57 protein-coding genes and 1 pseudogene (2 of these 58 cut by a window edge) are annotated in these 54,635 nt (G+C 72.6%); 33 read left to right on the forward strand and 25 right to left on the reverse strand.

Annotated features, from left to right (window positions below; genetic code table 11):
* A protein-coding gene (gene gdhA / locus FYW99_RS09040) for an NADP-specific glutamate dehydrogenase (RefSeq protein ID WP_150251561.1) crosses the window boundary here: on the reverse strand, positions 1-462 show its 5' end (the start). Its footprint begins 909 nt before the window's first position; the window shows 462 of its 1,371 coding nt (coding positions 1-462); its start codon is at positions 460-462; the stop codon falls past the left edge of the window.
* Between the two features lie 459 nt (positions 463-921).
* On the opposite strand from gdhA, the gene FYW99_RS09045 reads away from it, so the two are divergent.
* The 4 genes from FYW99_RS09045 (at position 922) to FYW99_RS09060 (ending at position 4,768) form a co-directional block, all read left to right on the forward strand.
* Positions 922-1,914, forward strand: coding sequence for a GlxA family transcriptional regulator (locus FYW99_RS09045; protein WP_150251562.1), 993 nt, complete (start codon positions 922-924; stop codon positions 1,912-1,914).
* An 82-nt stretch (positions 1,915-1,996) separates the two neighbouring features.
* Positions 1,997-2,620 carry a cysteine hydrolase family protein gene (locus FYW99_RS09050; protein ID WP_150251563.1) on the forward strand — a complete coding sequence of 208 codons (624 nt, stop codon included), beginning with the start codon at positions 1,997-1,999 and terminating at the stop codon, positions 2,618-2,620.
* Between the two features lie 148 nt (positions 2,621-2,768).
* Complete coding sequence (locus FYW99_RS09055; RefSeq protein ID WP_150251564.1) at positions 2,769-3,815, forward strand: Gfo/Idh/MocA family protein; 1,047 nt, start codon at positions 2,769-2,771, stop codon at positions 3,813-3,815.
* Between the two features lie 119 nt (positions 3,816-3,934).
* A complete protein-coding gene (locus FYW99_RS09060; protein ID WP_150251565.1) occupies positions 3,935-4,768 on the forward strand; it encodes a phosphotransferase in 834 nt (277 codons plus the stop codon).
* Positions 4,769-4,857: 89 nt separating this feature from the next.
* Here FYW99_RS09060 and FYW99_RS09065 read toward each other — a convergent pair whose 3' ends face one another.
* Positions 4,858-6,348: a carboxylesterase/lipase family protein gene (locus FYW99_RS09065; RefSeq protein ID WP_150251566.1), complete on the reverse strand. Its 1,491-nt coding sequence runs from the start codon at positions 6,346-6,348 to the stop codon at positions 4,858-4,860.
* A gap of 170 nt (positions 6,349-6,518) precedes the next feature.
* On the opposite strand from FYW99_RS09065, the gene FYW99_RS09070 reads away from it, so the two are divergent.
* A complete protein-coding gene (locus FYW99_RS09070; RefSeq protein WP_150251567.1) occupies positions 6,519-7,163 on the forward strand; it encodes a TetR/AcrR family transcriptional regulator C-terminal domain-containing protein in 645 nt (214 codons plus the stop codon).
* A 71-nt stretch (positions 7,164-7,234) separates the two neighbouring features.
* Here FYW99_RS09070 and FYW99_RS09075 read toward each other — a convergent pair whose 3' ends face one another.
* Complete coding sequence (locus FYW99_RS09075) at positions 7,235-7,798, reverse strand: helix-turn-helix domain-containing protein (RefSeq protein WP_150251568.1); 564 nt, start codon at positions 7,796-7,798, stop codon at positions 7,235-7,237.
* 32 nt (positions 7,799-7,830) lie between these two features.
* Here FYW99_RS09075 and FYW99_RS09080 point away from each other — a divergent pair, with 32 nt between their 5' ends.
* Both FYW99_RS09080 and FYW99_RS09085 read left to right on the forward strand, forming a co-directional pair.
* Positions 7,831-8,358 (forward strand): GNAT family N-acetyltransferase, encoded by a 528-nt coding sequence (locus FYW99_RS09080; RefSeq protein WP_150251569.1) that lies wholly within the window; start codon positions 7,831-7,833, stop codon positions 8,356-8,358.
* Positions 8,359-8,631: 273 nt separating this feature from the next.
* Positions 8,632-9,591: an EamA family transporter gene (locus FYW99_RS09085; RefSeq protein ID WP_150251570.1), complete on the forward strand. Its 960-nt coding sequence runs from the start codon at positions 8,632-8,634 to the stop codon at positions 9,589-9,591.
* 160 nt (positions 9,592-9,751) lie between these two features.
* Here the strand turns inward: FYW99_RS09085 and FYW99_RS09090 are convergent, their stop codons facing one another.
* From FYW99_RS09090 to FYW99_RS09100, 3 genes are read right to left on the reverse strand one after another with little or no spacing between them, the layout of a single operon-like run.
* A complete protein-coding gene (locus FYW99_RS09090) occupies positions 9,752-11,071 on the reverse strand; it encodes an ABC transporter substrate-binding protein (RefSeq protein WP_150251571.1) in 1,320 nt (439 codons plus the stop codon).
* Between the two features lie 18 nt (positions 11,072-11,089).
* Positions 11,090-11,965: a carbohydrate ABC transporter permease gene (locus FYW99_RS09095; protein WP_150251572.1), complete on the reverse strand. Its 876-nt coding sequence runs from the start codon at positions 11,963-11,965 to the stop codon at positions 11,090-11,092.
* Positions 11,955-12,926, reverse strand: a complete 972-nt coding sequence (locus FYW99_RS09100; protein WP_150251573.1) for a carbohydrate ABC transporter permease — start codon at positions 12,924-12,926, stop codon at positions 11,955-11,957. The genes FYW99_RS09095 and FYW99_RS09100 overlap by 11 nt, the downstream gene beginning before the upstream one ends.
* Before the next feature lie 434 nt (positions 12,927-13,360).
* Here FYW99_RS09100 and FYW99_RS09105 point away from each other — a divergent pair, with 434 nt between their 5' ends.
* The 5 genes from FYW99_RS09105 to FYW99_RS09125 all read left to right on the forward strand — a co-directional run bounded on the left by FYW99_RS09105 (position 13,361) and on the right by FYW99_RS09125 (position 19,090).
* Positions 13,361-14,668: a Gfo/Idh/MocA family oxidoreductase gene (locus FYW99_RS09105; protein WP_150251574.1), complete on the forward strand. Its 1,308-nt coding sequence runs from the start codon at positions 13,361-13,363 to the stop codon at positions 14,666-14,668.
* On the forward strand, positions 14,668-15,840 hold the full coding sequence (locus FYW99_RS09110) for a Gfo/Idh/MocA family protein (RefSeq protein ID WP_150251575.1): 1,173 nt from the start codon (positions 14,668-14,670) through the stop codon (positions 15,838-15,840). Before FYW99_RS09105 ends, FYW99_RS09110 begins: the two co-directional genes overlap by 1 nt.
* Positions 15,837-16,715 (forward strand): DUF6807 domain-containing protein, encoded by an 879-nt coding sequence (locus tag FYW99_RS09115; RefSeq protein WP_150251576.1) that lies wholly within the window; start codon positions 15,837-15,839, stop codon positions 16,713-16,715. Before FYW99_RS09110 ends, FYW99_RS09115 begins: the two co-directional genes overlap by 4 nt.
* A 322-nt stretch (positions 16,716-17,037) precedes the next feature.
* Entirely contained in the window at positions 17,038-17,991 is a 954-nt protein-coding gene (locus FYW99_RS09120) for an NAD-dependent epimerase/dehydratase family protein (RefSeq protein ID WP_150251577.1), read from the forward strand.
* A 67-nt stretch (positions 17,992-18,058) separates the two neighbouring features.
* Positions 18,059-19,090, forward strand: coding sequence for a LacI family DNA-binding transcriptional regulator (locus tag FYW99_RS09125; protein ID WP_061081935.1), 1,032 nt, complete (start codon positions 18,059-18,061; stop codon positions 19,088-19,090).
* Positions 19,091-19,319: 229 nt separating this feature from the next.
* On the opposite strand, the gene FYW99_RS09130 is transcribed toward FYW99_RS09125, so the two are convergent.
* The gene (locus FYW99_RS09130; protein ID WP_150251578.1) at positions 19,320-19,733 is read right to left on the reverse strand and encodes a DUF6069 family protein; all 414 of its coding nucleotides are present in this window, start codon (positions 19,731-19,733) and stop codon (positions 19,320-19,322) included.
* A gap of 196 nt (positions 19,734-19,929) precedes the next feature.
* Between FYW99_RS09130 and FYW99_RS09135 the strand changes: the two genes are divergently transcribed.
* From FYW99_RS09135 to FYW99_RS09155, 5 genes and pseudogenes are all read left to right on the forward strand, one after another.
* Positions 19,930-21,099 (forward strand): sensor histidine kinase, encoded by a 1,170-nt coding sequence (locus FYW99_RS09135; RefSeq protein WP_150251579.1) that lies wholly within the window; start codon positions 19,930-19,932, stop codon positions 21,097-21,099.
* The gene (locus tag FYW99_RS09140; RefSeq protein WP_150251580.1) at positions 21,087-21,749 is read left to right on the forward strand and encodes a response regulator transcription factor; all 663 of its coding nucleotides are present in this window, start codon (positions 21,087-21,089) and stop codon (positions 21,747-21,749) included. The genes FYW99_RS09135 and FYW99_RS09140 overlap by 13 nt, the downstream gene beginning before the upstream one ends.
* 126 nt (positions 21,750-21,875) lie before the next feature.
* Positions 21,876-22,145, forward strand: a pseudogene (locus FYW99_RS32965) (helix-turn-helix domain-containing protein); the annotation flags it as partial.
* 7 nt (positions 22,146-22,152) lie between these two features.
* Positions 22,153-22,752, forward strand: coding sequence for a recombinase family protein (locus FYW99_RS09150; protein ID WP_223838879.1), 600 nt, complete (start codon positions 22,153-22,155; stop codon positions 22,750-22,752).
* A complete protein-coding gene (locus tag FYW99_RS09155; protein WP_223838904.1) occupies positions 22,749-23,597 on the forward strand; it encodes an inositol monophosphatase family protein in 849 nt (282 codons plus the stop codon). Before FYW99_RS09150 ends, FYW99_RS09155 begins: the two co-directional genes overlap by 4 nt.
* Before the next feature lie 80 nt (positions 23,598-23,677).
* On the opposite strand, the gene FYW99_RS09160 is transcribed toward FYW99_RS09155, so the two are convergent.
* From FYW99_RS09160 to FYW99_RS09195, 8 genes are all read right to left on the reverse strand, one after another.
* Positions 23,678-24,055, reverse strand: a complete 378-nt coding sequence (locus FYW99_RS09160) for a DUF2784 domain-containing protein (RefSeq protein WP_150251581.1) — start codon at positions 24,053-24,055, stop codon at positions 23,678-23,680.
* 136 nt (positions 24,056-24,191) lie between these two features.
* Complete coding sequence (locus FYW99_RS09165; protein ID WP_150251582.1) at positions 24,192-25,280, reverse strand: mandelate racemase/muconate lactonizing enzyme family protein; 1,089 nt, start codon at positions 25,278-25,280, stop codon at positions 24,192-24,194.
* Positions 25,281-25,282: 2 nt separating this feature from the next.
* On the reverse strand, positions 25,283-26,188 hold the full coding sequence (locus tag FYW99_RS09170) for a 5-dehydro-4-deoxyglucarate dehydratase (protein ID WP_150251583.1): 906 nt from the start codon (positions 26,186-26,188) through the stop codon (positions 25,283-25,285).
* Positions 26,189-26,241: 53 nt separating this feature from the next.
* A complete protein-coding gene (locus FYW99_RS09175; protein ID WP_150251584.1) occupies positions 26,242-27,201 on the reverse strand; it encodes a sugar phosphate isomerase/epimerase family protein in 960 nt (319 codons plus the stop codon).
* Complete coding sequence (locus FYW99_RS09180) at positions 27,198-28,358, reverse strand: dihydrodipicolinate synthase family protein (RefSeq protein ID WP_150251585.1); 1,161 nt, start codon at positions 28,356-28,358, stop codon at positions 27,198-27,200. Before FYW99_RS09180 ends, FYW99_RS09175 begins: the two co-directional genes overlap by 4 nt.
* Positions 28,355-29,509: a Gfo/Idh/MocA family protein gene (locus FYW99_RS09185; RefSeq protein WP_150251586.1), complete on the reverse strand. Its 1,155-nt coding sequence runs from the start codon at positions 29,507-29,509 to the stop codon at positions 28,355-28,357. The genes FYW99_RS09180 and FYW99_RS09185 overlap by 4 nt, the downstream gene beginning before the upstream one ends.
* A 286-nt stretch (positions 29,510-29,795) precedes the next feature.
* On the reverse strand, positions 29,796-30,971 hold the full coding sequence (locus FYW99_RS09190) for an MFS transporter (RefSeq protein WP_150251587.1): 1,176 nt from the start codon (positions 30,969-30,971) through the stop codon (positions 29,796-29,798).
* Positions 30,968-31,351 (reverse strand): ArsR/SmtB family transcription factor, encoded by a 384-nt coding sequence (locus FYW99_RS09195; RefSeq protein ID WP_150251588.1) that lies wholly within the window; start codon positions 31,349-31,351, stop codon positions 30,968-30,970. The genes FYW99_RS09190 and FYW99_RS09195 overlap by 4 nt, the downstream gene beginning before the upstream one ends.
* 176 nt (positions 31,352-31,527) lie before the next feature.
* Here FYW99_RS09195 and FYW99_RS09200 point away from each other — a divergent pair, with 176 nt between their 5' ends.
* Positions 31,528-31,734 carry a DUF2804 family protein gene (locus tag FYW99_RS09200; RefSeq protein ID WP_317846983.1) on the forward strand — a complete coding sequence of 69 codons (207 nt, stop codon included), beginning with the start codon at positions 31,528-31,530 and terminating at the stop codon, positions 31,732-31,734.
* On the opposite strand, the gene FYW99_RS09205 is transcribed toward FYW99_RS09200, so the two are convergent.
* Positions 31,735-32,436 (reverse strand): CGNR zinc finger domain-containing protein, encoded by a 702-nt coding sequence (locus tag FYW99_RS09205; RefSeq protein WP_317846984.1) that lies wholly within the window; start codon positions 32,434-32,436, stop codon positions 31,735-31,737.
* Between the two features lie 151 nt (positions 32,437-32,587).
* Between FYW99_RS09205 and FYW99_RS09210 the strand changes: the two genes are divergently transcribed.
* The 3 genes from FYW99_RS09210 (at position 32,588) to FYW99_RS09220 (ending at position 34,492) form a co-directional block, all read left to right on the forward strand.
* Positions 32,588-33,211, forward strand: a complete 624-nt coding sequence (locus FYW99_RS09210; RefSeq protein ID WP_150251589.1) for a LysE family translocator — start codon at positions 32,588-32,590, stop codon at positions 33,209-33,211.
* A 64-nt stretch (positions 33,212-33,275) separates the two neighbouring features.
* Positions 33,276-33,710 (forward strand): transposase, encoded by a 435-nt coding sequence (locus tag FYW99_RS09215; RefSeq protein ID WP_150251590.1) that lies wholly within the window; start codon positions 33,276-33,278, stop codon positions 33,708-33,710.
* Positions 33,677-34,492, forward strand: a complete 816-nt coding sequence (locus tag FYW99_RS09220) for a transposase (RefSeq protein ID WP_263364054.1) — start codon at positions 33,677-33,679, stop codon at positions 34,490-34,492. The genes FYW99_RS09215 and FYW99_RS09220 overlap by 34 nt, the downstream gene beginning before the upstream one ends.
* Here the strand turns inward: FYW99_RS09220 and FYW99_RS09225 are convergent.
* Complete coding sequence (locus tag FYW99_RS09225; RefSeq protein ID WP_150251591.1) at positions 34,406-35,398, reverse strand: aldo/keto reductase; 993 nt, start codon at positions 35,396-35,398, stop codon at positions 34,406-34,408. The genes FYW99_RS09220 and FYW99_RS09225 overlap by 87 nt on opposite strands.
* A 122-nt stretch (positions 35,399-35,520) precedes the next feature.
* On the opposite strand from FYW99_RS09225, the gene FYW99_RS09230 reads away from it, so the two are divergent.
* The 4 genes from FYW99_RS09230 to FYW99_RS09245 all read left to right on the forward strand — a co-directional run bounded on the left by FYW99_RS09230 (position 35,521) and on the right by FYW99_RS09245 (position 39,596).
* Positions 35,521-36,138: a TetR/AcrR family transcriptional regulator gene (locus tag FYW99_RS09230; RefSeq protein ID WP_150251592.1), complete on the forward strand. Its 618-nt coding sequence runs from the start codon at positions 35,521-35,523 to the stop codon at positions 36,136-36,138.
* 458 nt (positions 36,139-36,596) lie between these two features.
* Positions 36,597-37,625: a pirin family protein gene (locus FYW99_RS09235; protein WP_150251593.1), complete on the forward strand. Its 1,029-nt coding sequence runs from the start codon at positions 36,597-36,599 to the stop codon at positions 37,623-37,625.
* A 307-nt stretch (positions 37,626-37,932) separates the two neighbouring features.
* A complete protein-coding gene (locus tag FYW99_RS09240) occupies positions 37,933-39,483 on the forward strand; it encodes a sodium-dependent transporter (RefSeq protein ID WP_150251594.1) in 1,551 nt (516 codons plus the stop codon).
* Positions 39,483-39,596, forward strand: coding sequence for a methionine/alanine import family NSS transporter small subunit (locus tag FYW99_RS09245; protein WP_150251595.1), 114 nt, complete (start codon positions 39,483-39,485; stop codon positions 39,594-39,596). Before FYW99_RS09240 ends, FYW99_RS09245 begins: the two co-directional genes overlap by 1 nt.
* Before the next feature lie 89 nt (positions 39,597-39,685).
* Here the strand turns inward: FYW99_RS09245 and FYW99_RS09250 are convergent, their stop codons facing one another.
* Both FYW99_RS09250 and FYW99_RS09255 read right to left on the reverse strand, forming a co-directional pair.
* Positions 39,686-40,231: a type 1 glutamine amidotransferase domain-containing protein gene (locus FYW99_RS09250; protein WP_150251596.1), complete on the reverse strand. Its 546-nt coding sequence runs from the start codon at positions 40,229-40,231 to the stop codon at positions 39,686-39,688.
* A gap of 115 nt (positions 40,232-40,346) precedes the next feature.
* A complete protein-coding gene (locus tag FYW99_RS09255) occupies positions 40,347-41,243 on the reverse strand; it encodes a DMT family transporter (RefSeq protein WP_150251597.1) in 897 nt (298 codons plus the stop codon).
* On the opposite strand from FYW99_RS09255, the gene FYW99_RS09260 reads away from it, so the two are divergent.
* The gene (locus FYW99_RS09260) at positions 41,242-42,681 is read left to right on the forward strand and encodes an aminotransferase-like domain-containing protein (RefSeq protein WP_150251598.1); all 1,440 of its coding nucleotides are present in this window, start codon (positions 41,242-41,244) and stop codon (positions 42,679-42,681) included. The two genes, FYW99_RS09255 and FYW99_RS09260, sit on opposite strands and share 2 nt — an antisense overlap.
* Here the strand turns inward: FYW99_RS09260 and FYW99_RS09265 are convergent.
* The gene (locus FYW99_RS09265; protein ID WP_150251599.1) at positions 42,678-43,382 is read right to left on the reverse strand and encodes a hypothetical protein; all 705 of its coding nucleotides are present in this window, start codon (positions 43,380-43,382) and stop codon (positions 42,678-42,680) included. The two genes, FYW99_RS09260 and FYW99_RS09265, sit on opposite strands and share 4 nt — an antisense overlap.
* Positions 43,383-43,556: 174 nt before the next feature.
* Entirely contained in the window at positions 43,557-44,939 is a 1,383-nt protein-coding gene (locus tag FYW99_RS09270; RefSeq protein ID WP_150251600.1) for an FAD-binding oxidoreductase, read from the reverse strand.
* 113 nt (positions 44,940-45,052) lie between these two features.
* Between FYW99_RS09270 and FYW99_RS09275 the strand changes: the two genes are divergently transcribed.
* Entirely contained in the window at positions 45,053-45,391 is a 339-nt protein-coding gene (locus FYW99_RS09275) for a hypothetical protein (protein WP_223838883.1), read from the forward strand.
* Between the two features lie 58 nt (positions 45,392-45,449).
* On the forward strand, positions 45,450-45,875 hold the full coding sequence (locus FYW99_RS09280; RefSeq protein WP_150251601.1) for a DNA-binding protein: 426 nt from the start codon (positions 45,450-45,452) through the stop codon (positions 45,873-45,875).
* Positions 45,876-45,942: 67 nt separating this feature from the next.
* Here the strand turns inward: FYW99_RS09280 and FYW99_RS09285 are convergent, their stop codons facing one another.
* On the reverse strand, positions 45,943-47,253 hold the full coding sequence (locus FYW99_RS09285) for an FAD-binding oxidoreductase (protein ID WP_150251602.1): 1,311 nt from the start codon (positions 47,251-47,253) through the stop codon (positions 45,943-45,945).
* Positions 47,254-47,348: 95 nt separating this feature from the next.
* Here FYW99_RS09285 and FYW99_RS09290 point away from each other — a divergent pair, with 95 nt between their 5' ends.
* On the forward strand, positions 47,349-48,212 hold the full coding sequence (locus FYW99_RS09290; protein ID WP_150251603.1) for a sigma-70 family RNA polymerase sigma factor: 864 nt from the start codon (positions 47,349-47,351) through the stop codon (positions 48,210-48,212).
* Positions 48,213-48,228: 16 nt separating this feature from the next.
* On the opposite strand, the gene FYW99_RS09295 is transcribed toward FYW99_RS09290, so the two are convergent.
* Positions 48,229-49,077 carry a helix-turn-helix domain-containing protein gene (locus FYW99_RS09295; protein WP_150251604.1) on the reverse strand — a complete coding sequence of 283 codons (849 nt, stop codon included), beginning with the start codon at positions 49,075-49,077 and terminating at the stop codon, positions 48,229-48,231.
* A gap of 201 nt (positions 49,078-49,278) precedes the next feature.
* Here FYW99_RS09295 and FYW99_RS09300 point away from each other — a divergent pair, with 201 nt between their 5' ends.
* The 4 genes from FYW99_RS09300 to FYW99_RS09315 all read left to right on the forward strand — a co-directional run bounded on the left by FYW99_RS09300 (position 49,279) and on the right by FYW99_RS09315 (position 52,859).
* Complete coding sequence (locus FYW99_RS09300; RefSeq protein WP_150251605.1) at positions 49,279-50,289, forward strand: aldo/keto reductase; 1,011 nt, start codon at positions 49,279-49,281, stop codon at positions 50,287-50,289.
* Between the two features lie 301 nt (positions 50,290-50,590).
* Complete coding sequence (locus tag FYW99_RS09305) at positions 50,591-51,052, forward strand: hypothetical protein (protein WP_150251606.1); 462 nt, start codon at positions 50,591-50,593, stop codon at positions 51,050-51,052.
* 110 nt (positions 51,053-51,162) lie between these two features.
* On the forward strand, positions 51,163-52,029 hold the full coding sequence (locus tag FYW99_RS09310; protein WP_150251607.1) for an LLM class flavin-dependent oxidoreductase: 867 nt from the start codon (positions 51,163-51,165) through the stop codon (positions 52,027-52,029).
* A gap of 104 nt (positions 52,030-52,133) precedes the next feature.
* Positions 52,134-52,859, forward strand: coding sequence for a Mut7-C RNAse domain-containing protein (locus tag FYW99_RS09315; RefSeq protein ID WP_150251608.1), 726 nt, complete (start codon positions 52,134-52,136; stop codon positions 52,857-52,859).
* Between the two features lie 31 nt (positions 52,860-52,890).
* Here FYW99_RS09315 and FYW99_RS09320 read toward each other — a convergent pair whose 3' ends face one another.
* Both FYW99_RS09320 and FYW99_RS09325 read right to left on the reverse strand, forming a co-directional pair.
* On the reverse strand, positions 52,891-54,075 hold the full coding sequence (locus FYW99_RS09320) for a GDSL-type esterase/lipase family protein (RefSeq protein WP_150251609.1): 1,185 nt from the start codon (positions 54,073-54,075) through the stop codon (positions 52,891-52,893).
* An 89-nt stretch (positions 54,076-54,164) separates the two neighbouring features.
* Positions 54,165-54,635, reverse strand: partial view of a TetR/AcrR family transcriptional regulator gene (locus FYW99_RS09325; RefSeq protein WP_150251610.1) — the 3' portion only. Its footprint extends 99 nt past the window's final position; only the last 471 of its 570 coding nucleotides appear in the window; the start codon falls outside the window, past its right edge — the gene reads right to left on this strand; the stop codon is at positions 54,165-54,167.

A 54,635-nucleotide genomic window follows, 5' to 3' on the forward strand; every position in this document is an offset into this window, starting at 1 on the left:
GAACCGCTCGATCTCCGCGTCGGAGCGGCCCTTGGGGTCGAAGTCGCTGCCGCCCTTGCCGCCGCCGATGTTCATGCCGGTCAGGGCGTTCTTGAAGATCTGCTCGAAGCCCAGGAACTTGATCACGCCCAGGTTGACGCTGGGGTGGAAGCGCAGGCCGCCCTTGTAGGGGCCCAGTGCGCTGTTGAACTCCACCCGGAAGCCCCGGTTGACGTGTACCTGGCCCTGGTCGTCACGCCAGGGCACCCGGAAGATGACCTGGCGCTCGGGCTCGCACAGGCGCTTCAGGATGCGCTGCTCGTCGTACTCGGGGTGCCGGGTCAGGGCCGGGGAGAGGTCGTCCAGGACCTCCAGCACCGCCTGCTGGAACTCCGGCTCGTCGGGGTTGCGGCGCACGACGTGCTCATAGGCGGCGCGGACTCCGGGGTGGTGGTCACGGCCTGCCTCGTCGGCGAAGGACATGGGTGAACGTTCCTTTCAGCACAGGTGGAACGGGCACCCCACACGCCGTTGTGTCGGGAACCTCGAACAAGCGCACGCTGGCGCAACACATGGTGGTGATCCGAGGCCCTGAGGTCCTCACGCCTGCGGATCGTGGCTGTGTGAGGAGTGTATTACCTCGATGTAAACATAAATCCTCCGTGGCCACGGTCGGCCGCCCCCTCGGGGGGACCGGTGTCGCCACAGGTCAGCGCGTGCTCGCACGGAGTCGTCACCGGGAGGGGTCCCCGGCCGCCGCGCGGCGCGTGTTTCCGTCGCGTTGCGCGTACGTGACGCCGCCCGGGGGCGGGCCCCACCTCGCGGGCCCCGGCGCCGGGCCGCAGGAACCGCTTCCGGGCCCGGCCGCAGGACCACACCGGTGTCCGGATGTGACAGCCGGTCGTCATTGCGGTCATGGTCGGCGGCGGTGAGGATGGACCCATGTCCCTTCCGCACCGTGTCGTCATCGGGGTCTTCCCCGACGTCGACCTCCTCGACGTGACCGGCCCGGCCGAGGTCTTCGCGCTGGCCAACCGGGAGGCCCCGGGCCGTGCCGACTACCGGATCCGCCTCGCCGGGCCGACACGCGGCGAGGTGCGGACGTCGGCGGGCGTGCGGCTGCTCACCGACGTGTCCTTCGACGACGTCGGCGGACAGGTGGACACGCTGCTGGTACCCGGCGCGGTCGACATGGGCGACGACGGCCCCGTGGCCCGGATCGACGCCGACGTCGTGGCGTGGGTGCGGGAGACCGCCCCCTGCGCCCGGCGGGTGGCGTCGGTGTGCGTGGGCGCGCACGTACTGGCGGCGGCCGGACTGCTGGACGGCAGGACCGCGACCACGCACTGGTCGACCGCCGCCCAGCTCGCCGCCGACCATCCGGCCGTCACGGTCGACCCGGACCCGATCTTCGTCCGCGCCGACCGCGGACAGTTGTGGACGGGCGCCGGGATCAGCGCCTGCCTGGACCTCGCCCTCGCCCTGGTGGCCGAGGACCTGGGCGAGGACGTCGCGCTGGGGGTGGCCCGGCAGCTGGTGATGTACCTCAAGCGGCAGAGCGGGCAGAGCCAGTTCTCCGTGCCGCTCAGCCGGCCCGCCTCCGCCCGCCGCGACATCGACGAGCTGCGGCTGTGGATCTCCGACCACCTCGACGAGGACCTGTCCGCGGAGGTGCTGGCGGCCCGGATGCACCTGAGCGAGCGGCACTTCGCCCGCGTCTTCACCCAGGAGACCGGCACCAGTCCCGCCGCCTACGTCGAGGGCTCCCGGGTCGAGGCCGCCCGGCACCTGCTGGAGACCACCGACGACCCGCTCGACCGGGTCGCGGCCAGGGCCGGGTTCGGCTCGACGGAGACCCTGCACCGGGCGTTCAGACGACAGCTCGCCACCACCCCCGCCGCCTACCGCCGCCGCTTCCGCACTCAGACCGCCTGATCCCCGCGCCCACCAGTACTCCCCTCCTGCACCGGCAGGACGGAGAGCTTCGCCATGCCCCGCTTCTCCAGAAAGGCATCCCATGAGCACGAACCAGCCCTCCACGACCCTGCGCGGCGTCATCGGCCTGGACGACCAGCCGCCCGGACTGGGCGACGCCGTCCTGGTCATGATCGACATCCAGAACACCTACCGCACCGGCGTCATGGCGCTGGAAGGCGCCGAGGAAGCCCTCGCGGCCAGCGCCCGGCTGCTGGAGCGCGCCCGCGCCGCGGGCACTCCCGTCGTCCACGTCGTCAACGACGGGGGCGAGGGCACCCCCTACGACATCAACGCCCGCATCGGCGCCATCAGCGACGAGGTCGCCCCGGCCGACGGCGAGCCGGTCGTGGTCAAGCGGTTCCCCGATTCCTTCCACCTCACCGAACTGGAGGAGACCCTGACCGCCCTGGGCGCCGCCCCGGGCAGCGGCAAGGACCTCGTGCTGGCCGGCTTCATGACGCACATGTGCGTCAACTACACGGCCCAGGGCGCCTTCAACCTCGGCTACCGCCCCAGCGTCGTCGCCGAGACCACCGCCACCCGAGCCCTCACCGCTCCGGACGGCACCGTCCTGCCCGCCGCCACCCTCCAGGCCGCCGCCCTGACCACCATCGCCGACCTGTTCGGCACGGTCGTCCCCACCGTCGACGCCCTGGCCGACTGACCAGGGCTCCGGCCCCGCACCGCGGGGCCGCCCGCCCCGCCGCCACCGGGCGGCGGGGCGGGCGGCACGGCGCGCGGGACCCGCCCCGGACCGCGTGTGCGGCGTAATCCCTTTGCCCCGCGGCCGCGCGGGGACCGATGATGCCCCCATGCGCGTGGGAGTGGTGGGACTGGGGATGGGTCTGCACCTGGCGGAGTGGGCCGCCAGGCTGGGCATGGACGTGGTGGCGGCATGCGACCGCGATCCCGCCCCGCGCACCGCGGCCCGCGAGCGGCTGCCCGCTGCGACCCTCACCGGACGCTGGCAGGACCTGCTCGACCAGGATCTGGACGGGGTGGTCCTGGCCAACGACTTCGACGCCCACGCGCCCCTGGCCCGGGCCTTCCTGGACCGCGGCGTCCACGTGCTCTCCGAGACCGCCGCGTGCGCCGACGAGGCCGAGGCGAGGGCGCTGGTCGCGGCGGCCGACCGCTCGTCGGCGACCTACTCCCTGGCCGAGAACTACACACTGCACCCGCACGTGCTGCTCGTCCGCGAGGCCGTCAGGGCGGGCGAACTGGGCCGGATCAGCCTCATCGAGGCCGACTACCTGCACGGCATGTCCCCCGAGGGCGTCAGCGGGCTGACCGGTGACCCCGCCCACTGGCGCGGACGCATCGCCCCCACCGCCTACTGCACCCACTCCCTGTCGCCGATCCTGGCGATCACCGGGGCGCACCCGGTGGAGGTCAGCGCGTTCACCGTGGACGAGGCCGCGCCGCGCCAGGCCAGCACCATGGTGGTGCGCCTGTCCACGGGCGCCCTGGCCGTCACCCGCAACGGCTTCCTCCAGGGCGAACCCGACAGCCACTGGAGCTGGGTGTCGGTGCGCGGCACCCACGGGCTGGCCGAGTCGGTACGGGCACGGGGAGAGCGCGCCTGGTCGGTGCGCGTACGCCACGAGGGGTGGACCCGCCCTGACGGCGGCGTCCGCGAGGAGGAGCGCGTCCCGCCCCCGCTGATCCTGGATGGAACGCCCGTGGAGCGCGGAGCGGAGGGCACGGTGCGCCTGCTGCGGGGCTTTCGCGACACCGTCGAGCACGGCGCCGGGCCGCTGGTGCCGGTACGCGCGGCGGTGGCGGCCTCCCTGGTCGGGGTGGCCGGAGCCGAGTCGCTGGCCCGGGGGTCGTGTCCGGTCCCGGTTCCCCTGCTGTGACCGGGTTTTTCCTCCTCCGGGACGACCTTCGACGCGGCGCGGTCTCCCCCCGGGCGGGCGCTGGCAGTAGTTTCGAGGTAGACCCGCCACCGCAGGTCCTCCCAACCCCGAGGAGAGCGATGACCCACCCGACCGACACCGACAGCGGCACCGACAACAGGGGGAAGCGGTTGGCCGGTGGCATGATGACCACGGTGTTCCGGTACGGCGGCCACGTCGTGCGCACCGCGACACCCGCCGCGCCCGCCATCCACGCCCACCTGGGCGCCCTGGCCGAGAGCGGGTTCAGGGGCGCTCCGGTGCCGCTCCGGCTGCGCGACGACGGCCGGGAGGAGCTCACCTTCGTGGAGGGGGACGTCGCCCTTCCGCCGTTCCCCGACTGGGCGTTCACCGAGCACACCCTGCGCTCGGCCGCCGAACTGCTGCGCCGCTACCACGACGCCGCCGCACGCGTGCCCGTGGACGCCTCGGCCTCCTGGAACACCGGCTCCACCGGGATGGCCGACCCCGAGGGCGGCCCGATCCTGTGCCACAACGACCCCTGCCTGGAGAACATCGTCTTCCGCCGGGGCAGGGCCTCGGCCCTGATCGACTTCGACCTGGCCGCGCCGGGCCGCCCGGTCTGGGACGTGGCGGCGCTGGCCTACTACCTGGCGCCCGCGCTCGACCCGGTGTCGGCCGCCGGGACCCCGCACGAGGGGAGCGTCGCCCCGCACCGGCTGCGCGTCCTCGCCGACGCCTACGGCCTCTCCGTCGACGACCGCCGCGCCCTGCCCGAGACGGTCGAGGACTACACGGCCGTCGCCCGCGTCTTCGTGGCCGAGCGGGTCGAGAACGGTGACGGCCTGTTCGCCCGCGACCTGGAGCGGACGGGCGGGTGGGAGCGCTGGGACCTTCGCCAGTCCTGGCTGGCCGATCAGCGCGCGGTGTTCGTCCGTGCGCTCGTCGACTGACCCCAGACCTCGGCCCCCGGGCACCGGGATGACCTACGTCCCGGTGTGCGGAGGCAGCTTCGGCGACCGGGGCGGGGAGTCCCTTCAGTTCAGTGGACGCCGTCCCAGAGGGCGCGTTCCTCCGGCCTGGGATCGTCGGTGAGCGCAGGAGCGTCGTCGAAGCGCATTACCGGCCGCCGGGGCAAGTCGTAGCGGGGCCACCCCGGGTCTCCCCGGGTGGCGAAGGCGACCCAGGCGGCGTGCACGGCGTCGGCGAGGCGCTGCGGCGGACTGGTGCCGGTCAGCGGCCAGAAGCGGGGGTCGTCGAGGAGGTCGAAGACGAAGGGGACCTCCAGGAAGTGGCAGGCGCCGAGGCTGCCGCCGAACCGGGGAGAACGCCAGGCGAACTCGTACATGTGGACCGCGGTGCCGGTCGCGGCCCTGGCCTCGGCCAGCCGGTAGGCGGGAACGCGGTACCACCAGTCGCGCTGTAACAGCGCCAGCAGGTCACCCGGCCCGAGACCGGGATCGGCCGCACCGTAGGCCGCGCGGACCCGCTCGGCCGGAAGCCCGTACAGTCTCGCGGTGGTGACCAGATCCGCCTCGGTCACGGCGGCCAACGCCCCGAAGGGAACCAGCGAAAGCCTGCCCTCCTCCGCGTTGGTGCCGATCAGGATGTCGACGTCGGCGCCCGCACCGGTCCGGACGAGGTCGAGCGGTCGGGCGGGCAGGGTGCCCTCGTCGATGACCGGCTGCCAGGCGGTCACCCTGGAGCCCGGCTCACCGTTCCAGCGCCGAGGATCGGGATCCGGCGCCAGATCGTCCATCACCGCAGTCTGAGCGTCGAGCAGTCGTCGGCGGGAGACCGCGGCGATCGCCTCGCGCGTGAACGCGACACCCAGGTGTGAGGCCAGCAGCTCACCGATGTGTCGCGCGGTCTCGGGCGTCTGGACCAGGTTCCCGGCACCGCTCTGCAGGACCGCTCGCCGGAACAGCCCCCGGGCTGCAGGCATGGCCAGCAGGGTGCCCGCGCACATGGCACCGGAGGACTGTCCGAACACGGTGACGTTGTCCGGATCGCCGCCGAAGGCGGCGATGTTGTGCCGTACCCAGTGCAGTGCGGCGATCTGGTCGAGAAGGGCGAGGTTGGCGACCCCGTCTCCCGGCGCGAGGAAGCCCTCGGCGCCGAGCCGGTGGTTGAGGCTCACGAGGACGACGCCGTCGCGGGCGAAGCGACCGCCGTCGTAGAGGACGCTGCTTCCGCCGTCGAAGCCGCCACCGTGGACCCACACCATCACCGGTTGCCGGGCACGGCCCAGGTCGGCGGACCAGACGTTGAGGTTGAGGCAGTCGTCCCCGGCCACGGTCGGATAGAACCCCGCCAGCTCCACGGGCAGGGGGAAGTCCGGCTGGGGCGCGGTGGGGCCGAAGGCTCCGGCGTCGCGTACACCCTCCCACGGGACGACCGGCCCCGGCGGACGGAACCTGCGGGGGCCGGTGGGCGGTTTGGCGTACGGCACCCCCTTGAAGACGTGGACGCCGTTGACGGTGCGTCCATGCACGAGACCAGCGCGAGTAGCGACGACGGGATCGCTTGTCATGACCTGACGTGTCCTTGTGCGGGCCGGATCCGGCGTGCGGCCGACCGCATCGCGGCTTGGGTCATGAGCTCTGCCCTCCTCGGACTCGGCGATTTGTTTCTTACGGCATAAGTTTCCTGTGCCCTCACTATACTTACGCCGTAAGAACCGGTGACGCCTGAAAGGCCGCCATGTCCCCGAACCGCACCCGTGGCCAGAGCGCCGGGCTCACCCGCCAGGCCGTCCTCCAAGCTGCCCTGGCGCTGACCGACCGCGAAGGGCTCAAGGCGTTGTCGATGCGCCGCATCGGTCAGGAACTCGGAGTCGAGGCCATGTCCCTCTACCAGCACGTCGTCAGCAAGGACGACCTGTTGGACGGGCTGGTCGAGCAGGTTTTCACGCAGGCCGCTCCGCCGATGGCCAAGGCCGCCTCATGGCGGGAGGGCCTGAGCGGGTACGCCCACGTCCTCCTGCGCACCCTGCTGGCGCACCCGAACGTCCTGCCCCTCGTGATCACCCGGCCCGCGATCACCACACAGAACCTACGCACCATGGAGAGCGCGCTCATGACTCTGCGGAGCGCGGGTTTCACACCGGAACGGGCCCTGGACATGCTGTACGCCGTGGCCGACCTCGTCGTCGGCCACGCCGCCGTACTGGCCGCCAGCGGACCGGAGGACCAGGCACCGACCGACCAGACACGCGCAGTGGCCCACCCGGGCTCGCGGGAGGCTTTTCTCCTCACCGAGGCCGCACGGGCCCGACGGTCCTCCGGACCAGGGTCCCGCTTCGACTTCGCGCTCGGTGCCATGCTGCGCGGCTTCGACGCGAGCTGACCGCACGGGCCGTCCCGCCGCTGCGTCGGGGACCGGTGACGACCACCGGGCCCGTCCACCGGTCAGCGGCCTCAGGCGCCGCGCCGGGAGACGACCACCAGGTAGCGGCAGCCCTCTCCGGTCGGGTTGTGGAACTCGCACGGCTCGGGCGGGCCCAGGTGCAGGCAGTCGCCCCGCTCCAGCACGTGCTCCACACCGCCCTCGCGGAAGGCGAGCGTGCCCTCCAGCACCCAGATCTGGTGGTGGGTGAGGGCGTAGGCCTGTGCCGGGAAGCCCACCCGCGCCCCCGGCGGCAGCTCCACCTCCACCAGTTCGATCGGGCCACCGGCCGTGGGCGAGACCGCGCGCCGCCGGTAACCCGTCCCGGGATCGGTCCACACGGGCTGCTCGTGCGCGCGGACCAGGCGGCGGTCGCCCTGCTCGGCGCGGGCGACCAGCTCCGACAGGGTGATGCCGAGCGCGGCGGCGAGCCGTCCCAGCAGGGAGGCGGTGGGCTGGGCCTCGCCGTTCTCGATCCGGCTGATCATGCCCCGGGAGACACCGGAGAGCTCGGCCAGCGCCCCTCCGCTCAGCCCGCGGGCCCGGCGCAGCCCGCGCAGGGTCGAAGCCAGGGCCGGTCCCAGTGTGTCGCTCATGACGTTCACTATAGGGATCTCAGATGAATACCATGGTCGACATGACTTCGATGCCGACCCTCACCGTCCGCGACGCGACACCCGCGGACGCCCCGGCGTGCGCGGCGATCTACTCCCCCTACGTCACCGGCACCGCGATCACCTTCGAGTACGAGCCGCCCACCGCCGAGCAGATGGCCGAGCGGATCGCCGCTGCCCAGCGGCGGCACGCCTGGATCGTGCTGGAGGACGCGGACGGGGTCGTCGGCTACGCCTACGGCGGCCCCTTCCGCGCCCGCGACGCCTACCGGTGGTCGTGCGAGGTCAGCGTCTACCTGGCCATGGGCCGCAGGCGCACCGGCGCGGGCCGCGCCCTGTACCGGGAACTGCTGCCCCGCCTGGCCGAACGCGGCATGCGCACCGCCGTCGCGTGCATGACCCTGCCCAACGACGCCAGCCTGGGCCTGCACCGCTCCCTGGGTTTCGAGGACGTGGGCGTCATGCGCCGGGTCGGCCGCAAGTTCGACGCCTGGCACGACGTCGCCTGGGCCCAGATCGACCTCACTCCCGCAGGGGGCTGAGGCCAGCCACCCCGTTCACCGGAGCGGAGCCGCCCCCGCCCGGCTCCCCGTCCGGGAGGGAAACGGGCGCCTGCTCGCCCCCGGCACCGGCCCACAGCCGAAGGGGAACGCGCCGAAGCGCCTCCGGCGTCCGCGACCGGCCGCGGACGCCTCCCCCCGCACAGCGTGCGGCGCCGGACAGCGCGCCGCCCGAAGCCTCCGTGGCCTCCGTCAGACCCCGGCCGTATGCTCGTCAGCGATCCCATGTCCCCGCCGTCCCCCGGGAGCACCGCCGTGTCCGTCCCACCCGCGCGCCACCGCCGCTCGGGGCTGGCCTTCGCGCTCGCCTCGGCACTCGCCTTCGGCGGATCGGGCGTCTTCGCCCGCCCCCTGCTGGACGCGGGGATGGACTCCCTCCACGTCACCTGGCTGCGCGTGGCCGGGGCGGCGCTGCTGCTGTTGCCCGTGGCCCTGGCCCACTGGCGCACCGCCCGCCGCCGCCCGCTGCTGGTCCTGGCCTACGGCGTCTTCCCGATGGCCGGGGTCCAGGCCCTGTACTTCGCCTCCATCGCGCGCATCCCCGTGGGCATCGCCCTGCTCATCGAGTTCCTCGGCCCGGTCCTGGTCCTGCTGTGGCTGCGCGTGGTGCGCCGCACCCGCGTCTCCCCCGCCGCCGTGGTCGGCGTGGTCCTGGCCGTGGCCGGGCTCGGCCTGCTGCTGGAGGTGTGGGCGGGTGTGCGCCTGGACGCGGTCGGCGTGGGGCTGGCACTGGGCGCCGCCGCGGCGCAGGCCGCCTTCTTCCTGCTCTCGGACAGCATGGACGAGGACACCCACCCGCTGGCCGTGGTCGCCTTCGGCTCGCTGGTCGCCGCGGTGCTGCTGGGCGTCCTGGCCCGGCCCTGGACGCTGCCCTGGCACATGCTCACCGACCCGGTCGCGCTCGGCGGGTTCTCCTTCCCCGGCTGGGCGGCGGCCCTGTGGCTGGGCCTGGTGTGCACCGCGCTCGCCTACTTCCTCGGCATCTCGGCGATCCGGCGCCTGTCCCCGCAGGTCGCCGGGGCGGTCGCCTACCTGGAAGTGGTCACCGCGATCGTGCTGGCGTGGGTGCTTCTGGGAGAGGCGCTCACCCCCGTGCAGGCCGTCGGCGCCGCCGTCATCGTCGCGGGCGCCTTCGTCGCCCAGACCGCCGTGCCCCCGGCACCCGCGCGGCCGGAGTCCGACCCCGAGCAGCCGCCGGTGGCCGCCTCCCCCTGAGGAACGGGGGACCGCACACGGGCACAGCCGTCCCTCCTCCGGACGACTGCCGGTCCCCACCACCGCCCGTGCGGGGGCCGCACACGCGGGCGGGCCCGGCGGGAGAGTCTCCTCCCGCCGGGCCCGCCCGCGTACTGGTGCTGGATCCGCGCCTTCCGGATCAGGCGTCGCCGGTGGCCGCCTCGACCTCGGAGATGAACTGCTCCGCGGCCTCGGCCGGGGTCAGGTCGCCGAAGGTCAGGTCCTCGGTGACGCGCTTGGTGATGTCCACGACCTGGCCCGCGCCGATCGGTGGCGGCGGGTTGCCGTCCACGATCGTGTCCTCGATCTCGGACAGGAACACCGCACTGCGGGCATCGGCCTCGGGCAGGGAGTCGATGATGTGCGAGCGCACGTCCACGTTGGCGGGCAGACCGCGGTCGGCCAGGATCAGCTCGGCGGCCTCCTCACTGTTGAGCAGGAAGTCCACGAACAGCGCCGCCTCCTCCGGGTGCTCGGTGCCCGCGGAGATGGAGTAGAACATGGCCGGCTTGAAGAACATGCCGGTGCGGTCCTCGGTGCTCTCGCCCGGGTAGCGCAGCAGTTCGATGTCACGGCCGGAGGAGGCCGAGATACCGCCCAGCTGGTTGGTCCAGAAGTGGGCCATCGCGCCCTGGTTGGTGGAGAGCACCGACTGGTCGGGGCCGCCCGCCTCGATCTCCACGCTCTCGGCGGCGCCGGGCTGGCCGCCGTTCTCCACCAGCTGCTCGGTGACGGAGAACCACTCCTCCAGCGTCTCCTGGGAGAAGCCGAGGGACCCGTCCTCGGCGTAGAGGTTCTCCCCGCGCTGGCGGGCGAAGATCTGGAAGCCCGTCTCGTTGTAGGACATGCTCTGCGTGCCCACGGTCTCGCCGTCGGTGGCCTCGCTGATCTGGGCCGAGATCTCGATGTAGTCGTCCCAGGTCCACGTCTCGTCGTCGGGCATCTCCACGCCCGCGTCCTCGAAGGCCTGGGGGTCGGCCAGGATGGCGTAGGCGTTCACGCCGGTGGCCACGCCGAAGGTCTGCCCGTCCAGGTTGCCGCTCTCGGCCACCAGCGGGTCGATCCCGGACATGTCCAAGTCGGTCTCGTTGAGGTCGAGCAGGGCGCCGCGGTCGCCGTACTCACGCAGGTAGCGCTCCTCCTGCGTGATGATGTCGGGGGCGTCGTTGGCGGCGGTGCTGGTGGCCAGGCGGTCCCAGTACCCGGCCCAGTCGGTGTACTCGGGGACGATGGTGATGCCCGGGTTCTCGGCCTCGAACAGGTCGATGACCTGCTGGGTGGTGGAGTGGCGGTCGTCCGCGCCCCACCAGGAGAAGCGCAGTTCCACGGTGCCGTCGTCGGCCTCGGAGCCGCCACAGGCGGTGGCCGCCATCACGATGGCGCCCACTCCCGCGGCCACGGAGAGGAAAGGGCTGCGGCGACGGGCCTGGGGGCGCCCGCTGCCAGGGTGTGCGTGCATGAGTTCGGTTCCCTTCGACTACTTGATTCCGGTGGTGGCGATGCCCTTGACGAGGTATCGCTGACCCGCGAGGAAGAAACCGAAGACCGGTCCCAGGGCGACGATCGACATGGCGAACAGCGGACCCCAGGAGGTCTGCGAGGTCGAGTCGACGAAGGTGCGCAGGGCGACGGGAACGGTGTACATCGACGGGTCGGTGAGGAAGATCAGCTGGCTGAAGAAGTCGTTCCAGGTCCAGATGAAGGTGAAGATCGCGCTGGTGGCCAGGGCCGGCAGGGACAGCGGCATGATGATCTGGAAGAAGATGCGCACGTGGCCGCAGCCGTCGATGCGCGCCGCCTCGTCCAGGTCACGGGGCAGTCCGCGGATGAACTGCACCATGAGGAAGATGAAGAACCCGTCCGTGGCCAGGAGCTTGGGCACGATCAGCGGCAGGAAGGTGTTGATCCAGTCCAGCTCGGCGAAGAGGATGTACTGCGGCACGATCACGACGTGGATCGGCAGCATGATCGTGGCCATCATGACGGCGAAGAACAGCCGCTTGCCGCGGAACTCCAGCCGGGCGAAGGCGTAGGCCGCCATCGAACAGCCGATGAGGTTGCCCACGATCGCCCCGGCCACCACGACCGCCGAGTTGAGCAGGTAGTGGTGGAACGGGAACTGGAGCGCGTTCCAGCCCTCGGTGTAGTTGCCCGGGGTGAAGGTCTCGGGGATCAGGCCCGGGGCGCGGAAGATCTCCTCGGTGGGCTTGAATGAGCTGGAGAGCATCCACAGCAGCGGGTAGAGCATGACCAGCCCGAAGGCGATGAGCCCGATGTGCGTGATCAGCCGTCGTGTGCGTTCGGCCCGCGTGCGCTCCTTGGAGGACACGGGAGCCATTGTCTTAGTCGCCATAGAAGACCCAGTACTTGGAGGCGATGAAGTTCACCGCGGTGAACCCGCCGATGATGATCAGCAGCAGCCAGGCCATCGCCGAGGCGTAGCCCATGTCGAAGGAGCCGAAGCCGCGTAGGTAGAGGTAGAGCGTGTAGAAGAGCGTGGAGTCCGAGGGGCCGCCGGTGCCGCCGCTGACCACGAACGCCTGGGTGAAGGTCTGGAAGGCGTTGATGAACTGCAGCACCATGTTGAAGAAGATGATCGGGGTGAGCATCGGGACGGTGATGTTCCAGAAGCGGCGCATCGGGCCCGCTCCGTCCACCGCGGCTGCCTCGTAGTACATGGCGGGGATCTGGCGCAGACCCGCCAGGAAGATCACCATGGGGGCGCCGAAGGTCCACACGTTGAGCACGATCAGGGTGCCCAGCGCGTAGTCGGGGTGGGAGACCCAGCCCTCGCCCTGGATGCCGAAGAAGGCGAGCACCTGGTTGATCAGGCCCTCCGCACCGAAGACCTGGCGCCAGAGGATGGCGATGGCCACGCTGCCGCCGAGCAGGGAGGGCAGGTAGTACACCGACCGGTACAGGGGCAGCCCCCGCACGCCCCGGTCCAGGACCATCGCCAGGGCCAGGGCGAGGGCGAGCTGGAGCGGCACCGACACGAACACGTAGACGAACGTGACCCTGAGCGCACTGTGCAGGCGCTCGTCGTCGATCATCCGCTGGTAGTTCTCCAGGCCGACCCACCCGTAGTCACCGATGAGGTTGTAGTCGGTGAAGGAGAAGTACAGGGAGGCCAGGAGGGGACCCGCGGTGATGAACGCCAGGCCGATGAACCACGGGGCCAGGAAGCCGTAGGCGGCGAGGTTCTCGTTCCGCCGCTTGCCCGGGGCCGGGCTCTTGCCGACCCGGCGGCGCGGCTTGGCACCGGCCGGGTCCTCGGGGGCCTTGGCGGGCCGCCGTTGCAGGAGGGCACTCACGGGGATCCACCCTCCTGTGGGGCCACCGCCGGAGCGCTGGCGGGCGCGTGCGGTCCTGGAATCATGGAAACTGCCAATCTCGTTCGGAAGACGCGTAGGCTGTGGGCGAGAACACGTGTTGAACTGCCTAAACATGTTCTGGTAAGCGCTATCCACGTACTAAGATGTTCAGTTTCTAGCACCGGGTTACATGGGTGTCAACGGCAGGTTTCCCGAAAACTGTGATCCAAGCCCCATATCGTTACGCTTCTGGCGGCCCGGGAGGCGCGGGGATCGCTCCGTTCTCACCGCTTTCGCGATCGTTCGCACAGAAAATCCCACTCTCCGCACTCGGATGCACACACTCGGTCGCGCGTCACGGGAGTGCGGATGCTCGGACACGTCTTGGTCGACACCCTTGTCGACCGACTGGGAAAGCGTTTACCATGCCCTGTGTGAACCACACCACCCCACGCAGGTACGCGATCGTCGGCACCGGATCCCGCGCCCGGATGTACACCTGGGCCCTGACCGGAACCCACCGGGACCGGGGACGTCTGGTCGCCCTCTGCGACACCAACAGCACCCGCATGGCCGTGCACAACCGCATCGTCACCGACGCGGGTCTCGACGCCGTGCCGACCTACTCCCCCGACGACTTCGTCCGCATGCTCAAGGAGGAGAGGGTCGACGAGGTCATCGTCTGCACCGTCGACCGCACCCACGCCGACTACGTCGTCGCGGCCCTGGACGCCGGACTCGACGCCATCACCGAGAAGCCCATGACCGCCGACCTGGAGGGGCTGCGGCGCATCAACGAGGCCCAGGCGCGCACCGGGGGGCGGGTGACCGTCGGCTTCAACTACCGCTACAACCCCGTCCACCGCCAGCTGCGCGACCTCATCGCCTCCGGGGTCGTCGGCGAGGTCGGGTCGGTGCACTTCGAGTGGCTGCTGGACCTGCGCCACGGCGCCGACTACTTCCGCCGCTGGCACCGCGACAAGACCCAGTCCGGCGGCCTGCTCGTGCACAAGGCCAGCCACCACTTCGACCTGGTCAACTGGTGGATCGGCGCCCGCCCCACCGACGTGTTCGCGTCGGGGAGGCTGTTCTTCTACGGCGACGACAACGGCCGCCGCCACGGCCTGGCCGCCGACTACGAGCGCGGCCACGGCGAGGACGCCGCCCAGAGCGACCCCTTCGCCCTGCACATGGACGACAGCCCCGACCTCAGGGCCCTGTACCTGGACGCCGAGCACGAGGACGGCTACCGGCGCGACCTCAACGTCTTCGGGCCCGGCATCACCATCGAGGACGACATGTCCGTGCTGGTCGGCTACGACACCGGGGCGCGCCTGACCTACCACCTGGTCGCCTACGCCCCCTGGGAGGGCTACCGCATCGCGATCACGGGCAGCCGGGGACGCCTGGAGCTGGACATGACCGAGTTCGAGTACACCTCGCCCGACCAGGACGAGGCCACGCCCGTGCGCGGCATGCCCGCCCCCAAGGAGCACACCAGCGCCCGGCTGTGGCTGCGCCGCCACTGGCAGCCGCCCGAGGAGATCCCCGTGGCGGTGGGCGAGGGCACCCACGGCGGCGGCGACCAGCTCATGCTCGACTCGCTCTTCGGCGGCGAGGACGACGGCATCCGCCCCGACCACTCCGACGGCGGCAACGCCCTGCTCACCGGGCTGGCGGCCAACGCCTCCATCGCCTCGGGGGCACCGGTCCGCGTCGCCGACCTGCTCGGGGGCAGCTGATGGCCGAGCCCGTGCCCGTGCTGCTGGCCGGGGTCCACGGCCACGGCCGCACCCACCTGCGCTCCCTGCGGGAGCTGGCGGAGAGCGGCCTGGTCCGGCTCGTGGGCGTGTGCGACCAGAGCCCCGTCGCCGAGGGCGACGACCTGGAGGGGCACGGCGCGCTGCCCTGCCACGCCGACCTGGGCGAGGCGATCGAGAGCACCGGTGCGCGGATCACCGTCCTGGCCACACCCATCCACACCCACCTGCCCCTGGCCCGCACCGCGCTGGAACACGGCTCCCACCTGCTGCTGGAGAAGCCCACCACCGCGACCCTGGCCGAGTTCGAGGAGCTCACCAGGGCCGTGGACGCCTCCGGGCTGGCCTGCCAGGTGGGCTTCCAGAGCCTGGGATCGGCAGCCGTGGAGGCCGTGCGCACGCTGGTGCGCGAAGGTGCGGTGGGGCGCGTGCGCGGCATCGGCGGTTCGGGCACGTGGGTGCGCACCTCGGCCTACTACGACCGCGCCCCCTGGGCGGGGCGGCGCCGCCTCCAGGGGCGCGACGTGGTGGACGGGGCGTTGACCAACCCCTTCGCCCACGCCCTGGCCACCGCGCTGGCCGTGGCCGGAACCGCGGCCGAGACGCCGCGGGACGTGGAGCTGGAGATGTTCCACGCCCACCCCATCGAGGCCGACGACACCTCGTGCGTGCGCGTGCGCACCGCGGACGGGCTGCCCATCACCCTGGCGGTGACCCTGTGCGCGCCCGAGCACCTGCCGCCGCGCCTGGTGGTACACGGCGACCTGGGGCGCATCGAGTTCGAGTACACGCTGGACCGGGTCACCGTGCACCGGCCGGGCCGGGACCCGGCCACCACCACGCACCCGCGCACCCACCTGATGTCCAACCTGGTCGACCACGTGCGCGGGGGCGAGCCGCTGCTGGTGCCGCCCCAGGCCACCCGGGCGTTCATGCACGTGCTCGAAGCGGTGCGCACCGCGCCCGACCCGGTGGCGCTGCCCGTGGGCATGCAGCACGTGTACCGCACCGAGGAGGGTGTGCGCCGGATCATCCCCGGCATCGACTCCCTCATCCACCGCAGCGCCGAGCACCTGGCGCTGTTCTCCGAACTCGACCCCGCCTGGTCCCCCGCAGCCCGGACGGGACCGACCGACGCGAAGGCCACGCCGTGAACACTCTGACCCTGGACGGTCGCGTCCTGGCCGTCCTCAGGGACGGAACCGACATCGAGCCGACCCTGTCCCCGCGCCCCTACCTGCACCCGGTGCGCACCCGCGCCGGGGTGCCGGTCACCGAGGAGCGGCCCGCCGACCACCTGCACCACTTCGGGGTGGGCGTGGCCGTGCCCGACGTGTCGGGGGTGAGCTTCTGGGGCGGGCGCACCTTCACCCGCGACCGGGGGTCGGTGCTGCTGGACAACCACGGGCGCCAGCGGCACGTGTCCTGGCTGGAGCTGGCCGCGGACCGCCGCGTCGAGGCGCTGTCGTGGACCGGCCCGGACGGGGCCGAGATGCTGAGTGAGGAGCGCACCGTACGGGCCGCGGGCCTGGACGGGCACACCTGGGTCCTGGACGTGCGCACACAGCTGCGCAACACCTCAGGACGCGACCTGAGCATCGGCAGTCCCGCCACCAACGGCCGTCCCGGCGCCGGGTACGGGGGGCTGTTCTGGCGCGCGCCCGTGGCCTCAGCCCCGCCCGCCGTCGTCGGCGCGGGCGGGTTGGAGGGTGAGGAGGCCCTGCACGGTTCGCGGGCGGAGTGGCTGGCGCTGGCCGGTGGTGGCGGTGGGGTCGCGGATGAGGCCGCGAGCGCGGGGTGGACCCTGGTCTTCCTCCAGCCCGGCGAGCACACCGACCCGTGGTTCCTGCGGGCCAAGGAGTACCCGGGAGTGGGGCCCGCGCTGGCGTGGGACGCCCGGCTGCCCCTGCCCGAGGGCGGGCGCCTGGAGCGGCGGCTGCGTGTGGCGGTGCGCGACGGGCGCACCGACGGAGCCGCAGAGCTGGCGGCCCTGGCCGAGGCCGCGCGGGGGCTGTCCCTGAGTCCGTGACCCGTGATGCGGGCCGGGTTCCGCGTCAGGACCGGGGGCGGAGCCGAGGTGGGTCCGCGAGCCGAACCGGTGGGCCCGGCCCATGAGGGCCGATGAGACACGGCCCATGAGACATGTCTGTGAGGCACGGTCCATGAGGCACGCCTCGCGGGGGCGGGCTCTGCGGGGGCGGCCCGGGCGCGACGGGCGCAGCACGAAGCAGGCGGGCTCGGGGACCCCCTGATATCAACGTTAGGTCCGCCGTGCGGGGCGGCACCAGTGCCCCGTACGACCTGTGGACAACTCCCCCGAGCACGGGGGCGAGGAAAGGAAGACAACACCCATGCGCGTTCTCGTCACCGGCGGCTCCGGGCGGCTCGGCCGCAGCGTCGTGGCCACCCTGGCCGCACGCGGACACCAGGTGACCTCCGTGGACACCGCCGCGGCCGACCTGCCCGAGGGCGTCGACGCGGTCACCGCCGACCTGCTGGACCCGGCCGCGCTGGAGACGGCCTTCACCCGGGCCCGCCCCGAGGCCGTCGTCCACCTGGCCGGGATCGCCGTGCCCTTCGCCCGCCCCGACGTGGAGACCCTCCAGGTCAACACCGGCCTGGCCTGGGCGGTGCTCTCCGCCGCCGTCGCCCACGGCGCCCACTCGGCGGTGGCCGCCTCCAGCCCCACCGTCTACGGGTACAACACCCCCTCCTGGGCGCCCCGATACCTGCCGCTGGACGAGGCCCACCCGGTCACGCCCTGGCACGCCTACGGGCTGAGCAAGGCGATCATCGAGGACACCGTGCGCGCCCTGGCGCGCACCTCCGCCACCTGCGTCCTGTCGTGCGTGCGCCCGGGCTACGTCGTGGCCCCCGAGGAGTGGGAGGGCGCGCCCACCCAGCTGGGACACACCATGGCCGAGCGGCTGGCCGACCCCGCCCTGGCCGCCACCTCCCTGTTCAACTACGTCGACGCCCGCGACGCCGCCGAGCTGTTCGCGCTGGTCGTCGAGAACCCGGCCAAGGTCAGCGGCGGCCAGGTGTTCAACGCCATGGCCCCCGACCCGCTGTCCGAGGTCCCGGTCGACACCCTGCTGCCCCTGCACCACCCCGGCACCGCCCCGGCGGCTCCGGCCCTGGCCGACGGCCGCGCGGTCTTCTCCTCCGAGGCCGCCCGCACCGCGCTGGGCTGGTCCCCCTCCCGGACCTGGCGCACGCAGCTGCGCACCGAGGAGAGCCGGTCAGCCGCCTCTCGGGGCGGGTCCGGGGCCGGTGGTGCCGGTGCGTCGTCCGAGCGTCCATGAGCTGGTCGAGGGCTCCGCTAGGGTAGGAAAGAGTTTTCCCATGGGCCGAGGCAGGAGAGGGAGCGGCGTGGAGTCCGGTTACGTGACACTGGAACAGGTCGCCGAGCACGCCGGGGTGTCCCTGGCCACGGCGTCCAGGGTGATCAACGGCAGCACACGCCAGGTCAGTCAGCGCCTGCGTGACAAGGTGACCGCCAGCGCGCGCGAGCTCGGCTACCTGGCCAACGCCTCGGCCCAGACCCTGGCCCGCAACAGCAGCGCCCTGGTCGGCCTGCTCGTCCACGACATCTCCGACCCCTACTTCTCCTCGATCGCCGCCGGGGTCACCCGCCACACCGAGGAGCAGGGGCTGGTCCTGGTGCTGGGCACCACCAACCGCTCCGCGCAGAAGGAGGGCCGTATCCTGGCCACGCTGCGCGCGCACCGGGCCCGCGCGGTCGTGCTGGTCGGCTCGCGCTCCACCGACGAGGAGAGCAACCGGCGCCTGTCCGAGGAGATCCGCATGTTCCGCCGCCAGGGCGGGCGGGTGGCGTGCGTGTCCCAGGAGGGCCTGCCCGCGGACACGGTCACCCCCGACAACCACACCGGGGCCTCCGACCTGGCCCGTCGCCTCATCGCCCAGGGGCACCGGGAGTTCGCCATCCTGGCCGGGCCCACCGACCTCCAGACCGCCCGCGAACGCCTGGACGGATTCCACTCCGCGCTCTCGGGCGCGGGCCTGGAACTGGCCCACCACAACGTGGTGCACGGCGCCTTCACCCGCGACGGCGGTTACGAGTCCACCCGCCGCCTGATGGCGGTGGGCACCGACGCCACCTGCCTGTTCGCCGTCAACGACGTCATGGCCACGGGCGCGATGGCCGCGCTGCGCGACCTGGGCCTGCGGGTGCCCACCGACCTGTCGGTGGCCGGGTTCGACGACATCCCCACCCTGCGCGACCTCACCCCCGCCCTGACCACGGTGCGCCTGCCGCTGGAGGAGATGGGCGAACGCGCCGCGGTGCTCGCCCTGGACAGCGAGCCCAGCGCCCAGCCCCGCGTGGTCACGGTGCGCGGCGAGGTCGTCGAGCGCGAGAGCACCGCGCCGCCCACCCGCTGAGCCCCGCGGTCGGCACCGGGCGGCTGCGGTGCCCAACGCCTCGCCGAACGCCCGAGATCAACCGCCGCGCTCCCCGGGCGCGCGGCGCCCCTCAAGAGGGCTGGTGGCGGGCCCAAAACAGAAGGTGAAGCTCCGCCCCAGCCGGTGTCTCACGCCGTTCTGGCCCCGGTGGCGGGCTCAGCGCGGAAGGGGCGCGCCATGGACGCGTCCCCGGAGCGGGGCTGCGGGCTCAGGTGCGGGCCGAGCGGCCCAGGCCCAGGATCAGCACCGCCCCGACCAGGACGTGCATCCCCTCCAGCACCAGCACGACCACCGGCGCGGCGCCGCTGGTGAGCGGCCCGGCCAGGGAGAGCACGAGCACGACGCAGGCGGTGACCGTCCACGCCCGCCGGGGTCGCCGCGCCGTGCGCTCCAGCACCGCGAGCAGCCCCCAGGCCGCCGCGGCGCTGATCAGGCCCGCGAAGGCCACGGACCCCGGCCCCACCGGCCGGGCCTGCCCACCGGGAAAAGCGGTCAGGTCCACGCCCGTCAGCGGCACGGCCAGGGCCCACAGGGCCAGCGGAGCGAGCACCGCGGCGGCCGCGGTGAGCAGCCGCCTCGGGCCGGTGGAGGCGGTGCGGGTGGTGGATGCGGTGGTGGCCATGGGCTTTCCCAACGTCGTCGTCTTCCGGGGCCGCACCGGTGCGGTGTCGGCCCTCGAACGTCCCGCGCCCCACCCTCCCCGGCGCGGCACGGCCGCCGCATCGGCCCCGGGGCGGTCACGGGACCGACCGTGGACGAGGCCGTATCCGACTTTGGTCGGTGTCGGCGCGGGGACGCCCGGAACTACGCTGACCTGCATGCCGAGCCCGATCGACGACGAGACCCGGCCCGCGCGCCGAAGCTCGCCGCGGGCCCTGGCCGCCGTGGTCGTCCTGGTCTGCGTCCAGGTCGCGGCGACGGTCTGGGGCCGCTGGGAGGGCCACAGTGAGCCCTGGACGCGGGAGCTGGACCTGGCCGTCGGGCTCGTGACCTGCCTCCTCTCTCCCGTCCTGCTGCGGTGGCCGGTCACCGGCGCGCTGGGCACGGCCGTCCTGGCCGTCCTCTCCCCCGCCGCCACCCCGGCGGCGGCACTGGGCGTGCTCCAGGTCGCCCACCGGCGCCCCTTCCCGTTGGCCGTCGCGGTGGCCGCCGTCGCGGTCGCCGCGCACGCGGTCCAGGGGCTGTTCCAACCCAGCACCCAGATCTCCTACGCCTGGTGGCTGGCCCTGATCACCATCACCACCGGCGCGCTGGTGGGCTGGGGTGCCCTGGCCCGGGCCCGCCGCGCGCTGGTGATGTCGCTGCGCGAGCGCGCACGCCGGGCCGAGGCCGAACAGAGTCGCCGGGTGGCGGAGGCGCGGATGCTGGAGCGCACCCGCATCGCCCGCGAGATGCACGACGTGCTCGCCCACCGGCTGTCCCTGCTGGCCACCTACGCCGGGGCGCTGGAGTACCGGCCCGACGCCCCGCCCGAGCAGCTCGCCCGCGCCGCCGGGGTCGTGCGCACCGGAGTCCACCAGGCTTTGGAGGAGCTGCGCGAGGTGATCGGCGTGCTGCGCGAGAAGGAGCCCGAGGCGGGCGAGCGCCCGCAGCCGGTCCTGTCCGACGTTCCCCGCTTGGTGGAGGAGGCGCGCGGGGCCGGGGAGCACGTGGAGCTGCGCGACGCGGTGGCCGACCCCGACTTCCTGCCCGCCTCCACCGGCCGCACCGCCTACCGGCTGGTCCAGGAGGGCCTGACCAACGCCCGCAAGCACGCCTCCGGCCAGCCGGTCCGGGTGCGGTTGGAAGGCGGTCCCGGCGAGGGCCTGGTGATCGACCTGCGCAACTCCCTCCCCGGGCCAGCCGGGGAGGCGGCCCCCCTGACACCGGGCAGCGGAACCGGGCTGGTCGGCCTGACCGAGCGGGTGCGCCTGGCCGGGGGGCGGCTGGACCACGAGCGCACACCCGAGGACTTCCATCTGCGCGCCTGGTTACCATGGCCGTCATGAACCGTGCGCCGCGTGTGCTCATCGTCGACGACGACGCCCTCGTCCGCGGCGGTCTGAGCATGATGCTCGACGGGGTCCACGGCATCACCGTGGTCGGCGAGGCCCGAGACGGCGACGAGGTGCTGGCCGCGGCCGACGCCCACCGGCCCGACGTGGTCCTGATGGACCTGCGCATGCCCCGGGTGGACGGCATCACCGCCACCCGCAGGCTGCGAGCGCGCACGCCCCCGCCCGAGGTCGTGGTGCTGACCACCTTCGACACCGACGAGAACATCCTCTACGCGCTGCGCGCCGGGGCCAGCGGCTTCCTGCTCAAGGACACCCCGCCCGCGCGGATCGTGGACGCGGTCCTGCGGGTGGCCGAGGGCGAGCCCATCCTGTCCGCGAGCATCACCCGGCGCCTGATGGACCGCACCGCCGTCCAGGCCGGGTCCCACGAGCGGGCACGCGCGGCGCTGTCCCGGCTCAGTCCTCGCGAGCACGAGGTGGCCCTGGCCGTGGCCCGGGGCCGCACGAACGCGGAGATCGCCGCGCGGCTGTACATGAGCGTGGCCACGGTCAAGGCCCACGTCTCCAACGTCCTGGCCAAGCTCGACCTGGACAACCGCACCCAGATCGCGCTGCTGGCCCACGACGCCGGGCTGACCTGACCCCGACCCTCACCGAACCTCCCGGAGAATACCCTGGCCTTCAGGCCGGGGAGGAATCCGGGCAGGCAGCCCGCACTTTTCCCGTTTCGCCTTACCCATGCTCTCCCTTGGTGTAATTTCTGCCGTATGCGGACGGTGTGCAAGTGCCGGTCCTACCCCAACCCCGAACAAGCGGCCCAGCTGGGCCGCACGTTCGAATGCGTGCGCCTGGTCTGGAACAAGACCCTCGCCGACCGCCACACCGCCTACCACCAGCACGGCCACCACACCTCCTACGAACAGACCGACCAGGCGTTGACCGGGTGGAAGAAAACCCCGGAGTTGGCGTTCCTGTCCCAGGTGTCCTCGGCGCCGTTGCAGCAGATCCTGCGCCACCAACACAGTGCGTTCGTGAATATGAACTGTGCGTGCTCATCGTGCTGCGCGAGGCCCTGCGCCGACGGGAGATCTACGTGGAGGGGCCGGGAAGTGGCGCGACCCCGACACCGACCTGCCCGGCGACTTCGCCGACAACCGGGACGTGTACTACGCCGCGCTGGGCAAGCCGGTGGAGCCGAACACGTTCGTGGACGGGGTGCGCACCCGGATGCGAGCGGCCCCGGACCGGATCGCCCGCTCCCTGGCCGACCTGATCACCCTGGTCGGCGACCTGCACCGCGCCGGGGTGGGCTTCCGCTCCTTGCGCGAAGCCCTGGACACCACCACCCCCCCCGGAGGCAGGCTTGTGTTCCACGTCTTCGCCGCCCTGGCCGAGTTCATCCGCGAACTCATCGTGGAGGGCACCCGCGAGGGCCTGGACGCCGCCCGCGCCGCGGGCAAACGCCTGGGACGGCCCCCGGAGACGACCCCCGAGCAGGTCCGCCACGCCTGGGATCTGATCAGCCGACCCGACAACCCGGTGGCCTCCATCGCCCGCCTGCTCAACGTGTCCCGCTCCATCCTGTACAAGCATGTGCCGGAGCTGTCCGGCGGCCGCCGCACCCGACTCCAGGGGACCACGTGAACAGCGACGACGATCTACGCCTTGCGCACCGCATGGCCGACCTCGCCGCAGAGATCTCTCTGCGGTCTCTGAGCCTTGGTGACCTCCGCCCCCAGAGCAAGCAGGACGGCAGCCCTGTCACCTCAGCCGACCGCCGCATCGAGCAGGAGTTGCGCGCTCTCCTCGACCGGATGCGCCCGCAGGACGCGTTCACGGGCGAGGAGTTCGGTGCCTCGGGCGGCGGTCCGCGGCGGTGGTTCGTCGACGCGATCGACGGCACGCGCAGCTACCTGGCCGGCACACCGGAGTGGGGAACGTTGATCGGACTCACTCACGACGGCAGCGCAAGCCTCGGCCTGGTCTGCGCGCCGGCCCTGCAACGGCGCTGGTGGGCCGTTTCGGGGCGGGGAGCCTGGACCTTAGGTCCAGCAGGGGTTCCGCACCGGGTGAGCGTCACCGGGCAGGACCGCCTGTGCCAGGCGTCGGTCGGGATCTGGCCGTCCCCGCAGCGGATGCCCGAAGGACACCACCGAACGGCCGCCGCCCGGATCGCCGCACAGGTGGCCGACACCGTCCCCGTCCTCGACCCGACCGGAAGGGCGAGTGCGGTGTCCGATCCACCCAAACCCTCCACCGGCTCCGGCACCTGCCATGGCGGTCTTCTCGTCGCCACAGGACAGTTGGATGCCTTTCTGCTGGTCGGAGGGGGGTCTTGGGACGTCGCTCCCCTCGTTGCGATCGTGCGGGAGGCCGGGGGCGCCTTCACCGACCTGGACGGCCGGGACCGATTCGACACCGGTACCGCGCTGTTCAGCAATGCGTGGATCCACGACGAACTCCTGGACGCGGTGCGCACCGCGACATGACACCGGCCATGGCCTCCCTGGACCGGCTCGCCCGCTCCCCGGCTCCCGCCAGGTCCCCTGGGCGCCCGCCCCTGTCTGCCTCACACCCCGGCCTGCTCCGCCACGCGGCGGCGCAGGACCAGCCACCCCGCGCCCGCCCAGGACAGCGCCACGACACCGGCCATGACCAGGCGCGAGGTGAGCAGGTGCTCGGGCGGATAGAGGTTCCCGGTCAGATAGAAGTCGATGAAGCCGTTCTCCATCACCGCCCGCCCGGTGCGCGCCCGCGACCAGTTCTCGATCTCGGTCAAAAAGCACGGCCAGTCGACGATGACGATGCCCAGAGCGTAGGCGGCCACCGCCAGGTGCACCCAGAACATCCGGGGCCAGCGCCAGGACAGCACGCCGCCGAACACGACGAAGGCGAGGAAACCGAAGTGCAGGGCCGCCGCGGCGTGGCCCACGAGGAGGGAGGTCATGTCCCGAACCTAGGACCGGTCCGCCCCGCGTACATCGGTACGCGCACCCGGCCCCGCTGAGTACCCGTACTCATGACGGGGCCGGGACGCCACCGCCACGGGGCGTCCCGGCCCCTTTTCCGGTCGCGACCCGGTGCTAGGGGGAAGCGTCCGCGACCGGTGTGAGCGTGTCGGCGAACACCATGCCGTGGCCGTGGCCGGTGTCGGCGCGCACCCGGCCCCGGTCGAACTCCACCCCGCTGGGGCGGGCCAACGCGCCCAGCGCGGCGAAGGAGGCCCGGTCAATGTCCTCGACCATGGCCACCCGGGGCAGGCACAGCGCCAGCTGCCCCGACAGCTCGGGCAACAGGTGCGGAGCCACCGGCACGCCGCGGCGCGCCATCGACTCCGCGATCCGCAGGAACGGGGTGATGCCGCCCACCCGCACCACGTTGGGCTGGGCGATGTCGCACACCCCCAGCTCCACGGCCCGTTCGAACTCGGTGACCGTGCGCAGGTTCTCACCCACGGCGAACGGCACCCGCGTGCGCTCGCGCAGGCGGGCGTGCGCCTCCAGGTCCTCGGCCGGGAGGGGTTCCTCCACGAAGTGCGGGCCGAACCCCTCCAACGCGTCCAGCGCCCGGACCGCTCCGGGCACGTCCCAGCGCTGGTTGGCGTCCACCATCAGCAGCCGGTCCGGACCCAGCACCTCGCGCACCGCTCCCACCCGCTCGGCGTCCCGGGCAGGGTCGGGCGAGCCGACCTTGATCTTGGCCGCGACGTGCCCGGCCTCCACCCAGCCGCGCACCTGCTCCACCAGGTCGGGCAGGGAGTAGTCCAGGTTCACCCCACTGCCGTAGGCCGGCGCCGACTCCCGGCGCCGACCCACCAGGTCCACCAGGCTCGACTCCGCCGCGCGGGCGCGCAGGTCCCACAGGGCGATGTCCACCCCCGCCAGCGCCATCAGGGTGAGCCCGCTGGTACCCGCCTCGCGCAGATGCCAGCGCAGCTCATCCCACCGGGCCGGGTGGGCCTCGGCGCCCACCAGCGCGGGCCGCAGATCGTCGTTGACCAGCGCGGCCACCGCCCGGGCCCCGATCAGCGGGGTCCACGCGAATCCCGTGCCGACCAGTCCGGAGTCGGTGGCCACCCGCACCACCACGACGTCGTTGCGGTCCACGCCCCCGTCCCAGGGCCGGTGCAGCGGCAGCCGGAAGGCCCGGGCGCCGACCTCGGTGACGCGCACGTTCAGCCCTCCTTGACCAGGGACAGGCCGGTCTCGATCAGCTCGGCCAGCGCGGACTCCTCCTCGGCGGTGGGGTCGGTGAACGGCGCGCGCACCCCGCCCATGTCCACCCCGCGCAGCCGCGCGCCCGCCTTGACCAGCGACACCGCGTACCCCGGAGTCCGGTCGCGCAGCCGCACCAGCGGCTCGAAGAACTCGCGCATCAGGGTGTCGGCCAGCGGGTCGCCGGAGCGGGAGGCGCGGTAGAAGGCGTCGGCCACCTCGGGCACGAACGCGAACGCCGCCGAGGAGTACAGCGGCACGCCCACCGACCGGTAGGCCGCCACGGTCAGCTCCGCCGTGGGCAGGCCGTTGAAGAAGGTGAACTCCTCGCCGCGCAGGGCGCGCACCGCCATCACGATCTGGTGCATCCGCCCCAGGTCGCCCACCCCGTCCTTGATCCCCACCACCCGGGGGATCGCGGCCAGCTCCGCCGCGCTCTGGGGGGTGAACACCATCGATCCGCGCTGGTAGACCACCACCGGGATGTCGGAGGCCGCGACCACCGTGCGCACGTAGTCCACCAGCCCCCGCTGCGGCGCGCCCACCAGGTAGGGCGGCAGCAGCAGGATCGCGTCCGCGCCCAGTTCGCGGGCCGCGCGCGCCTGCTCGATGGCGGTGCCCACGCTGCCGCCCGCACCGGCCACCACCGGCACGCGGCCCGCGGTGACCTGTACCGACCGCCGCACCACCGCGGCGTGCTCGGCGGCCGACAGGGCGTGCACCTCACCGGTGCCGCAGGCCGCGAACACGCCGCCCGCGCCGTGTTCCACGCCCGAGGCGACGTGCTCGGCCAACACGTCCTCGTTCACTTCTCCTTCGGAGTCGAAGGGGGTCAGGGGGAAGAAGAGAATTCCGTCGAAGTTCATGCTCGCTCCTTGAGCTCGGGGGGACCGGGGGCGCGCGTGCGCCCCCGGGGGCCTCACAGGACGTGCTGGACGTGGCGCCGGGCCAGGGTGGCGATGACGTCGTCACCGTCGGCCGACCAGATCCGCTCGTTGAAGATCTCCACCTCGATGTCGCCGTCGTAGCCCGCCGCGTCCACCGCGCGGCGCAGGGCGCGCACGTCGGCGTGGCCGTCGCCGACCATGCCGCGCCCCAGCAGGGTGTCGGCGGGGATCGGCAGCTCCCAGTCACAGGCCTGGAAGGAGGCGATGCGCCCGCCCGCCCCGGCGCGGGCGATCTGCTCCCACACCTGGGGGTCCCACCACACGTGGTAGGCGTCCACCACCACGCCGACGGCGGCCGCGTCGAAGCGTTCGGCCAGGTCCAGGGCCTGACCGAGTGTGGAGAGCACGGCGCGGTCGGCGCAGAACATCGGGTGCAGGGGCTCCAACGCGAGCCGGACCCCGCGCTCCAGGGCGTAGGGCGCCAGCTCGGCGATGCCGTCCGCCACCCGCTCACGGATCCCGACCAGGTCGCGGTCGCCGTCGGGCATGCCACCCACGACCATGACCAGGCAGGGTGCGCCCAGTTCGGCGGCCTCGTCGACGGCGCGCCGGTTGTCCTCCAGCGCCGCGGTCCGGTCCGGGGCGGTGAGGAATCCGCCGCGGCAGTGCGAGGACACGCGCAGCCCGGACCGGCGCAGCAGACCGGCCGCCCTGGCCAGGCCCATCTCGGCGACCGGTTCGCGCCAGGTCCCGATGGCGGGCAGTCCTGCGCGCAGGCAGCCGTCCACGGCCTGGGTCAGGTTCCAGTACTTGACGGTGGCCTGGTTGAGGGAGAGCCGTGCCAGGCGCGGGTCGCCCGGTTCGGGGGTGGGCACCGCGGCGGGCAGCCCGGAGGGCACGTCCACCGCGCCGGGCACGACGGCCGGAACGGTCGCCGCGGCCGGGGCCGTCGTCGGCAGGGGCGCCTGGGCGCCCTCGGGAACCGTGCTCACTGGTCGACTCCTGACACCTGGAGGAGCGCCCGCATGCGTGCCGCGGCCAGGTCCGGGTCGGTCAGGGCCCCGGCGGCGTCGGCCAGGCGCACCACCTGGGCCAGGTGGGGCAGGTCGCGGGCACTGTGCAGCCCGCCCACCATGTGGAAGCCCTTCTGGTGGCCGTTGAGCCAGGCCAGGAAGGCCACCCCGGTCTTGTAGTAGAAGGTGGGCTCGGCGAACAGGTGCCGGGCCAGCGGGACCGTGGGGTCCATCATGGCCCGGTACCGCGCGGTGTCGCCCTCGTCCAGGGCGGCCAGCGCGCGGGCGGCGGCCGGGGCGATGGCGGCGAAGATCCCCAGCAGGGCGTCGGAGTGGCCCTGCTCGTCGCCCAGGATCAGGTCCGGGTAGTTGAAGTCGTCGCCGGTGTACAGGCGCACGCCCTCGGGCAGCAGCCGCCGCAGCCGCACCTCCAGGGAGGCGTCGAGCAGGGAGACCTTGATGCCCTCCACCTTGGCCGCGTGCTCGGCGATCAGGGCCGCCACCGGCTCGATCGCCTCAGCCGGGTCGGTGAAGCCCCAGTACCCGGCCAGGGCCGGGTCGAAGGCGGTGCCCAGCCAGTGCAGGATCACCGGCTGGTCGGCCCGGCGCAGCAGGTCGGCGTAGACCTTGGCGTAGTCGTCGGGCCCCGAGGCGACCGCGGCCAGGGCGCGCGAGGCCATGAGGATGGGGGTGGCACCGGCTCCCTGGACGACGTCGAGCTGCTCACCGTACGCGGTGATAACGCTTTCCAGATCGGCGTGCGAAAGGTCGAGCTGGTCGGTGCCCACCCCGCAGGCCAGGGCGGCGCCGCGCGCGGCGGCCTCCGCCCCCGACCTGCGGATCAGCTCGGCGGTGGCCGCCCAGTCCAGGCCCATGCCGCGCTGGGCGGTGTCCATGGCGTCGGCCACGCCCAGTCCCTGGTCCCACAGGTGGTGGCGGAAGGCCAGGGTGGCCTCCCAGTCCAGGCGGGCCGGGGCGCCGGGGGCGTTGGCCGCCAGGGGGTCGGCGACCACGTGGGCCGCCGCGTAGGCCGTGCGCGAGCGGGCGGGGGGAAGGGGGGACGCGCCGACGGGGGTGCCGCCCAGGGTGTAGGGGGCGGCGGTGCCGTCGGCGGCGGGTAGCAGGAGTGTGCTCATGCGAGGGTGACCTCGTCCAGTTCGATCGTGCGTCCGGTGCGCGCCGACTGGAGTCCGGCCTCGGCCATCTGGAGGCCGCGCGCGCCCGAGAGCAGGTCGTGCGGGAAGGGGGTGTCCAGGACCACGTGGCGCAGGAAGTCCTCCCACTGGGCGCGGAACCCGTTGGGGAACTCGGTGTTGTCGGGCACCGGCTCCCACTGCTCCCGGTAGCGCCCCAGGTCCTCCAGGTCGGGGTTCCAGACCGCCTTGGGCGTGGCCGAGCGGTGCTGGGCGCGGCAGGAGCGCAGCCCCGCCACGGCGCTGCCGTGGGTGCCGTCGACCTGGAACTCCACGAGCTCGTCGCGGGCCACGCGCACGTTCCAGGAGGAGTTGATCTGGGCGATGACGCCGCCGTCCAGCTCGAAGATGCCGTAGGCGGCGTCGTCGGCCGTGGCCTCGTAGGGCCGACCCTCCTCGTCCCAGCGGCGCGGGATGTGGGTGGCCACCTTGGCGGTGACCGCGCGCACCGGGCCGAACAGGTGCTCCAGGACGTAGTGCCAGTGCGGGAACATGTCCAGCACCATGCCGCCGCCCTCCTCGGCGCGGTAGTTCCAGCTGGGGCGCTGGGCGGGCTGCCAGTCGCCCTCGAAGACCCAGTAGCCGAACTCGCCGCGCACCGACAGGACCTGGCCGAAGAAGCCGCTCTCGACCAGCCTGCGCAGTTTGAGCAGGCCGGGCAGGAAGAGCTTGTCCTGGACCACGCCGTTGCGCACGCCCGCGTCGCGGGCCAGCTTGGCCAGCTCCAGGGCGGCGCTGAGCGTGCTGGCGGTGGGCTTCTCGACGTAGACGTGCTTGCCCGCGGCGATGGCCGCGCGCACGGCGGCCTCGCGGGCGTGTGTGATCTGCGAGTCGAAGTAGACCGTGATGTCGTCGTCGGAGAGCACACCGTCCAGGTCGGTGGACCAGCGCTCGATTCCGTGGCGCTCGGCGATCTCGCGCAGCTTGTGCTCGGAGCGTCCGACCAGGACGGGCTCGGGAATGATTCGGGAGCCGTCGGGCAGGCGTACGCCGCCCGCCTCCCGGATGGCCAGGATGGACCGGGTCAGGTGCTGCCTGTACCCCATGCGTCCGGTGACGCCGTTCATGGCGACACCCAGCACGTGATCACCCATGGGTTGTTACCACCTTTCCGTATGAAAGCGCTTTCCAGCCTACGGCAAAACCACCCCCGTGCACCAGAGGGGCCCCGGACCTGCCACGACGTGAAGCGTTACGGCACCGGTCTCCGCGGGACGCTCCCGAGGACCCCAGGGGCGCCTGCCCCGGGGTCCTCGGTGGTTGTCGCGGAAAACCCCACGTCCAGGGCTCGGACCCTGTTGGCTGTTCCGGTGACCAGCGGTGCGGGCCTCGCTCCCTGGGCCGGAGAGACCGCCGCCTCAGCCCGTGACCGCCGCGGCCTCAGGACCGGTCGGGGTCCGACCCGACCCGCGCGGGCGATCGCACCGCACCACCGCGCGTGATGGCCAGGGCGAGCGCGAACGCCGCGAACGCGGCCCCGACCGCCCAGCCGGGAAGCGCTCCGGCGGACGTACCGTGCTCCAGCAGCCGACCGCCCAGGGCCGCCCCGGCCGCCGACCCCAGGTACATGGCGGACATCTGGAAGGCGACGACCGCCATGGCCTGCCGCTGGCGCCCGTGGACGAGCAGGTGCTGGAGAACGGGCACACTCGCCCACCCGGCGGCTCCCCACAGGGCGACCGCGACGACCCACACGGCGGCCTGGTCCAGGAACGACAGAGCGGCCAGCGCCACGGCCAGAACCGCCACGACGGCGGGGAACAGCCGCCGGGCACCCCAGGCGTCCAGGGGTCTGCCGATCAGGGCCGAGGCGGCGACACCGCCGATACCCCACACCCACACCAGCGTGAACGCCAACGGGGCCAGGCCGCGCTCGTCCGCCATGGGGACCAGGTAGGTGTACAGACCCAGGCTCGCCAGCCCGAGCAGGAAGGCCGACGTCACTCCCGCGGCGATTGCCGGGGCCCTGAGCAGGCGCAGGTTCTCACCGACCCGGACCACCGCGATGGACGGGTACGGTGCCCTGCGGAGCAGAATCGCGGCCATGCTGACGGCGCCGATCACCACGACCAGGCCCATGGTCCAGCGCCATCCCGCCCACTGACCGATGAGCATGCCGACCGGTACGCCCGCCACCGTTCCGGTCGACAGTCCGAAGGTCACCAGCGCCATGGCGCGTCCGCGCTCGTGCTCGGCGACCATCGCGGCGGCCGTGGCGGTCGCCACCGCGGTCAGGACCCCCGCGCCGAGCCCGGCCACCACGCGCGAGGCCAGGAACACCGCGATGCCGGGGGCCAGAGCGGTGACCAGGTTGCCGAGGTTGAACAGGGCCAGCGCGACGGCCAGGGCGCGCCTGGTGGAACCGGCGACGAGAGGTCCCGACAGCAGCGGCCCGGCGAACGCGTAGGCGCCGGTGAAGGCGGTGACGCCCAGGCCGACGGCGGCCACCGACACCGTGAGTGAGTCCGCGATCCGGGGCAGGACACCGGCCAGCACGTAGGCGTCGATACCGAGCGAGACGGTGGCGGCCACCAGTGGCCACAACCGGCGGATCACTGGTCCGCTCCCCGCCGCGCGCCCGCGCTGCCGGACTCCCCATCGCGTTCGTCGGCCGACTCGGGCGCGTACCCGGCCAGGACGGTGCTCACCAGGCCGGGGAAGCGGGCGTCCAGGTCCTCGATACGCAGGCTGATCATGCACTTGCGCCCCTCGGCCCGCACGAAGGCGACGCCGGACTCGCGCAGCAGGCTGGTGTGGTGGGTCAGGGTCGACCTGGGCAGGTCGGGCCCCAGGTCGATGCTGTCGACCTCTCCCTCCTCGGCGAGTTTGCGGACCATCTCCAGGCGCAGCGGCTCGCTCAGCGCGAACAGCACGCGCGGCAGCGAGATCTCCCCGGTCTCAGGGTGAACGTAGGTCCGTACCGCTGCCACTGCCATCGCCTCCATGATCGTTCGACTATTGCCGCACAATGATAGTGCGAAAATTCTCGCACAATCAACCGGGGCGCCGCCGTCGACGGCAGCGGACAAGGTCGCGGCACCCCCACCGAACCGGCCGGGAACTGACGCCCAGGCCCTTACCAGCGGCTTCCCGCGCCCCTATGCTGCCGGTCATGCCGGCACACGAGCGGGAACTCACCGCACCCGTCGACCTGTGCGCCCCCGACGGCCGCCTCAACCCCCGAGCCGTGGGCTGGTCCCGCACCCCGCTGCACCGCTGCGCGCTGCCCGGCTGGGGCCGCCGCAAGAAGGGGTCCCGGACCGGCGTGCTCGCGTATTCGAGTAGCGCGTGTTCCTCGTTCAAGGATCACGGTGTGTGATCACTGAGCGGGCCAGAAACTACCGGTGCGGGAGCCTGCAGAACCAGCTGTCTCAGCGCGGCGTGGCGTCCGCCAATCAGGGGCACTCCTGCCTCGGCGAATGCTGGCGAGAAAGCGCGCCTTCTTCTCGCTATTCCCACACGCACCCATGTCACACCATTTCCGTGTGCGGCTTCGGCTGGTGTCGAAGAATGCGGCCCGGCGCATTGGCGGTGCACACGAAGCGATCCTTCCGTCGCGTTCTCCCGCAATGATGCTGATTGCATCGGCGGCAATAGTTCTGAGTGCATCTTCAACAGGAGCAGAACTCAATTGCCACTTCCGAACGCCATCGGACGTCAAGGTTGCCGAGGCCTGACCACGAGTACTGCAGTCATTAAGTACTTGGGCAGCTGAAGGCGGAAGCGGCTCCTGGTTGGCAACTGCGGCAAGAGCTGCATGAATCCGATTCCCGCAGCCCTCGAGCGTGGTCAGGCTGGGGCTGGGCGCAGGAGTCGACCGCGAGCCCATTGACCGCCAATCAGTCCACGAGCCGCAGTGGTACAGGAATGCGATCCACTGCCTTGCCGCAATGTTCCGCCAGAGTCCCCGTGAAGCTAGTCGCCAGCACGTTGCCATAACGGAACCCAGGGAAGGATATAGCAACCATGGAACCACCATAGACGGTTGCCCCCTGAGGTACAAGCATGCTAGAACCAGCATAGATGGTTCCACATCGACTCGGAGGTCTCATGGCATCCTCCAAGGTCAGCGCTGGGTTCGCAGCCTCCAACCGCGGCATCCCAGGACGGAGTGATCGCTACCAGTGCCGCGGAGCTCCCGCCCACCACGCCAGGACCGGAGGTACTGGACAATGCTGGATCTGACGGTGCTGCCGGCCTTTATCGCAGCGATCCTGCTCTTTCTCGTTCCGCCCGGGCCTGATATGGTCTACATGCTTGCAGTGGGACTCGAAGGTGGTCGCCGGGCCACACTGAAAGCCATCCTTGGCATCTGCACAGGCATGAGCATCTACGCCGCCATCGTCGTTGTGGGAGTAGGGGGCATCGCCCAATCTCACCCACTGGTATTTGATGCAATGAGAACGTTCGGCGCCGGGTATCTACTGTGGTTGACATACACGACAATACGCAATGCGCGTCGCACGAGCAGCAAGCACAGCAGTATCAAGGCAGGCAAATGGTACCTGAGGGGCGTGCTCGTCAGCCTGGCAAATCCGAAGCTCATGTTGTTCTTCCTTGCAGTACTCCCACAGTTCACGGGAAATGCGGAGAACTATGCTTTGCAGTTGGCGATGCTCGGTGCAGTCAACGTTCTCATGGAGATGATTATTTATGGAGGCATCGGAGTGCTGGCCGGGTCTTTTCATGCGCGCCTTGCCGGTTCGACAAATGCGGTGACTGTGCTGAACTATACTGCGAGTGCCGTTTATTTCGTGCTGGCGGCGGCGATTATTGCCGAGGTCGTTACTGGCTAAGAGCTCATCTCAAAATCCCTGCGAGATGCCCCTGCGCCCGGCATGATCACGTGCTGCGAGTGATGTGCTGCCCGGTGGGCTCTGGGAGATCGTCCAACCCCTGCTGCCACCGGCCCCGAAGACCGGCCGCCCCCGTGTGGACCAAAGAGCCGTGTTGACCACGGTGCTCTTCGTCCAGGCCTCCGGCTGCTCCTGGGAGAAGGCCGACGGCCTGTTCGGCGTCACCCGCGCCACCGCCCACCGCTGGTTCCACACCTGGACCCAGACGGGCCCGTGGCCCACGATCCACCGCACCCTCCTGGACGAGCTGGGCAGACGCGCCCTGCTGGACTGGTCCCGCGCCACCGTCGACTCCCCGTCGATCCGCGCCAAGCCAGGGGGGAACACGGGGCCAAACCCCACCGGTAGGGGCAAGGCGGCTCCAAGCTCCACCTGCTGTGCGACCACCTGCGCAACCTGCTCGCCGTGGTGCTCGCCCACGGGTCGAACATGGGGTTGACCGCGATGGCCGAGGCCTCCGGGATCTCCTACGACGAACTGGCGTGGACGGGCGAGTGGCACCTGCGCGAGGAGACCTTGCGCGCGGCCAACGCCGCGGTGGTGGACTACCACCACCGGCTGCCGATGACGCGGGTGTGGGGCGCGGGGACCCTGTCCTCCTCCGACGGCCAGCGCTTCCCCACGCAGGGCAAGTCGCTGACCGCCCGCCACCTGTCGCGGTACTTCGTGGACGCGGGCATCTCCCAGTACACGCACGTGTGTGACCAGTACTCCACCTACGGCACCAAGGTCATCGTGCCCACCCACCGCGAGGCCCACTACGTGCTGGACGAGATCCTGGGCAACCAGACCGACCTGCCCATCACCGAGCACGCCACGGACACGCACGGGGTGACGCTGGTCAACTTCGCACTGTTCGACCTGGTCGGGCTCACCCTGTCCCCGCGCATCCGCGACCTGGGCCGCATCGTGCTGCACCGCCTCGAACCCCGGGCCGAGTACACCGACCGCTGCCCCATGGCCGGGCCCTTGTTGACCGGGCACGTCAACACCGACCTGATCCGCACCCACTGGGACGACATGCTGCGGCTGGCGGCCTCGTTCAAGTACGGGCACTCCACCGCCTCGCTGCCGCCGCCCATACGTCCACGTCAGCTGCTGCGCCTACGAGCGCACACGCGGGTGCCGACACGGTCAGTCTGTGGTGAAGCTGGACAGGACCGCGGCCGGGAGGCGGCTGCCTGCCGAGCCGTGGGGAAGGATCTCCGTGATGCGGGCTAGTTCGGCGGCGGAGAGCTGGACGTCGGTGGCGCCGGCATTCTCCTCGATGCGCTTGGTGCTGCGGGTGCCGGGAATGGGCGCGACGTCCTCGCCCTGGGCGAGCAGCCAGGCCAGCGCGAGCTGGGCGGTGGTGACGCCCTTGGTGTCGGCCAGATCCTTGAGCTGTTCGGTGGCGTGCAGGTTGTAGGTGTAGTTCTCGCCCTGCCAACGTTCGTCCCAGCTGCGCATGTCGTCCGCGGCGTACCCGCCGGCGGGCTTGACCTGGCCGGTGAGGAAGCCGCGGCCGAGCGGGGAGTAGGGCACCAGGCCGATGCCGAGTTCCCGCAGAACGGGAAGGATCTCCTCCTCGACCTCCCGCTCGAAGAGCGAGTACTCGTACTGGAGCACGGAGACCGGGGTGACGGCGTGGGCGCGGCGGATGTACTGGGGGCCGACGTTGCTCAGGCCGAAGTACTTCACCTTGCCTTCGGTGATCAGTTCGCCGACCACGCCGGCGACCTCCTCGACCGGAATGTCGGGGTCGGAGATGTGCTGGTAGAAGAGGTCGATGTGGTCGCTCTGCAGGTAGCGCATGCTGTTCTCGGCGACCTTGCGGATGTTTTCCGGGCGGCTGTCGAAGGCGGAGCCGGGCGGCTGGGTGGTCATGTCGAAGCCGAACTTGGTGGCGAGGACCACCTCGTCGCGGAAGTCTTTGACCGCCTTGCCCAGGAGGATCTCGTTGCTGCCGGTACCGGCGCCGTACAGCTCGGCGGTGTCGAAGAAGTCGATCCCGAGTTCGTGGGCGCGGCGGATGGTCGCGATGCCCTCGTCGTCGTTCGAGGCGCCGTAGGCCATGGACATGCCCATGGTCCCCAGGCCGAGCGCCGAGACGCGCAGACCCTGAGAGCCCAGATTGCGGTGCTGCATGAGTTCACTCCCTCAACGGTTCGCCGATTCCACCCAGAGGCCAAACCGAACTGTTCGGTTTGACTCTACGCGTCGATCGCCGTAACGGCAAACCGAACGGTTCGGTGCTCTACCCTGGGGATATGTCTCAGTCTCGCGACTCCAGTCAGAGCGCAGCAGCCGCCGTCGGCGACACCACCCGCGAGCGCATTCTTACCGCTGCCATGGAGGAGTTCGCCCGCCACGGCATCGCAGGCGCCCGTGTGGACCGCATCGCCAAACTCGCCAGAACCAGCAAAGAACGCGTCTACGCCTACTTTCGCGGCAAAGACGCGCTCTACGCCGACGTCGCTGCACGGGAGTACGTCGTCATCGCCGAGGCCACCCAGATGGACCCGTCCGACCTCCCTGGCTACGCGGGCCGCCTGTTCGACTACTTCGTTGCCCGTCCAGACCACCACCGCCTGATCACCTGGGGCCGCCTCGAACTGCCGGGCGCCGCAGCCGTTGCCGACGATCCCACCCAGGCAGCGATCGCCCGCAAAATCGACCAGCTCCGCCAAGTGCAGCAGGCCGGACAGCTCGACCCCGCCTGGGACCCGGCGGACGTCCTCGCCCTGGTGAATCAGATCGCCATGACCTGGGCGTCTCAACCCGAACTCAGCGAGGCCGCCGCCGCACACGCCGTGGACCCCACCACCGCCGCCCGCCGCGCCGCGGTGGTGACCGCTGTCGAGCGGCTCTTCCCGCGAGCGCGCTGAGGTCCCCCGACCTGCGGCAGCCCTGCCCGAACATCCCCCGAACGGCGTCGGCCACCCTTGCCGCTCACCAATGGGCACATCCTGCTGACGAATCAGCGCTCCTGGGGTCCCGGTAGTACTCGGGGTCCGAGTGGGGGGCGGACAAGATAAGCCGGAAAGAGGCAACGGTCGGCTGACCGCGACCACGGCACACCAACCCCGGGGTGACCCACCGCGACGGACGCCCTCGTTCGTGATCGTCCTGCCGCGCTGCCCTCGCCGCCGCTGTCCGGGGATTACCGGTGGTCAAAAACAGGCGATACCAGGACAGAACACGCCGGATCACTGGACCACTCCACACAGTGGACGACCTGCTCGGTTTCGCCGAACACGTCCACAGGCGGTGGTGACGCGAAACGCCCTCCGGGCACATCCCCGGCAGGTGCCGGAGCGGGTCCGCCTCGACTAACTTCGGCAGGATGAGCAACCTGGACACCCATCCCGCCGAGGAGCGCGTCTGCGGCGGAGAGATCGACCCCGCCGTCACCGCCGCGCCCGGCGACACCGAACTCCTCGAACCGCGCGAGGTCCCGCTCGGCGGCCCGCGTGCCATGCTGGTCCGCCGCGCCCTGCCCGGCAGGAACCGCCGCATGGTCGGCGCGTGGTGCTTCGCCGACGTCTACGGACCCACCGGCGTGGCCGACGGCCCCGGCATGCAGGTGCCGCCGCACCCCCACATCGGCCTGCAGACCGTGAGCTGGCTGGTCCAGGGCTCGGTCCACCACCTGGACGGCCTGGGCTCGGACCAGCTGGTCCGCCCCGGCCAGCTCAACCTCATGACCGCCGGGCACGGCATCGCCCACTCCGAGCGCTCCCCCGCCGACGCCCCGCCGCTGCTGCACGGCGCCCAGCTGTGGATCGCCCTGCCCGAGGCCGACCGGGAGGGGCCGGCCCGCTTCGAGCACCACGCCGACCTGCCCGCCTTCGACCTGCCCGGGACGGACGCGCCGGGGGCCAGGGTCACGGTGGTCGCCGGAGAGGTGGACGGCCGCCGCTCCCCCGCCCGCGTGCACACCCCGCTCATGGGCGCCGAGGTCGTACTGGAGCCCGGGGCCCGGGTACGCCTGCCCCTGGAGGCGTCCTTCGAGCACGGCGTCCTGCCGCTGGACGCACCCGTGCGGGTCCTCGGCCACAGCGTCGAGGCCGGTGCGTTGCTCTACGCGGGCGAGGGGCGCACGGAGGTGGAGCTGCGGGCCGAGGAGACCGCGCACGTGCTGGTGATCGGCGGAGAGCCCTTCACCGAGGACCTGCTCATGTGGTGGAACTTCGTCGGCCGCGACCACGACGAGATCGTGCGGGCCCGCCTCGCCTGGGAGAACGAGCGGGAGGGCTCCGGCGAGGGAGGCGTGCGGCGCTTCGCCGCGGTCGCGGCCGACGACGGCGCGGCGCTCCCGGCCCCGGAGCTGCCCAACGCGCGCCTGCGCGCACGCCCGCGCCACCGCGCCTAGGGCCGGGAACGGTCGGCCGGGGCTCGATCCTGCCCGGGGCGCGGCCGGATCCCGCCACCCGCCGGACGACGTCCGCCCGGCAGCCAGCCCTCGGCGGTCACCGCCACGCGCGTACACAAGAGCCCCTGAAGGTTTCCGGTAAGCGCCCCTTGCCGTTTTCGTCCGAGGTGCGAGTCTAGACAAAAGGAACCCAAAGGAGCATCGTGGGGCGACACCGCGGGCAGGCCGCCCGTCCCACGATGCTGACCAGGCCAACTCCTGCTACCGTGCGGATCGCGAACTACGGGATGATTTAGGAGACCTGAACATGGTCCAACAGACTCGCGAGCAGTGGGGATCGCGCGCGGGCTTCCTGATGGCGGCGATCGGCTCCGCCATCGGTCTGGGCAACATCTGGCGATTCCCCTACATCGCCTACGAGAACGGCGGCGGCGCCTTCATGCTGCCCTACCTCATCGCCCTGCTCACCGCCGGTATCCCGCTGCTGATCCTGGAGTACAGCATCGGGCACCGCTACCGCTCCTCCGCACCGCTGTCCTACCGGCGCATCACCCGGCCCGCCGAGGCCATCGGCTGGTGGCAGGTGGCCGTCTGCTTCGTCATCGCGGTCTACTACGCCGTGATCGTGGCCTGGGCCGTCCGGTTCGCCTGGTTCTCCATCGGGCAGCAGTGGGGCGACGACCCCAACGCGTTCTTCTTCGAGGACTTCCTCCAGATGAGCGAGGGGCCCGGCATGGTCTCGGGCTACGTCGCGGGCGTGGCCTGGCCGCTCATCGCTGTGTGGGCCGTGGTGCTGCTCATCCTGGCGCTGGGCGTGCGCAACGGCATCGAGAAGGCCAACAAGGTCTTCATCCCGCTGCTGGTGGTGCTGTTCCTGGTCCTGGTGGTGCAGGCGCTCACCCTGGACGGGGCCGCGGTCGGCCTGAACGCCCTGTTCACCCCCGACTGGGGCGCGATGCTCGACGGCAGCGTCTGGATCGCCGCCTACGGGCAGATCTTCTTCTCGCTGTCCGTGGGCTTCGCCATCATGGTCACCTACGCCTCCTACCTGCGCCGCAAGGCCGACCTGACCGGCTCGGCGATGGTGGCGGGCTTCGCCAACAGCTCCTTCGAGCTGCTCGCGGGCATCGGCGTGTTCGCCGCCCTGGGCTTCATGGCCACCGCGGCGGGCACCGGGGTCGAGGACGTCGCCGCCAACGGCATCGGCCTGGCCTTCGTCGCCTTCCCGCAGATCATCTCGACCCTGCCCATCGGCGGCGCGCTGTTCGGGGTGCTCTTCTTCGGCTCCCTGGTGATCGCGGGCCTGACCTCGCTGGTCAGCATCGTCCAGGTGATCATCTCCGCGGTGCAGGACCGCACCGGACTGGGCCGCGTCCAGACCGTGCTGCTCGTGGGCGGCGCCACCGCGCTGGCCTCGATCCTGCTCTTCCCCACACCCGAGGGCCTGCACTTCCTGGACGTGTTCGACCACTTCATCAACCAGTACGGCATCGCGCTGGCCGGGCTCGTCATGATCGTGGTCTTCGGCTGGATCGCGCGCAAGCTGCCGATGTTCCAGGAGCACACCAACGCGATCTCCTCCATCCGGCTCGGCCTGTGGTGGAAGGTCGTCCTGGGCGTGGTCACCCCGATCCTGCTCGGCTTCATGATGTGGGACAGCCTGCGCACGGAGCTGACGGAGAACTACGCGGGCTACTCGACCGGGTTCCTGCTGGCCGCCGGATGGGGCCTGGCCATCGGGGCGATCGTCTTCGGGATCGTCGTCTCGCTCTTCCCCTGGAAGCGCGCCGACGCCCTGGCACGCCAGGACGCCGACACCGCGGCCACGACCACCACGACCGATGAAGGGAGCCGCTGATGACCACCAGCGCGATCGTCATGATGGCCATCTCCATCGTCCTGGTGTGGGGAGGCCTCATCGCGGCCATCCTCCACCTGCGCCGCCACCCCGAGAAGCCCGAAGAGGGATAGCCGCGCCCGACACACGGGGCGGTGGGCGCCCGACCGGCGCCCACCGCCCCGTCGTCGCTTCCGCGCCCCCGCGGGACGCGGAAGGCCGCCTACCCGGCGGCGAACTCGCGCACGATGCGCTCGCAGAAGGCGGGCAGGTCGTCCGGGTTGCGGCTGGTGGTGATCCCCTGGTCGGTGACCACCTCCTCCTCCACCACGGTCCCGCCCGCGTTGCGGATGTCGGTGCGCAGGCTGGGGTAGGAGGTCACCCTGCGCCCCCGCACCACGTCGGCCTCCACCAGGATCCACGGCCCGTGGCAGATGGCGGCCACGGGCTTGCCCGCGGCCACGAAGCCGCGCACGAACCCCACCGCGTTCTCGTCCGAGCGCAGGTTGTCCGGGTTGACGGTCCCGCCGGGGACCACCAGGGCGTCGTAGTCGTCCACCCCGACCTCGGAGACCACGCGGTCCACGTCGAAGGTGTCCGCCGGTTCGATGTCGCCGTTCATCGCCTGGATCCGTCCGGACTTGAGCGAGACCAGGTCGATGGTGGCGCCCTCCTCGCTCAGAGCCTTGCGCGGTGTGACGAGTTCGACCTGCTCCACCCCGTCCGCCGCCAAAATCGCGACCCGACGGCCGTTGAGCGTGTCGGCCATGACTGCCCCCTCAGCTGGACTCTTCCGGCACCCTCCGTGCCGCGTTGGCGCCCCTACCCGCACAGACCGTCCTCTCACACGCCCCGCCGGGGAGGCGCACACCACGCCCGCGTGCTCAGCCGTGCGACCTCTGGGTGACGGCGATGCACACGAGGACGACGACGGCCGCGGCGGGCGCGGCCGGGGTCAGCGACTCCCCCACCAGCAACACCGCCCATACCAGGGTCAGCAGCGGCTGGGCGAGCTGGAGCTGGCTGGCCCGGGCCACGCCCATGGCGCCCATCCCCCGGTACCAGACCACGAACGCGCCGAACTGCGACACCGCGCCGAGATAGGCCATGCCCACGAGCGCGCGCGGCGCGGCATCCACCGGCTCGGCGGCCAGCGCCCAGAGGGCGGCGGGCACGGTCAGTGGCGCGGCGGCGACCAGGGCCCAGGCGATCACCTGCCAGCCTGGCAGGTGCGCGGCCAACCGGCCGCCCTCGGCGTACCCGGCGGCGCACAGCACCAGGGCTCCCAGCAGGTACAGGTCGGCCAGGCCGGGTGTTCCGCCGCTGCGCACCAGCGCGAACGCGACGACAGCCGCGGCGCCGCACACGGCGGCCGCCCAGAACCGGCGGGAGGGGCGCACCGGGCCTCGGCGCAGGGCGAACACGGCGGTGGTGATCGGCAGCAGTCCGATCACGACAGCGGCGTGGGAGGTGGAGGACGCCTGGAGGGCGAGCGTACTGAGCACCGGGAACGCCACCACACAGCCCAGGGAGACGACGGCGATGCCCCGCCAGTGGACGCGGTCGGGCAGCGGGGCGCGGACCGCCGCGAGGCAGCAGCCCGCCAGCACGGCCGCCAGCGCGCACCGGACCACCGCGGCGCTCCACGGTCCGAATCCCTCCAGGGCCCATGCGGTGGCCGGAAGAGTGAACGAGAACCCGACGACGCCGAGCGCGGCGCACAGTGTCGCACCGAGCGCCGCTACTCCGCGCGGAGCGATAGCGCTATCTTGTGTCTTCATGAAACAGCGTAGCAGTGTGCGAGATCTGACCATTTTCCTGCGCAGGGAGGTCAACCGCTACTCTCCGGGGGAGAAGCTGCCGTCGAGCCGGGCGCTGGTGGAGCGCTACGGCGTGAGCCCGGTGACCGTGTCGCGGGCCGTCGCGGCGCTGGTCGCCGAGGGGCTGGTGGTCACCCGCCCCGGCGCCGGGGCGTTCCGGGCGGGCGGGGGCGCCTTCGAGCGCCCGGTCGGCGACACCTCCTGGCAGGAGGTCGCGCTGAGCGCCGAGACGGCGGCGGCCTCCGGCGAGCCGGCCCCGCGCACCGTGGACGCCTCCGGAGTGCTGGCCACCCTGACCCCGCCCGCCCTGGGAGTCGTCGTGTTCAACGGCGGTTACCTGCACCCCAGCCTCCAGCCCGAGCACGCCATGGGCGCCGCGCTGGCCCGCGCGGGACGGCGGCCGGGCGTCTGGGCGCGGCCGCCCGCGGAAGGGGTGGAGGAACTGCGCGGCTGGTTCGCCCGCCAGATCGGCGGCCCCGTCGGCGCGGCCGACGTGCTGGTCACCGCAGGAGGGCAGAGCGCGCTGACCACCGCGCTGCGCGCGCTGGCTCCCCCGGGGGCTCCCGTACTGGTGGAGTCACCCACCTACCCCGGCCTCCTGGCCATCGCCCGGGCCGCGGGCCTGCGCCCCGTCCCCGTTCCGGTCGACACCGAGGGTGTCCGCACCGACCTGCTGGAACAGGCGTTCGCGGCGACCGGCGCGCGGGTGCTGGTGTGCCAGCCGCTCTTCCACAACCCCACCGGAGCGGTCCTGGCCCCCGGCCGCCGGGGAGAGGTGGTGCGGACCGCGCGCGCGGCGGGCGCGTTCGTGGTGGAGGACGACTTCGCCCGCCACCTGGCGCACGCCGACGCCGCCGCCCCGCCGCCCCCGCTCGCCACCGAGGACCCCGACGGCACCGTGGTGCACGTGCGGTCGCTGACCAAGGCGACCTCGCCCAGTCTGCGGGTGGGGGCGATCGCCGCGCGGGGGCCGGTGACGCGGCGCCTGCGCGCGATCCAGCTGGTCGACAGCTTCTTCGTGGCGCGTCCCCTCCAGGAGGCCGTGCTGGAGCTGGTCGGCTCCCCCGCCTGGGGCCGCCACCTGCGCGCGGTCGCGGAGGGCCTGCGCGAGCGCCGCACGGCCATGGCCGCGGCCCTGGCACGGGAGCTGCCGGAACTGGCGGCGCCGCACCTGCCCGCGGGCGGTCATCACCTGTGGTTGCGGCTGCCCGGTGAGACCGACGAGACCGCGCTCGTGTCAGCGGCACTGCGCGCCGGGGTGGCGGTGGCCCCCGGCCAGGCCTACTTCCCTGCGGAGCCGACCGCCCCGCACCTGCGGCTCAGCTACGGCGGTGCGGCCGGAACCGCCGAGATCACCGAAGGGGTGCGCCGCCTGCGCACCGCGTTCGCCGGTGCCTAACCCAGGGTGTCCTGCGCGCTCTCCCAGACACCGGACGGAACCCGCTCCAGCAGGTCGATCGCCGCGTCGGCGCGCTCCCGGACACGACCGGCCTCCAGCGGCCCGCGCTCCCAGGCCAACAGGTACTGACCGCCGAAGCGGAAGGGGCACACACCCTCCCGCGACAGCAGCCACTCCCGCACCGGCTCTCCCAGGACGGCCGCCGCGAAGGCGCCGTCACCGGTCACGGCGGCGAACCGGTCGTCGAAGGCGGTCCCGCCCGCGTTCCAGGCGCGGACGCCGTCCGTCCTGGGCTGGGGCGCACCGGCGCCGGTGCCCGCCTCCTCCACCTGGAGCAGCGGCACGTCCGCGGGCAGGGCCACCGCCACCACCGTGTACACGTGCGCGACGGTGCGGTGACGCTGCTGGGGGTGGGGCGCGGCGTAGCCGTACTCGTAGGTCAGGACCCGGCGGCCGCGCACCTCGGCGCACAGCACGTGCCTGGCCCGGGCGTTGGACCGCCGTTCCAGGAAGGGAACGCCCTCGAACCGGTCGACCAGCTCGGGCCGCTCCCGGTCGTAGCGCCATCCCTCACGTGAGGCCCAGAGGGCCAGGCCACGGGAGCGGCGGCGTTCGGCGGCCGACCCCGCGACCGTGGCCGCGACCACGCCGACGACCACCAGGGCCGCGATCACCAGAACCAGGACGGTGGTGGTCTCCATGGGGGTCTCCTCGTGCGCGGTGCTGCTCCTGCCCTCTGAGACGCCGCCCACTCCCCGACCGGTTCCGCCGTTCTTGCGGCTTCGCACCGCATCCGGCCCGCTTCTCCCAGCGGCCAGCCCCGGCGGGCTCGGCCCGCCCGCTCCGGCGCACCCGGTCGCGTGCGGGCCCGTCCGCTACGACGCGGCGAAGACCTTGCCCGGGTTGAAGATGCCCCGGGGGTCCAGGGCGTCCTTGACGGCCCGGTGCATGGCGAGCACGTGCGGCCCCATCTCCCGTGCGGCCCCGCGCATCTTCAGCAGACCCACGCCGTGCTCGCCGGTGACCGTGCCGCCCAGGGCGATCGCCTCGTCCACGATCACCTCGAAGGCCTCCTGCGCGCGCTTCTTGGCGTCCTCGTCACCGGCCGGGACGATGAACAGGGGATGCAGGTTGCCGTCACCGGCGTGCGCGATGTTGCCGATGCGGGTGTCGAAGCGCCTGCCGATCGCCTCGATGCGCTCCAGCATCAGCGGCACCTTCGCCTTGGGCAGGCACATGTCCTCGGTCAGCAGCGGGCCGAGCCGCTCCAGCGCCGGGTAGGCCAGGCGGCGGGCCTCGAACAGCGCCTCGGCCTCCTCCTCGTCGGTGGAGCGCACCGCGTAGACCGCGCCCTCGGCCCGGAAGCACGCCAGGATGCGGTCGGCCTCCTCCTCGCCCGCCGCCCCGGGCTGGTCGCTGCGCGCCAGCAGCAGCACCTCGCCCTCGGCGGACAGGCCCATGTTCTTCCAGTCGTCCACCGCCTGGAGGCAGAACCGGTCGATCAGCTCCATCGCCGAGGGCACCACCCCGGCGGCCGATACCGCCGCGACGGCCCGCCCGGCCTCCACCAGCGAGTCGAAGTAACCCACCACGGTGTGCTCGGTGCCGGTGCGCAGCGGCCGCATCCGCAGCGTCACCTCGGTGACCAGACCCAGCGTGCCCTCCGAACCCACCATGAGTCCGCACAGGTCGTAGCCGGTCACGCCCTTGGCGGTGGTCCGGCCCAGCCGCACCACCTCACCCGAGCCCACGACCGCCTCCATGCCCAGCACGTAGTCGCGGGTGACGCCGTACTTGACGCAGCACAGGCCGCCCGCGTTGGTGGCCACGTTGCCGCCGATGGTCGACCAGGGGGCGGAGGCCGGGTCCGGCGGGTACCACAGGCCGTCCCGGGCCACCCGCTCGCGCAGGTCGTTGTTGACCACGCCCGGCTGCACGGTGGCGGTCTGCTGTACGGGGTCGACCTCCAGGACCCGGTTCATCCGCTCGAAGGAGACCACGACCCAGCCGTCCACGGCGTTGGCCGCCCCCGACAGCCCCGTCCCCGCGCCGCGCGCGACCACCGGGACGCCCATCTCCGCGCACACGCCCACCGCGGCCGCCACGTCCTGGGTGTGGCGGGGGCGCACGAGCGCGGCCGGGCGGCCGTGGGGAGCCCACTCGGCCTCGTCGTGGGAGTAGCCCTCGAGGACGGCGGGGTCGGTGACCACCTGCTCCGCGCCGACCGCTGCCGTCAGTCTCCCGGCGATCCCGGACATGGGCACACTCCCTCACCGTTCGCTCGGACGCTCCGCTGCGCCGACGCCGCCAGCACTCTAACCGGACACCGGGCGCCAAAGACACCACCGCCCCCTGGTCGGGGCAGCCCGCGGTGCGCCCCGCCGCGGACACGCTCGGGGTGCCGCGCCGGGGCGCAGGGCTGGCCGACGCGGTCCGGGGCGTGGACACCGTCGTGCACTGCGCGAGCACGCCCGTCGGCGGCGACAACCGAGTCCGCCACCCACCTGATCCGTGCGGTCCACGCGGGGAGTCCTTCCGCGACCCGGCCGGGGCCTACCAGCGCTGGGCGGTGACGGACCCGTGGAAGGTGCCCGTGCGCCTGCCGGACGCCGTCTTCGCCGCCTACCGCGCCGGGGGCCACCCGGCCCCGGAGCGGGCGGCGGGCAAGGCGGCCTTCGCGGAGTTCCCGGACCGGCAATCCCCCGAGTGAACAATCCGTTGAAAACTTAATATTGACAACTAAAGGTTGCGTCTCCCATGCTGGAGGCATGAGCGAGGAACAGCGCGAGGGCGCCTTCACCCCACCCGACCCGCAGAGCGCGCGCCGCCTGCGCACCCACGAGGCGCTGCTGCGCATCACCGAACGGCACGCCACCGGCGAGCACCGCGCGCGCTGGGACGAACTGCGCATGCCCATGGCGCCCCTGGACGCCCTGCGGCGCGTCGCCGACCTGGCCGCGGGCAGCGCCCAGTCCGACCCCGGTGCCCCGGCCGTGGACCAGGACGACCTCACCGCCGCCCTGACCCTGGTGCCCTGGGCGCGCGCCGAGTTCGACCAGCTGGAGGCCGGGCTGTTGCAGATGTCCAAGGGACGCGGCATGACCTGGCAGGAGATCGCCTTCGGCCTCGGGCTGGGCTCGGCCCAGGCCGCCCGCCAGCGCCACGAACGCCTCCTCCAGCGCGGCGGCACCTGAGACTCCCCGCTTCCGAGCACGTGGCGGGGGGGGGGGGGGGGGGGGGGCCCCCCCCCCCACCGCCGAGTCAGCCGAGTACCGGGTAGTTGGACCGCACCACACCCCGCGGGTCGCGCTCGGCCTTGATCCGCCGCAACCGCTCCAGCGCCTTCGCGGAGAACACGTCGACGACCGACTCCCCCGGCACCAGCGAGGTCAGCGGCTTGCGGCCGCTGACACCCGGACCCAGCGACGCCACCAACCCCTCCAGACGCGCCCGGATCCCCGGCGCCATCCGCGGCGTGAACGGCACTCCCAGCGCGTAGAGGTAGTACCGCTCGTCCATCGGCCCGAACGGGGTGTCGGAGGCGTCGGCGAGCGCGCCGCCCAGGTGGCGCACCTGCACCCCCAAGAGCGGGGCGATCGGCTCGGCCAGCAGTGCCCCGACCGTCTGCGGCCCCAGGTCGGCCAGCAGCGCGGCGCGCGACAGGCCCGGCGAGGGATCGGTGGGCTCGGCGGTGACCGATCCCAGTTCGCTCAGCGGCAGTACCGCACGGGTGTCGCGCAGCGGCCTCCCGGCCGCCTCCAGCGGACGCAGCAGCTCACGCGCCCGCTCCGACCCGCCCAGGAAGGTCGTGTCCACCGACACCGTCGGCTCCTGGCCCGGGACGTGGTGCAGGTTCAACCACACCGTCAGCTCCCGCCGCGCGTGCGCGGTGACCTCGGTGTAGGCCGCCAGCACCCGCTCCGCCCGATCGGCGGGCCACACCACGCGCCCGCCGTACAGCCGCGGCGCCGGGTGCAGGGCGAACTCCAGGGCGGTGACCACCGCGAAGTCGCCCCCGCCGCCGCGCAGCGCCCAGAACAGGTCGGGGTCGGACTCCGCGGTCACCCGCGCACGCTCCCCCCGGGCGTCGACCACCTCCAGGGCGGTGACGCCGTCGGCCGCCCACCCGTGGCGGCGGCCGAACCAGCTCAGACCCCCGCCCAGGGTGTACCCGGTCACACCGACCACCGGGGAGCTGCCCGGCAGGCCGGTCAGACCGTGCGCGGCGGCCGCCTCCTGCACACGCCCCCAGGGCACGCCCGCGCCCACACGGGCCACCCGGCGCTCAGCGTCCACACTCACCTCGTCCAGCGCTCCGGTACGCAGCAGCACCGCACCCTTGACGTCACCGGAGGCGCCGTGCCCGGTGGACTGCGCGGCCACCGCCAGCCCCTCCCGGCGGGCGTGGCGTACCAGGGAGGCCACGTCGTCGGCGTCAGCGGCCTCCACCACCGCCGCCACGGGCTGGTCCACGGACAGGCTCCAGGGGCGTCCGGCCAGTTCGAAGCCCTCATCGCCGCCGGCGAGCACACGGCCGCGCAGCAGCGAACGCAGTGCGTTCCAGGTGTTCATGGATCTCCTCGTCGAAACCAGTCACATCGGGCCGCATCCAGACGTCAGCCCGATGAGTCGAAACCACGACGGACGCCGACGAAGGAATGTGACCGATGAACACCGACGAAGTGTGGGCCGCGCTTTTCGAGGAGCACCGCGCGCTGCTGCGCTCGATCGCCCACCGGATGCTCGGATCGGCGAGCGAGGCCGAGGACGCGGTGCAGGAGACGTGGCTGCGGCTGGGCCGCTCCGACGCCCGGAGCATCGACAACCTGACCGGGTGGCTGACCACCGTGGTGGGCCGGGTGTGCCTGGACATGCTGCGCTCACGCGCCTCGCGCCGTGAGGACCCCGTGGGCGAGGACGTGCCCGAACCCTCCACGGCCGTCGCGCAGACCGACCCCGAGCAACAGGTGCTCCTGGCCGACTCGGTGGGGATGGCGCTGCTGGTGGTCCTGGACACCCTCACCCCGGCCGAGCGGCTGGCGTTCGTGCTGCACGACCTGTTCGCACTGCCCTTCGACCAGATCGCGCCCATCCTGGAGCGCACCCCGGCCGCCGCCCGGCAGTTGGCCAGTCGCGCACGGCGTCGGGTGCGCGGCGCGGACGCGGACGGCGTACCCGATCCGGCCCGGCGGTACCGGGTGGTGGAGGCGTTCCTGGCCGCGGCGCGCGGCGGCGACTTCGAGGGTCTGCTGGCGGTACTGGCCCCCGACGTGGTCATCAGCGCCGACGAGTTCGCGGTGATACGGGGCGTGCCCACGGCCACCAGCGGAGCCGAGGCGGTGGCGGGGCAGGCCATCGCCTTCTCGCGCCTGGCCGGGGCTTCGCGCGTGGTGTCCGTGGACGGCCTGCCCGGGTTCGTCTCCCTGCGCGGGGGGCGGCCCTACGCGGCGCTGGCGTTCACCGTCGAAGACGACCGCGTCGTCGGCATCCGCGTGCACGCCGAACCCGAACTGCTGGCCTCACTGGTGTGACGGCGGCCCGGGGCGGTCAGCCCGGCACCGCCCGCAGACCGCCCCGGCCGGACCGCTCCAGCCCCTCCAGCGCGGCCGCGGTGGCCTCGTCGGCGGGCAGGTAGACCACCAACTGCTGGTCCTCGGTGTCCAGGGTCTCGTAGGACAGGCGCAGTTCGCCCGCGCTCGGGTGGGCCAGGCGCTCCACCCCCGTGCGCCGGGGCGCCGACGGCGCGGACCGCATCCGGTCGGTGAACGCGGCGCCGGCCACGATCGACAACTCCTCCACCAGGTGGGCCGTGTACGGGTCCTCACGCGGGGACCAGGCCCTGAGGACGGCCACCCACTCGTCGGCCACCCGGTCCCAGTCCGGGTAGGCCTGCCGGGCCCGGTCGTCGGCGAACAGGAACCAGACCCGGTTGGGCGGCTCCCCCTCCGTGAGCCCGACCGGTCCGGCCAGGCGCTCGTAGGCGTCGGTGTGGGCCACCACGTCGCCGAGCCGGTTCAGCAGCACCACCGGGGTGTGCGCCATCCGCTCCAGCAGAGCCCGCACCGTGGGCCGCACCTCCCGCTCGGGCGGCTGCCCGCCCGGGCACAGCGCACCGGCGCCCGAAGCCTCCTTGGACAGGTTGCGCAGCTGGACGCGCTCGCCCACCGACAGCAGCAGGGCGTCCGCCAGCGCAGTCAGGACCTGCGGTGAGGGGTTGCGGTCCCGTCCCTGCTCCAGCCGGGTCAGGTAGTCCATGCTCACCCCCGACAGGGTGGCCAGCTCGGCCCGCCGCAGCCCGGGGGTGCGGCGACGCGCCCCAACGAGCAGTCCCACCCGGCCCGGAGCCAGCTCCTCCCGGCGGGCGCGCAGGAACGCCCCCAGCTCGTTCTCGCTCATGGGCGGCAGTCTACGGGCGGCGACCCGGGCGGATCCTGGCCCCGGCGGGGCTAGCCTCACCGCGGCCTTCCCACCCGGGTCCGCGCCCCCGAGACTCGGGGCCATGACCTTCACCGCCGACCCGGCACCCAGCCAGAGAACCCCCGACGCCCCGCGCCGACCCGACGCGGCCCCCGCACCGACCGCCGGGGGCGTGCTCTGATGCGCTACCGGCTTCTGGGCCGGACCGGCCTACGCGTCTCGGAGCTGTTCCTGGGCACGATGACCTTCACCGACGCCGACCAGGCACGTCGCATGGTGGACCTGTACGCCGACGCCGGTGGCAACGTCATCGACACCGCCTCGGCCTACGGCGACAGCGAGGAGGTCCTGGGCGGCCTGCTGCGCCGACGCCGGGACCGGTTCGTGCTGGCCACCAAGTACACGCTCACCCGCGACCCCTCCGACCCCAACGCGGGCGGCAGTCACCGCAAGAACCTCACCCTGTCCCTGGAGCGGAGCCTGCGCAGACTGGGCACCGACCACGTCGACCTGCTGTGGGTGCACGTGTGGGACGAGCACACGCCGGTCGAGGAGACCATGCGGGCCCTGGACGACGCCGTGCGCGCGGGCAAGGTCCTGTACACGGGCGCCTCCAACCTGCCCGCGTGGGTCGTGGCACGGGCCAACACGCTGGCCCAGTGGCGCGACTGGACTCCCTTCGCCGGAATCCAGGTGCCCTACAACCTGCTGCGCCGCGACATCGAACGCGAACTGCTGCCGATGTCGGAGGCCCTGGGCATGAGCGTGGCCACCTACGGGGGACTCGCCGCGGGCGTGCTCTCGGGCGGGTACACCCGGCCGGGCGGCGCACCAACCGGCACCAGGGTCGACCCGGCCTCCCTGACCGAACGCGACCACCGGGCGGCCCGCGCGGTGGGCGAGGTCGCCGACGAGCTGGGGGCGAGCCCCTCCCAGGTCGCGATCGCCTGGACCCTGGCGCGCTCGCGCGCGGTGCACCCCATCGTCGGCGCGCGCGACGCCGAACAGCTGGCCGACAACCTGGGCGCGGTGGACGTGGACCTGCCACCGGGGGCACTGGAGCGACTGGACGCCGTGACGGGCTTCGATCCGGGCTACCCCACCGACGACGTCACCGCCTCGCGCCGCTGGATCTCCGGCGAGGCGGACGCCCGGCTGGAGGGGCGCCTGTACCTGCCGCCACACGGATGAGGGAGCCCCGAGAGCCCGGCCGCGTCCGGCCGGTGGCCCCACCCGCCGCCACGGGGTGAGGAGGGCCTTCCCCGCGGCCGTCGCGTGCACGCGGCGGCCGCCTCCTTCCCCGCCCGGTGTTCAGGGGAGAGTAAGGCGGCCGGGCAGCGGGGCCCGCCCGCGCCAGCAAGGGTGACGCGCACCACACCGGTGCGGGCATGGACATCGCGGGGCCGGGGCACAACCGTCGGTGACGAGGCCACCGCCGCGCGGCCTCCCCTCACCCCCGGGTGTGCGCGGCCCGACCCATGGACGGGGCACCATGACCACCACCCTCCGCCGGATCCGCGCCCTGGCCGCCGCCGGTGCCGTGACCGCCCTGCTCGGCGGCTGCGCCGGATCGCAGGAGCAGGACCCCTCCGCCGCCGACGCCTCCCCGCCCGACAACGCGGACGCCGCCTCCCCCTCTCCCACCGCCCCGGCACCGCCCGAGGCCGCCGACGGCACCGACCTGGAGGCCTGCGCCGACGCCGACTGCGAGGTACTGGTGGAGAGCGGCGACGAGTTCGCCATGGACGGCTCCCACGGCGTGGACCGGTTCGTGGTCGACGCCGTCGGCGAGGACGGACTGGACGTCAGCGGCTACGGACCCGGCACCACCCTGTCCGGCCACCTGCCGCCTCCGATCGGCGAGGAGCCGGGGGGCGTGTTCGTCATGAACGGCTTCGAGATCACCCTGGTCGCCGTGACGGACTCCGGCGGTGTGGTGCGCCTCGCGCCCTGAGCGACCCGGACCGGGTTCCTTCGTGTCGGTGGAGGCCCCGGCCCGCATCGCGGAGTGCGGGGAGGGCAAAAGTCGTTGTCCCTCCCCTCCCCGCCCGGTAGAACGGCACCATGACCGAACTCGGAGCCGTCTTCCGCCCCCAACTTCCCCCCGAACGCCTGCGCTCCGTGGCCCGCGCGGCCGACGAGGCCGGACTCGACCAGCTCTGGCTGTGGGAGGACTGCTTCCTGGAGAGCGGCGTCGCCGCCGCCTCCGCCGCCCTGGCCTGGACCGAGAACCTCACCGTGGGCGTGGGCCTGCTCCCCGTCCCCCTGCGCAACGTCGCCCTGACCGCCATGGAGACCGCCACCCTGCACCGGCTCTTCCCCGGCCGCGTGCGCATCGGCGTGGGCCACGGCGTACAGGACTGGATGGCCCAGGTCGGCGCGCGCCCCGACTCCCCGCTCTCCCTCCTGCGCGAGCACCTGGACGCGCTACGCGCCCTGCTGGCCGGGGAGCGGGTCACCTCCCGGGGCCGCTACGTCACCCTCGACGAGGTCGCCCTGGACTACCCGCCCGCCACCCCCGTGCCCGTGCTGGCCGGTGCCCGCGGACCGCGGACCCTGCACCTGAGCGGACAGGCCGCCGACGGCACCATCCTGGACGCCGCGGCGGGCGTTGACGGCGTGCGGCGGGCACGGCAGCTGGTCGACCAGGGACGCCAGGCCGCCGGACGTCCCGGCCGCCACCCCGTGACCGTCTACCTGCTGGCCGCCACCGGCCCCGACGCCGACCGGCGCATGGCCGCCGAACTGCGCGCCGAGGGCCTGACACCGCAGACCGGCGTGACCGGAGACGCCGACCGCATCGCCGAGGCGGTGCGGCACATGGCCGAGGCCGGAGCCGACACCGTGGTCTTGCAGCCCACGGCCGACGAACCCGACCCCGAGGGCTTCGTGCGCTTCACCGCCGAACGGGTCCGCCCGCTCCTGTCCTGAACCGCGCACCGGACGCACCGAACGTCTGCCGAGCCGCGGTCCGCCGCGACCGATCGGCCCCAGGGTTCGCGGGCAGGAACGGCCCGCTGGAAGGAAGAGAACCGATGCTGGACCTGAGCTTCGCGCCCGAACTGCGGTTCCTCCTGCCGTCACGGCACCGGAGCGGAACCGTGCGCGTGGAGGGCGACTCCACCTCCACCCTCGGACACGTCGTCCAGTCGCTGGGCGTACCCCTGACCGAGGTCGGCGCGCTGCGCGTCGACGGCCGCCTCACCCCCGCCTCCCACATCCCCGCCCCGGGTGAGGCCGTGGAGGTCCTGCCCGTGGAGTACCCGCAGCGCCTGCCCTTCGCCGAACCGCGGTTCCTGCTCGACGTGCACCTGGGCGCCCTGGCCCGGCGCCTGCGCCTGCTGGGCCTGGACACCGCCTACGACAACGACCGCGACGACCCCTCCCTGTTCCGCCAGGCCAACGCCGAGGACAGGGTGCTGCTCACCCGCGACCGCGGACTGCTGAGCCGCAGCGGCCTGCGGGCGGGCGGCTACGTGCGCGAGCAGCGGCCCGCCGAGCAGCTGCGCGAGGTACTGGAGCGCTTCGCCCCGCCCCTGCGGCCCTGGACCCGCTGTCCGGCGTGCAACGGCGAACTGGTGCACGCCGCCAAGGAGGAGGTACGCGAGGAGCTGGAGGCGGGCACCCGCGCCACCTACGACGTGTTCGCTCGCTGCTCCGAGTGCGAACGGGTGTACTGGCCCGGTGCCCACCACTCCCGGCTGGCCCAGATCGTGCGCGAGGCCCAGGAGCTGGTGTCCGCGCGCTCCGGCCCGGCCTGACCCGCGCGGGAAGGGCGGGCCGGTCGGGTGCTCAGGGTCTGCGGGTGCGGAACGGGCCGCCCGCGCCGAAGGCGCGCTCGGCGAAGCGTTCGCCGATGCGCCGGTGCGTGGCGGTGTCCGGATGCAGTTCGTCGGGCAGCGGCAGCTCGGCGTTGTCCGCCTCACCGTAGAGTTCGCGGCCGTCGAGGTAGTGCAGGTTCGGGTCCTCGGCCGCGCGCTGGCGGACGATGCGTTCGAGTTCCTCCCGGATGACGGTGAGCGTCAGCTTTCCGGCGGCGCGCTCCCCGGGGTCGCCGGTGGCCCGGAACCGCAGTTCCCCGGAGCTCAGGGAGTCCGGGTCGAAGGCGCACGGGCCGGGGGTGTCCTCGTGGATGGGACACAGGATCGGCGAGACGACCAGCAGCGGTGTGCCGGGGTGCCCCTCCCGAAGGGTGTCGAGGAAGCCGTGCACCGCGGGACCGAAGGCGCGCAGGCGCATCAGGTCGGCGTTGACCAGGTTGATGCCGATCTTGAGGCTGATCAGGTCGGCGGGGGTGTCGCGCATGGCGCGCGCGGTGAACGGGTCGAGCAGGGCGCTGCCGCCCAGACCGAGGTTGACCAGTTCCACACCGCCGAGGGAGGCGGCGAGCGCGGGCCAGATGGTGGTGGGACTGGCGGCGTTGGAGCCGTGGCTGATGGAGCTGCCGTGGTGCAGCCACACCCGGCGCCCCCGGTCGGGCGCGGGTTCGACGGGTGCGTCGGTGCGCAGGGCGACGAGTTCGGTGGTCTCGTTGTGCGGCAGCCAGACCTCGACGTCCTTGACGCGGTCGGGCAGGCCGGTGAAGCGCACGGTGGCCACCGGTCCGGGCCGGTGCTCGGCGGAGCCGGTGGCCATGTCGATGGTCAGGGTGTTGCCGTCGGTCGCACTGGCCTGGTCGACGAGCCGACCGTCCACGAGCAGGTCGTACACGCCGTCCGGGCGGGGCGGGGCGCCCGTGTAGGCGCGCTTGGTGGGCAGCGTGTCGAGTTCGACGGCGGTGGCCCGGGTCCGGAAGGCCAGCCGTACCCCGGAGGGCTGGGACTCGACCATGAGCAGCTGCGGGTCCGAGCACTGGGCCCGGGCCCGTGCGGGCAGCCGGTGCGGCAGCACGCCGTGCTCGGTGCCCTCCAGGTCGAGGGCGCCGCGCAGGAGGTCGGCGGTGAGGGGTGTGGTGGTCCAGTGGTGCTGGGTGTTCATGGTGTCAACCTGGTGGTCGGGGCCGTCGTGAAGTCTGGTGGGTCGGCTGGCGCGCGGCTCGGCGCCGGCGGGAGGGTGTGGGGCCGCGGTCAGGGCGCGGGCCAGTTGCGTAGCAGGGCGTCGAGGGCGTCCAGGGTCCGTGTCCAGGTCTCCTGGGTGTCGGGGGCGCTGTGGCTGAACCCTCCGCCCAGTTCCAGGGTCACGTAGCCGTGGAAGACGCTGCCCAGCAGGCGGACCGCGTGCGTCTGGTCCGGCTCGGGCAGGTCGTAGCCGCGCAGGATCGCCCGCGTCATCTGTGCGTGCCGGACACCGGCGCTGGCGGCGGCCGTCTGCGGGTCGAGTCTGAGCTGGGCCGCGGCGTAGCGGCCCGGATGCTCACGGGCGTAGTCGCGGTAGACGTTGGCCAGGGCGGTCAGGGCGTCCTTGCCCGCCCGTCCGGCCAGGGCCTCGGCGGCCCGGTCGGCGAGTTCCTCCAGCGCGAGCAGGGCGATCTGGGTTCTCAGGTCCTGGGAGTTGCGCAGGTGTGAGTACAGGCTGGCGACCCTGACGTCGAAGCGCCG

The organism is Nocardiopsis deserti (genome assembly GCF_008638355.1).
GTDB classification, from domain to species: Bacteria; Actinomycetota; Actinomycetes; order Streptosporangiales; family Streptosporangiaceae; genus Nocardiopsis; species Nocardiopsis alborubida.

Bases quoted from the DNA above. Each gene is read 5' to 3' on its own strand.
- FYW99_RS09045 (WP_150251562.1), top strand. From the start codon at position 922: ATGTCCCTTCCGCACCGTGTCGTCATCGGGGTCTTCCCCGACGTCGAC.
- FYW99_RS09050 (WP_150251563.1), top strand. From the start codon at position 1,997: ATGAGCACGAACCAGCCCTCCACGACCCTGCGCGGCGTCATCGGCCTG.
- FYW99_RS09055 (WP_150251564.1), top strand. From the start codon at position 2,769: ATGCGCGTGGGAGTGGTGGGACTGGGGATGGGTCTGCACCTGGCGGAG.
- FYW99_RS09060 (WP_150251565.1), top strand. From the start codon at position 3,935: ATGACCCACCCGACCGACACCGACAGCGGCACCGACAACAGGGGGAAG.
- FYW99_RS09065 (WP_150251566.1), bottom strand. From the start codon at position 6,348: ATGACAAGCGATCCCGTCGTCGCTACTCGCGCTGGTCTCGTGCATGGA.
- FYW99_RS09070 (WP_150251567.1), top strand. From the start codon at position 6,519: ATGTCCCCGAACCGCACCCGTGGCCAGAGCGCCGGGCTCACCCGCCAG.
- FYW99_RS09075 (WP_150251568.1), bottom strand. From the start codon at position 7,798: ATGAGCGACACACTGGGACCGGCCCTGGCTTCGACCCTGCGCGGGCTG.
- FYW99_RS09080 (WP_150251569.1), top strand. From the start codon at position 7,831: ATGGTCGACATGACTTCGATGCCGACCCTCACCGTCCGCGACGCGACA.
- FYW99_RS09090 (WP_150251571.1), bottom strand. From the start codon at position 11,071: ATGCACGCACACCCTGGCAGCGGGCGCCCCCAGGCCCGTCGCCGCAGC.
- FYW99_RS09095 (WP_150251572.1), bottom strand. From the start codon at position 11,965: ATGGCGACTAAGACAATGGCTCCCGTGTCCTCCAAGGAGCGCACGCGG.
- FYW99_RS09110 (WP_150251575.1), top strand. From the start codon at position 14,668: ATGGCCGAGCCCGTGCCCGTGCTGCTGGCCGGGGTCCACGGCCACGGC.
- FYW99_RS09120 (WP_150251577.1), top strand. From the start codon at position 17,038: ATGCGCGTTCTCGTCACCGGCGGCTCCGGGCGGCTCGGCCGCAGCGTC.
- FYW99_RS09130 (WP_150251578.1), bottom strand. From the start codon at position 19,733: ATGGCCACCACCGCATCCACCACCCGCACCGCCTCCACCGGCCCGAGG.
- FYW99_RS09135 (WP_150251579.1), top strand. From the start codon at position 19,930: ATGCCGAGCCCGATCGACGACGAGACCCGGCCCGCGCGCCGAAGCTCG.
- FYW99_RS09140 (WP_150251580.1), top strand. From the start codon at position 21,087: ATGGCCGTCATGAACCGTGCGCCGCGTGTGCTCATCGTCGACGACGAC.
- FYW99_RS09160 (WP_150251581.1), bottom strand. From the start codon at position 24,055: ATGACCTCCCTCCTCGTGGGCCACGCCGCGGCGGCCCTGCACTTCGGT.
- FYW99_RS09170 (WP_150251583.1), bottom strand. From the start codon at position 26,188: ATGAACTTCGACGGAATTCTCTTCTTCCCCCTGACCCCCTTCGACTCC.
- FYW99_RS09180 (WP_150251585.1), bottom strand. From the start codon at position 28,358: ATGAGCACACTCCTGCTACCCGCCGCCGACGGCACCGCCGCCCCCTAC.
- FYW99_RS09185 (WP_150251586.1), bottom strand. From the start codon at position 29,509: ATGGGTGATCACGTGCTGGGTGTCGCCATGAACGGCGTCACCGGACGC.
- FYW99_RS09195 (WP_150251588.1), bottom strand. From the start codon at position 31,351: ATGGCAGTGGCAGCGGTACGGACCTACGTTCACCCTGAGACCGGGGAG.
- FYW99_RS09200 (WP_317846983.1), top strand. From the start codon at position 31,528: ATGCCGGCACACGAGCGGGAACTCACCGCACCCGTCGACCTGTGCGCC.
- FYW99_RS09205 (WP_317846984.1), bottom strand. From the start codon at position 32,436: ATGCTGGTTCTAGCATGCTTGTACCTCAGGGGGCAACCGTCTATGGTG.
- FYW99_RS09210 (WP_150251589.1), top strand. From the start codon at position 32,588: ATGCTGGATCTGACGGTGCTGCCGGCCTTTATCGCAGCGATCCTGCTC.
- FYW99_RS09225 (WP_150251591.1), bottom strand. From the start codon at position 35,398: ATGCAGCACCGCAATCTGGGCTCTCAGGGTCTGCGCGTCTCGGCGCTC.
- FYW99_RS09230 (WP_150251592.1), top strand. From the start codon at position 35,521: ATGTCTCAGTCTCGCGACTCCAGTCAGAGCGCAGCAGCCGCCGTCGGC.
- FYW99_RS09235 (WP_150251593.1), top strand. From the start codon at position 36,597: ATGAGCAACCTGGACACCCATCCCGCCGAGGAGCGCGTCTGCGGCGGA.
- FYW99_RS09240 (WP_150251594.1), top strand. From the start codon at position 37,933: ATGGTCCAACAGACTCGCGAGCAGTGGGGATCGCGCGCGGGCTTCCTG.
- FYW99_RS09245 (WP_150251595.1), top strand. From the start codon at position 39,483: ATGACCACCAGCGCGATCGTCATGATGGCCATCTCCATCGTCCTGGTG.
- FYW99_RS09250 (WP_150251596.1), bottom strand. From the start codon at position 40,231: ATGGCCGACACGCTCAACGGCCGTCGGGTCGCGATTTTGGCGGCGGAC.
- FYW99_RS09260 (WP_150251598.1), top strand. From the start codon at position 41,242: ATGAAACAGCGTAGCAGTGTGCGAGATCTGACCATTTTCCTGCGCAGG.
- FYW99_RS09255 (WP_150251597.1), bottom strand. From the start codon at position 41,243: ATGAAGACACAAGATAGCGCTATCGCTCCGCGCGGAGTAGCGGCGCTC.
- FYW99_RS09265 (WP_150251599.1), bottom strand. From the start codon at position 43,382: ATGGAGACCACCACCGTCCTGGTTCTGGTGATCGCGGCCCTGGTGGTC.
- FYW99_RS09270 (WP_150251600.1), bottom strand. From the start codon at position 44,939: ATGTCCGGGATCGCCGGGAGACTGACGGCAGCGGTCGGCGCGGAGCAG.
- FYW99_RS09280 (WP_150251601.1), top strand. From the start codon at position 45,450: ATGAGCGAGGAACAGCGCGAGGGCGCCTTCACCCCACCCGACCCGCAG.
- FYW99_RS09285 (WP_150251602.1), bottom strand. From the start codon at position 47,253: ATGAACACCTGGAACGCACTGCGTTCGCTGCTGCGCGGCCGTGTGCTC.
- FYW99_RS09290 (WP_150251603.1), top strand. From the start codon at position 47,349: ATGAACACCGACGAAGTGTGGGCCGCGCTTTTCGAGGAGCACCGCGCG.
- FYW99_RS09295 (WP_150251604.1), bottom strand. From the start codon at position 49,077: ATGAGCGAGAACGAGCTGGGGGCGTTCCTGCGCGCCCGCCGGGAGGAG.
- FYW99_RS09300 (WP_150251605.1), top strand. From the start codon at position 49,279: ATGCGCTACCGGCTTCTGGGCCGGACCGGCCTACGCGTCTCGGAGCTG.
- FYW99_RS09305 (WP_150251606.1), top strand. From the start codon at position 50,591: ATGACCACCACCCTCCGCCGGATCCGCGCCCTGGCCGCCGCCGGTGCC.
- FYW99_RS09310 (WP_150251607.1), top strand. From the start codon at position 51,163: ATGACCGAACTCGGAGCCGTCTTCCGCCCCCAACTTCCCCCCGAACGC.
- FYW99_RS09315 (WP_150251608.1), top strand. From the start codon at position 52,134: ATGCTGGACCTGAGCTTCGCGCCCGAACTGCGGTTCCTCCTGCCGTCA.
- FYW99_RS09320 (WP_150251609.1), bottom strand. From the start codon at position 54,075: ATGAACACCCAGCACCACTGGACCACCACACCCCTCACCGCCGACCTC.